Source organism: Microvirga sp. 3-52, assembly GCF_018383585.1.
In the GTDB taxonomy this organism is placed as follows: domain Bacteria; phylum Pseudomonadota; class Alphaproteobacteria; order Rhizobiales; family Beijerinckiaceae; genus Microvirga.
The window spans coordinates 110,538-161,999 of the sequence record NZ_JAHAMK010000011.1; the positions used below are offsets into that span (position 1 = coordinate 110,538).

Genomic DNA, 51,462 nt, shown 5'->3' on the forward strand with positions numbered 1-51,462 from the left:
TCGAACCAGCCCTATACGTCGCTGGCGAACGCGTTCAAGTTCCGGAAGACCTTCGACGAGAGCTGCGCCTGCAAGAAGCCCGACGAGAGCTGGGCCGTGGTTCTGCGCAAGGCGGAGAGCATGCTCCAGCAGCGCAAGGGCGACCTGATCGTCACCGCCGAGAAGGCGGAGGAACTGTCCCGCCCGAAGACGCAGGCCGCCCGCAAGGCCGCCGACAAGAAGGCCGACGACGAGACCAAGGAGGCCGCCGAGATCGCCGCCGCCGCTCCGACCGCCAGCAAGGAATCGGCCGGCATCGGCCCGCAATCGATCGAGACCAATACCGTGGTCGGCCAGGGCGAGGGCTCGAAGCAGGAGGTCGTGGCGGGCAACGGCCAGAAGAAGACCGTGCGGGCGATCGCCCCCAACCTGATCCCGGTTCCGCACGCGCAGAACTGATTGCCGTCAGAACGGTGCCGTCCGCGGCCCTACTGCCGCCGAGGATAGTTCCCCCTCTCACGTCATGGCCGGGCTCGTCCCGGCCATCCCGATCCTATTAAGCTCCGCGCCTTTCTTAATCGGGATCACCGGCACAAGGCCGGTGATGACGAAGGGAGGTGCACATGCATTCCGCACTGCCTCCCGTCATGCTATCACCCCGGCATGAAACCGCTCGATTCCCTTGAGATGCCCCGGCCGGCGGGCGCGTCCGATCCCATCATCGCCGTCTCCGGCCTCAGCAAGACCTACGCATCCGGCTTCCAGGCCCTGAAAAAGGTCGATCTGGAGATCCGCCGGGGCGAGATCTTCGCGCTGCTCGGCCCCAACGGCGCCGGCAAGACGACCCTGATCAGCATCGTCTGCGGGATCGTCAACCCGAGCACGGGCACCGTCACGGCCGACGGCCACGACATCATCCGCGATTATCGGGCCGCCCGGACCAAGATCGGCCTCGTCCCGCAGGAACTCACCACCGACGCCTTCGAGAGCGTCTGGGCCACGGTGACGTTCAGCCGGGGCCTCTTCGGCAAGCCGCCCAATCCGGCCTATCTCGAAAAGATCCTGAAGGATCTCTCCCTGTGGGAGAAGCGCGACAGCAAGATCATGACGCTCTCAGGCGGTATGAAGCGCCGGGTGATGATCGCCAAGGCCCTGTCGCACGAGCCCAAGATCCTCTTCCTCGACGAGCCGACCGCGGGCGTCGACGTGGAGCTGCGGCGGGACATGTGGAACATGGTCCGCGCCCTGCGGGAGAGCGGCGTCACGATCATCCTGACCACCCACTACATCGAGGAGGCCGAGGAGATGGCCGACCGGATCGGGGTGATCAGCAAGGGCGAGATCATCCTGGTCGAGGACAAGAACGTCCTGATGCAGAAGCTCGGCAAGAAGCAGCTCACCCTGCACCTGCAGAGCCCTCTCTCGGTGCTTCCGACGGAGCTGCAATCCGAGAGCCTGCAGCTTTCCGCCGACGGCTCCGAGCTCGTCTACACCTTCGATACGCAAACACAGGAGACAGGCATTGCCGGCCTCCTGCGCCGCCTCAGCGAGCACGGCATCGATTTCAAGGACCTGCAGACCTCCGAGAGCTCGCTCGAGGAAATCTTCGTCAGCCTGGTTAGGGGGCGCTCGTGAATTTCTATGCCATCAAGGCCATCTACCTCTTCGAGATGGCGCGCACCTGGCGCACGCTGATGCAGAGCATCGCCTCGCCGGTGCTCTCGACCTCGCTCTATTTCATCGTCTTCGGCACCGCCATCGGCTCGCGGATGGCAAATATCGACGGCGTGAGCTACGGCGCCTTCATCGTGCCGGGCCTGATCATGCTGTCCATCCTGACGGAGAGCATCTCCAACGCCTCGTTCGGCATCTACATGCCGAAATTCGCCGGCACCATCTACGAGCTCCTTTCCGCTCCGATCTCGGCGCTGGAGACGGTGATCGGCTATGTGGGCGCGGCCGCCACCAAATCGGTGATCATCGGCCTCATCATCCTGATCACGGCGCGGCTCTTCGTGGATTTCTCGATCGAGCATCCTTTCTGGATGCTCGCCTTCCTGGTGCTGACCTCCGTCACCTTCAGCCTGTTCGGCTTCATCATCGGAATCTGGGCCGACAGCTTCCAGAAGCTGCAGGTCGTCCCGCTGATGATCGTGACACCGCTGGCCTTCCTCGGCGGCAGCTTCTATTCCATCAACATGCTGCCGCCCTTCTGGCAGACGGTCGCCCTATTCAACCCGGTGGTCTATCTGGTGAGCGGCTTCCGCTGGAGCTTCTACGGCGTCGCCGATGTGGGCGTGGGGATCAGCCTCGGCATGACCCTGGTCTTCATGCTGATCTGCCTGGCCGCCGTCTGGTGGATCTTCAGGACGGGGTACAAGATCAAGGCGTGAGGCTTCCTCCCTCCCCTTCGCGGGGAGGGATTGAGCATGGGGGTCGCAAAGTCGGAGCGGAGCGCTTCGTCACGCTCTCAACGTCATCACCGGCCCTATGCCGGTGATCTCGATTGCGAAAAGCGCGGCGTTCTTCCGATCGGGATGGCCGGCACGAGGCCGGGCCATGACGTGGCACGTGTGATGGGACAGTCTCACCCAGTCGTCTGCCCGCACCCTCCCCGTAATGGGAGGGAGGCGCTCTAAGCCACCTGCCCCGCCAGCCGCGCCCTCGCCCGCTCCGGCCCGATCAGCGGCAGCAGCGCGCCCAGCTCCGGACCATGATCGAGCCCGGTGAGCGCCAGGCGCAGCGGCATGAACAGGGCCTTGCCCTTCACGCCGGTCGATGCCTTCACGGTCTCCGTCCAGGTCTTCCAGGTCGTGGAATCCCACGGCCCCTCCGGCAGAACACCCGTGGCCGCCGCGATGAAGGCCTTGTCCTCGATGACCGGAGCCACTGGTCCGCGCACCACCTTGGCCCACTCGGCCGCATCCCGGACCTTGGTCAGGTTGCCGCGCACGGCATTCCAGAAGGCTTCGCCCTCATCGGCATCGAGCCCAGTCAGACGCTCGCGGGCGGCCTCGTAAGGCATCTCGTGGATGAGGCGGGCGTTCAGGTGCTCGAGCTCGCTCTCGTCGAACTTCGCCGGCGCCCGGGAGATGTGGGAGAAATCGATGAGGCGGGCCAGTTCGTCGAGATCGGCCACGGGGCGCACGGCTTCCGCCGAGCCCACGAGCACGGCGAGCGAGGCCACCGACTGCGGCTCGAGACCGGCATCGCGCAGGCCCTTGATCGACAGGTGGCCGAGGCGCTTGGATAGGCCCTCGCCGCTCGCCGTGATCAGCAGACTGTGATGGGCGAAGGTGGGAACGGCGGCGCCGAGCGCCTCGAAGATCTGGATCTGGACCGCCGTGTTGGTGACGTGATCCTCGCCCCGGATCACATGGGTCACTTTCAACTCGATGTCGTCCACCACTGACGGCAGCGTGTAGAGATAGGTCCCGTCCTCGCGCACCAGCACCGGATCGGACAACGAGCTGCAATCCACGTGGCAATGGCCGCGCACGAGATCGTCCCAGGTCACGTTCGTGGGATCCAGGCGGAAGCGCCAATGGGGCTTGCGCCCCTCCTGTTCGAGCTTCGCGCGGTCCTCATCGGTGAGCTTGAGGGCAGCCCGGTCGTAGATCGGCGGCAGGCCGCGGGCGAGCTGGCGCTTGCGGCGGAACTCAAGCTCTTCCTGCGTCTCGTAGCAGGGATAGAGGCGGCCGAGGACCTTCAGCCGCTCGGCTGCGGCGTCATAGAGGTCGAACCGGTCCGACTGGCGCACGATCACGTCAGGCGGAATGCCGAGCCATTGCAGATCGGTCTCGATGGAATCCGCATATTCCTTCTTCGAGCGCGCCACATCCGTATCGTCGAAGCGCAGGATGAAGGTGCCGCCTTCCCGCCGCGCATAGAGCGCGTTGAGCAGGGCCACGCGGGTGTTGCCGATATGGATGTGCCCGGTCGGGGACGGGGCGAAGCGAACGATGGGCTTGGACATGGGAAACCCTATGGCGAAGGGCAGCGCGCCGCGCAAGTGCCGCAAGACCCTTCGCCCCAATGCCCCTCTGATTTTCGCAGAGGCCTCCCGTGCCCGCCGTGACGCAATTTGGGCCGCAGAACGCTTCAGATCGCCCGCGCGATCATCTCGATGGGAGCGATCGTGCCACCTTCGAGAACGGTCATCACGTTGCCGATGCGCTGCGGCATGTCTGCGCCGAGGATATGAGGGCCGAGGGCCGGCATGCCTTCCCTGGCGACCTTGTCGCGCATCTCGCGCCCTAACGCGAGGGCGAAGTCGCGCCGGTTGCGCTCCTTTTCGATCTCGAAGCCGCCGGCCTCCAGCAGCCGTCGATAGGTCTCCGGTCGTTCTACGAAGCTCGTGGCCTGCGTCATCGCCCAGGGCATGGGGAAGGGAATCTCGCCCTCGCCGATCTGCATGATATCATAGACGCCGAAGCGCCCGCCGGGCTTCAGGACGCGCCGGACCTCGGAGAAGAGCGTCGCCGTGTCGGCGATGTTCATCCCTACATGCATGAGCAGGGCTCCGTCGAACGCGCCGTCCTCGAACGGAAGCGTCAGGGCACTTCCCTGCCGGAAGGAGACGCGATCCGCGAGCCCGCAACGGCTCGTGAGCGAGGTCGCGACCTGGACGAGCTCCTCCGTGAGATCGATCCCCGTCACCCGGCAGCCGAGCTCTACCGCGAGATGCCGCGCCGGGCCGCCGATGCCGGAGCCGACGTCGAGAACATGGGAATCGCGCGAGAAGCCGAGTTCCCGCGCGAGTTCGTCGGTTTCCGCGTACCAGCCGAGATGAAACTCGTCGATGCTTGAGAGATCCGTGTTGACGAGCTTGTCGGGGTTCTTCCCGCTCTTCGTCAGTGCGTCGAGAATCGCGCCTTCGAGCCCGCCCCGGGTGTAGTGGCTTGCCACCTGCCGCTCGATATCCATGAGATGTCCCATCGAGATTGCGCACGAGGCTCCAGCCCCTCGCGCTCGTGCATGCTTCGCCCCTGGAAACCCACACACTGCGCCCGGAATCCAAGCTCCGGGAGCATGATTGAGACAATGAGCCCGCTTTCGCTCCAAAGTGAGGCAGGGACAGACCGCCTACACGTCCATCGAGCCCACCCGCGGCTTTCCGATGGCGCGCTCCAGGGCCTCGTCCTTCTGGTGAGCCACCAGGCCCTGGTCGCGGTAGCGGTTGACGATCGGGTAGCGGCGGTCGCGGCCGAAGTTCTTGCGCGTGACCTTCACCCCGGGCGCCGCCTGGCGGCGCTTGTACTCGGCGATGTAGAGCAGCCGTTCCACCTTCTTGACGATCTCCGGGTCGTAGCCCTTCGCGACGATCTCGGAGACGCGCAGTTCCTCCTCCACGAGGCCGCGCAGGATCTCGTCGAGATCCTCGTAGGGCGGAAGGGAATCCTGATCCTTCTGGTTCTCGCGCAATTCGGCCGTAGGCGCCTTGGTCAGGATGTTCTCGGGGATGACGATGGCGTCAGGACCGAGAGCACCCTTCGGCTTCCAGCGGTTGCGCAGGGCCGAGATGCGGTAGACCTCCATCTTGTAGAGGTCTTTGATCGGGTTGAAGCCCCCGTTCATGTCGCCATAGATGGTGGCATAGCCCACTGACATTTCCGACTTGTTGCCGGTAGTCACCACCATGGCGCCGAACTTGTTCGAGATCGCCATGAGAATGGTGCCGCGGGCACGGCTCTGCAGGTTCTCCTCCGTGATGTCGCGCTCCCGGCCCGCGAACAGGGGCTGAAGCGAGGCCTCGAAACCTTCCACGGGCTCCGCGATCGGGAGGATGTCGTAGCGGACGCCGAGCGCCTTGGCGCAATCCTCCGCATCCTTCAGCGACTCGCCCGAGGTGTAGCGGTAGGGCAGCATCACGCAATGCACCCGGTCGGCTCCGAGCGCGTCCACCGCCATGGCGGCGCAGATGGCGGAATCGATGCCGCCGGACAGACCGAGCACCACGCCGGGGAAGCGGTTCTTGTCCACGTAATCGCGCAGGCCCAGAACGCAGGCCGCGTAATCCGCTTCCTCGCCCTCCTCCACCGTCACGATCGGAGCCTCGCGGCAGGTCCAGCCCTCCTCGCCCTTCACCCAGGTGGTGAGCGCGACGATCTCCTCGTTGGCGGGCAACTGGCAGGCGAGCGAGCAATCGGCATTGAGCACGAAGGACGCGCCATCGAAGACCAGTTCGTCCTGACCACCGACCTGATTGAGATAGACCAGCGGGAGCCCGCTCTCGGTCACGCGGGCCGCCGCGATGTTGAACCGCTCTTCGGTCTTGCCGCGCCAATAGGGCGAGCCGTTGGGCACGAGGAGCATCTCGGCGCCCGTTTCGGCGAGGCACTCGACCACATCGCCGGTCCAGATGTCCTCGCAGATCGGGAGACCCAGACGGATGCCGCGGAAATTCACCGGTCCTGGCAGGGGCCCGGCGGCAAAATTGCGCTTCTCGTCGAAGACCCCGTAATTCGGCAGGTCGACCTTGAAGCGCACGGAAATCGAGCCGCCGTCGAGGAGCGCATAGGCGTTATAGAGCTCGCCCTCCTCCCGCCAGGGCAGCCCGACGAGCATGCCGGGACCGCCGTCCGCCGTCTCGCGGGCCAGCCGTTCGAAGGCGGCGCGGCAGGAATCCTGAAAGGCGGGCTTCAGCACGAGGTCCTCGGCGGGATAGCCGGCGAGGAACTGCTCGGCGAACATCACGATGTCGGCCCCGAGCCGGGCCGCTTCCGCGCGGGCCTCGCGAGCCTTCTGCTCGTTGCCGGCTACGTCGCCGACGATGGGGTTGAGCTGCGCGAGGGCGATCTTGAGCGTGTTCTGGGCCATGATACCTGCGCATCGGACCCAAAAGTGGAGGCCGCTTTCGGGATCCATCCGATGCTCCCTTTCTTGATAGGCGCATCATCCGGCGCGGAAAACCGGGACCACTTTTCCGCATGATGCGCTTCGGATTTAGCGCGCTGCGGGGGGCGCAGCAATGCAAGGCTAAAGCTTTCCCACGAACTCTTAAACGCTCATGAGGCAGGGCTGATCCGGTGCCGTTGCATGGATCTTGCGCCGGTTGGGACGTCGCCTTTCAGCAGCCCCTGCAAAGCTCAAGCTTTGTGGGAACCTGGAACAGTCCAGTTCGTTGTCCCAACACGAATTACATGGGAGACTGACATGTTGAAAGGTGGCCTTCTTTGGCTCATCGGCATTCCTCTGCCGATCATCCTTATCCTCTTCTTCATGGGCTGGCTGAGCTAAGCTCAAATACTGGTAGAGTTGCGTATGCGTAAATAAAAGGGGCGCTCCTGGCGCCCCTTTTATTTTAATCCGTCCAGTCGTTCATTCCGCCGCGAGGGCGGTCGGTTCTCCCCTTGACTGGCGCTCGCGCTTGATCAGCTCTGAGGTCAGGAAGGCGATTTCGAGCGCCTGCTCCGCGTTGAGGCGCGGATCGCAATAGGTGTGATAGCGGTCGCGCAGGTCCGCATCCGTGAGCGCACGGGCGCCGCCGGTGCATTCGGTCACGTTCTTGCCGGTCATTTCCAGGTGGATGCCGCCCGCATGGGTGCCTTCCGCCTGATGGATGGCGAAGAAGTCCTGAACCTCGCCCATGACACGCCCGAACGGCCGGGTCTTGTAGCCCGAGGCCGCCTTGATCGTGTTGCCGTGCATGGGATCGCAGGACCACACGACCGTGCGTCCTTCCTTCTGGACCGCGCGGATCAGGCCCGGCAGATGATCGCCCACCTTATCGGCGCCGAAGCGGCAGATCAGGGTGAGGCGGCCGGCCTCGTCCTCGGGGTTGAGGGTCTCGATGAGCTTGAGCAGCCCGTCGGCCGAGAGCGACGGGCCACATTTGAGGCCGATCGGGTTCTTGATGCCGCGCATGTATTCCACATGGGCATGGTCGAGCTGGCGGGTGCGGTCGCCGATCCAGAGCATGTGGCCGGAGGTGGCATACCAGTCGCCTGTCGTGGAATCGACGCGGGTCATGGCCTCCTCGTAGCCGAGCAGCAGGGCCTCGTGGCTGGTGTAGAAATCCGTCGAGCGCATCTCGGGGTGCGTCTCAGGATCGATGCCGATGGCCCGCATGAAGTTCAGGCTCTCGGTGATGCGCTCGGCGAGCTCGCTGTAGCGGGAGGATTGCGGGGAATCCTTCACGAAGCCGAGCATCCAGCGATGGGCGTTCTCGAGATTGGCATAGCCGCCGGTGGCGAAGGCGCGGATCAGGTTCAGCGTCGCGGCCGATTGGCGATAGGCCATGAGCTGGCGGCGCGGGTCGGGCGTGCGGGCCTCCGGCGTGAAGGCGATGTCGCTGATGATGTCGCCGCGGTAGCTCGGCAGTTCGACGCCGTCGATGGTCTCCGTCGGGGCCGAGCGCGGCTTGGCGAACTGGCCGGCCGCACGGCCGACCTTCACCACGGGCGAGCCGCCCGCATAGGTGAGCACCACGGCCATCTGGAGGAAGAGGCGGAAGAAATCGCGGATGTTGTCGGCCGAATGCTCGGCGAAGCTCTCGGCGCAATCGCCGCCCTGCAGGAGGAAGGCCTCGCCCTTGGCCACCTTGGCCAGGGTGCGCTTCAGCTTGCGCGCCTCGCCTGCGAAGACGAGCGGAGGAAAGCCGGCGAGCTGCTGCTCGACGCTCTCCAGCGCCTCAAGGTCCGGAAAGGCCGGAACCTGCTGGATCGGCTTGCTTCTCCAGCTATCGGGCGTCCACCGCTCGGTCATGACACTTACCCCCGTGTCCTTTCTCGAAATTCTCATCGTTCACCGCAACAAGCGGCACGAAACGGCACCTATACACGACATAAACAAAAAGGCGAGTGCGTTAGACAACAGACACGCAATAGAGGACCGCGTGTCGCGGCTCCTCGAATCAGGCCTGAAATCCTGCGAATTGAGAGAAAGGCGTTCCTCAGCGGGCGTGGCGCTGACGGCTCTCGCGCCGGGACATCCAGAGGGCGCCAAACCCCATCGCCACGGCAATGACCGGGATGCCGAAGTAAACATAGGCTTCCAGAAGGGTCATGGCTTCGGGTCTCTCAAGATCAACTTCGCTATGGAATGTAGGATAAACCCGACGAAAAGCCAAATGATGCTGACCACAATGGCGATGGCATCCCTTGGCATGGCGTCCGACCCGTAACCGACGGCCACCATCGGCCCCACGAACCCGGCGATGACGAACGCGACGGCGACATTATTGAGTGCGGTCGCAGTCAACTTGGTCTGCTCATTATGGATCAGACTCACCAGGCGCCCCCCTGCAATGCCATTCCGACCTGTCTACCCCACCGCCACCGGCTTCTTGACCACCACGGGCGTGCGCATGGTCACCAGTTCCTCCGCGGCGGTCGGGTGAACCGCGACGGTGCGGTCGAAATCGGCCTTGGTGGCGCCCATGGTCACGGCGACGCCGGCAAGCTGGATCATCTCGCCCGCATCGTGGCCCATGATATGGACGCCCACGACCTTGTCGGTGGCCTTGTCGACGATGAGCTTCATGAAGACCCGGTCCTTGCCACCCGAGAGCGTGGCCTTCATCGGCCTGAAGGCGGTCTTGTAGACGTCGATGTCGCCATAGATCGCCCGCGCCGCGGCCTCGCCGCAGCCGATCACGCCGATTTCCGGCGTCGAGAAGACCGCCGTAGGGATCAGGTCATGGTCGATGATCGTCTCCCTGCCTCCGAACACGGTGTCAGCGAAGGCATGCCCCTCGCGGATGGCTATGGGGGTGAGGTTCGCCCGGTTGGTCACGTCGCCCACCGCATAGATCGACGGCACGAGGGTCTGGGAATAGCCGTCGACCGGGATGGCCCCGACCTCGTCGACAGTGATTCCGGCATTCTCCAGCCCGAGCCCTTTCGTATTCGGCCGCCGCCCCGTGGCGACGAGAACCTGATCGACGGTGAGCACGGAGCCGTCGGACAGGGTCGCGGCGATCCCATCGGCCGTCTTTTCGAGGCTCGTGAGGGTCCGGCCCAGAGCCAGCTTGATCCCGCGCTGGGCATAGGCCTCGCCGAGCGCATCCCGCACGTCCTCGTCGAAGCCGCGCAGGAGCTTGTCGCCCCGGTGCAGGAGGGTGACCTCGCTGCCGAGGCCGGCGAAGACGCCGGCGAACTCGACCGCGATGTAACCGCCGCCGACGACCAGAACACGCTTCGGCTGGCTCTCCAGATGGAAGACCTCGTTGGACGTGATGCCGAGCTCGCCGCCCGGGATGACCGGCTCCAGGGTCGGATGGGCGCCGACCGCAACCAGGATGTAGCGGGCGCGGATGCGCGCGCCGGTCTTGAGCACGTGAACCGTATGGGCATCCTCGATCACCGCGCGGCTGTCGACGATCTCGACGCCCGCCTTCTCCAGATTGGCGCGATAGATCCCCTCGAGGCGATCGATCTCCCTGTCCTTGTTGCGGATCAGAGTCGCCCAGTCGAAGCGCGTCTCCCCGACGCTCCAGCCGAAGCCCTCCGCATCGTGGAAATCGTCGGCGAAGCGGCTGGCATAGACCATCAGCTTCTTCGGCACGCAGCCGCGGATGACGCATGTTCCGCCGACCCGGTACTCCTCGGCCAGCATGACCTTCGCGCCGTAGCTCGCGGCGATGCGCGCCGCGCGGACGCCGCCGGACCCGCCTCCGATCACGAAGAGGTCGACATCGAATGAGGACATGAGGCGGTCTCCGCTTAATTCTGCGTCTTCGACTTAAGACATATAAGGATGGTTTCGGGCGAAGTCGCCCGCCAGCCCTGCTGCGCGCGCATGGCTGCTCACCCGGTGGCGAAGCTCTTACGCGAAGGTTCAACAACGATAAAGAACCAAGCGCTTGCCGCTCCCCCGTTCCCTCATTAGGGTCTGCCCGGACACGCTGACCCGATGTCGGCGTCAATGGAGGAAACTTATGAGCCAGGTTCGTAAAGGTCTTTGGCGCAGCGCTCTCGCTGCGGCGGCCGTTGCCGGATTCGTGACGTCGGCGGCAGCTCAGATGGAGCTCAAGATCATGGCTCCGGCGGCGCCGGGCGGCGGCTGGGACCAGACCGCCCGCTCCATGCAGCAGGCCCTCACCCAGTCCGGCATCGCCAAAAGCGTGCAGGTCACCAACGTGCCGGGCGCCGGCGGCTCCATCGGCATCGCCCAGCTCGTCAACAATTCCAAGGGCGACGGCAACCAGCTCATGGTCATGGGCTACGTGATGGTGGGCGCGCTTCTCACCAACAAGTCGCCCGTGACCCTCGACCAGACGACGCCCATCGCCCGTCTGACGACGGAATACGAGGCGATCGTGGTTCCGGCCAATTCGCCGATCAAGAACGCCAAGGATCTCGCCGCGGCCATCAAGGCCGACCCGGCCAAGGTCACATGGGCCGGCGGTTCCGCCGGTGGTGTCGACCATATCGCGGCGGCCCTCTTCGCCAAGGCTGCAGGCGCGGACCCGACCAAGATCAACTACATCCCGTTCTCCGGCGGCGGTGAGGCCCTGGCGGCCATCCTCGGCGGCAAGGTGACGGCGGGTATTTCGGGTTACGGTGAGTTCGAGAGCCAAGTGAAGGCGGGCAAGCTGCGCCTCATCGGCCTGACCTCGGCTGCCAAGACCGCCAATGTGGACGTGCCCTCCATCAAGGAGCAGGGCATCGATCTCGAGATCGCCAACTGGCGCGCGGTGGTTGCCCCTCCCGGCATCTCGGCCGACCAGAAGAAGGCTCTGACGGACGCCATGGACAAGCTGGCCCAGTCCAAGGAGTGGCAGGAGATCCTGAAGGCCAAGGGCTGGGAAAACGCCTACGTTTCTGGCGATGCCTTCGCCAAGATCCTGGCCAACGAGCAGGCTCTCACGAAAGAAGTGCTCACCGCCGTAGGGCTGGTGAAGTCTTAAATTTCAAGATAAAGGCCGTTGGAAGCGCCGCGTTCTCGGAGCGCGGCGCTTCTTTTTTGGGACATTCCATGGCACCATCTCCCCAGCGGCGCATCGACGTGGCAGGCCTCGTCATCGCCCTCCTTCTTCTTGCTCTCGCCGGCCTAGTCTGGTGGGACATGACCAAGCTCCAGATCCTGTCTCCCTACGACCTCGGCCCGAAGGTCATGCCCATCGTCGTGTCGATCGGCCTCACCCTGCTCGCCATCGGCAACGCCGTCGGGGCCCTGCGCGGCGACCTCCCGGCCCGCGACAGCCTCGACTGGAAGCCGATTGCCCTGATCCTCGGCGGGCTCGCCTGCCTGATCATCCTGATCGCCATCGGCGGCGGCTTCATGATCGGCACGGCCCTTCTGTTCGCGACCACGTCGGCAGCCTTCGGGCGCCGCGCCTTCCCGACGGATCTTCTGATCGGCGCGGTCATCGCCGTGTTCATCTACGTGCTCTTCGCCAAGCTTTTGACCCTGTCCCTGCCGGCAGGGCCGCTCGAACGCCTGTTCTGAGGCCTGTCATGGAAGCGTTTGCATCCCTTGCGGACGGCCTCGCCGTCGCCATCCAGCCGATGAACATGCTGTTCGCGCTCATCGGCGTTCTTCTCGGCACCGCCGTCGGCGTGCTGCCTGGCATCGGCCCGGCACTCACCGTGGCGCTGCTCCTGCCGATCACCTTCAAGCTCGACCCGGGCGGATCGATCATCATGTTCGCCGGCATCTATTACGGCGGCATGTACGGCGGCTCGACCACGGCGATCCTGATCAACACGCCGGGCGAAAGCGCCTCCATGGCGACCGCGCTCGAAGGCAACCGGATGGCGAAAGCCGGACGCGGGGGCCCTGCCCTCGCGACCGCCGCCATCGGCTCCTTCGTGGCCGGCACCATCGCCACCCTCGGCCTCACCTTCCTGGCGCCGTATCTCGTCGATATCGCGGTGAGCTTCGGCCCTGAGGATTACTTCGCCCTTATGTGCGTGGCCTTCGTCACCGTCTCGGCCACCTTCGGCGATTCCCCTGTCCGGGGCCTGACCAGCCTCTTCATCGGCCTTCTGCTTGGGCTCGTGGGCATCGACATCCTCTCGGGCCAGTCCCGCCTGAGCTTCGGCATCCCCGAGCTCTATGACAACATCGAGGTCACGACCCTGGCAGTCGGCCTCTTCGCCGTGGGCGAGGCGCTCTATGTGGCGTCACGCCGCCATGTTCACGAGGAGAAGCTCGAGGCCGTGCGCGGCTCGCTCTGGATGACCAAGGAGGACTGGAAGCGCTCGTGGAAGCCCTGGCTGCGCGGAACGGCTTTCGGCTTCCCCATCGGGGCTCTTCCCGCCGGCGGCGCCGAGATCCCGACCTTCCTGTCCTACTCGACCGAGAAGCGGCTCACGAAGCATCCCGAGGAATTCGGCCATGGCGCCATCGAAGGCGTCGCCGGACCCGAGGCCGCCAACAACGCGGCGGCCGCCGGCACCCTCGTGCCCCTGCTGACGCTCGGCCTTCCGACCTCGGCCACGGCCGCCATGATGCTGGCGGGCTTCCAGCAATACGGCCTCAATCCGGGCCCTCTGCTCTTTGCCGACCAGCCGAAGCTCGTGTGGGGCCTGATTGCCAGCCTGTTCATCGCCAATGCCATGCTGCTGGTGCTGAACCTGCCGCTGGTCGGCCTGTGGGTTCGCCTCCTGAAGATTCCCCAGCCTTGGCTCTATGCGGGCATTCTGGTCTTCGCCACCATGGGCACCATCGCGGCCAATCCCTCGCCGGTGGAACTCGTCATGCTGACGGTGTTCGGCGTGCTGGGCTTCCTGATGCGGCGGTTCGACTTCCCCATCGCCCCGGTGGTCGTCGGCCTCATCCTCGGCCCGATCGCGGAGAGCCAGCTGCGCCGTGCCCTCTCGATCAGCTTGGGCGATCCGATGGTGCTGCTGCAGAGCCCGATCTCGGCAACACTCCTCGGCATCGCGGTGATCGCCCTGGTCCTGCCCTTCTTCCTGAAAGGCCTGGGACGCTTCAAGGCGGTCGAGGACTAGAGCGTTTTCGGCGAAGTGGATCCGGCTCGTCGTCAAAAATGCGACACAGCACCTTGAGCCCATCAAACAGAAAGGCCCGGTTTCCCGGGCCTTTTTCATATCGGACGGGTGATCGAACTCAGTTCAGCTGATGCCCGCGCTTGCTCATTTCCTGCCGGGCGCGGGTCATGATGAACTCCGACGTCCGCTGCGACCAGATGGAGAGATCCCGGACCACGTCGTCGAGGACGCCGGGCTGGATCTGCACGTATTTCTGGCCGGCTGCGGACTTGTAGAAGGTCGCGACTTCCTTCAGCTCGGCCTCGGTCATCCGTGTCGTGAAGATCCGCGCGGTGCTGTCGATCATCTCCTGCTTCTTCTGCTCGACTTCCGGGCGGAGGATGGCCACGACCTGCTCCAGATCCTGCCGGATCTCCGGCCGGGTCACATTCATCTGCTGAAGCTGATTGAGCAGCGGGCCGGTCATGGCATCGAAGGCGCCCGTCATGCCGGAGCCGATGGCGACTTCGCGGGCAACGGCGAGGTGGCTGGCGCTGGGCTGCTGCGCCTGCTGGGCGAAAGCTGGGCTCGCGAGCATGAACAGCGCGACCGAGGTCGCGGCCAGGCGGGAGGCATTGCGGGTCATAAGTAAGGCTCCAATCGTCATAGCTTTAAGGTCAGAGCTGACCGAGTTCGACAAGCCCGTCGTCCGTTGCGAGGATCGCCCCGGTGGCAAGGCCCATGAAGAGACCGTGCTCCACGACGCCGGGAATGTTGTTCAGCGTCGAGGCAAGCACGTTCGGCTTGTCGATGCGCCCGAGATGCGCATCGAGAATGAAATGGCCCCCGTCCGTGACATAGGCCGCACCATCGGGAGCGTGCCGCAGATGCAGCTCGCCGCTCATGCCGAGGCTGTCCAGCAGCCTGGCGATGGCCCGTTCGGTGGCCGTGAGGCCGAAGGGCACGACCTCGATCGGGAGCGGAAAGCGGCCGAGCTTCGAGACGTGCTTGGATCCGTCGGCGATGACGATCATCCGCTGGCTCGCGGAGGCGACGATCTTCTCGCGCAGGAGAGCGCCGCCGCCGCCCTTGATGAGGCGCAGATCGTCGTCGAGTTCGTCGGCTCCGTCGACCGTCAGGTCGAGGTCGGGGGTCTCGTCGAGGGTCGACAGGGGAATGCCCTCGCGTTGCGCCTGGTCGCGGGTCGCCTCGGAGGTGGGAACGCCTACCACCTTGAGCCCGCTCCGAACGCGCTCGCCGATGGCCGCGACGAAATGCACGGCGGTCGAGCCGGTGCCCAGGCCCAGCCTCATGCCATCGGTGACGAGCTCGGCAGCCCTCTCGGCTGCTGCGCGCTTGAGATTGTCGCTCACTGAAATCCTCTAAGAATGCGTCCGCTCTGGCTTGCGAAAGCCTGTTTTGCTCGCCTCTAGCATGTCAGGACGGGTGGAAGAAAGAACGTTTCACCTTCGGTCGGCCGCAGAATTCCTCGTCTAGAGCATCGATACCTTATGCGGCGCATCGCTGGGCATGGAAAACCGGGTTCATTTTTGCTGGCATGGCCCTCCGGTCCCGCAGGTGCGTCAGCGCCTCAGGGGCGCTGCGGAGAGGCTCCCGTACCCGAGCTGACGCTCGGTGTGGCGGCCGTCGGCGCAGCCGTCGATGCGGCGGGCGACGGCGTCATCTGGGGTGTGCAGACCACCCGCTCGTCGAAAACGTAGCAGATGCTCATCTGGCCGGTCCGGTAATTGACCCGGAACACCCCCCCTTCCCGCTCGTGGCGGGAGGCGACCAGTCCATATTCCCCGGGCGGCTGGGCTCCGGCGCCCTCGCCCGCACTGTAACAGAGCGTCACCCCGACCGTGCCCTCCTGGAGTCCATATTGGCAGGAGCTCACCTCGCCGGTGATCCGATCGATCCTATAAATCCTGTTCAGGTCGGTTTGGGGCGCGGGCACGAAATCATAGGATGCGGCCAGGGCGGGGCCGGACAGGCCTCCCAGCGCCAGGACTGCCACAATCAACGCCGCGGAACCAAGGGGCCGCATTCATCACTCCATTCGGTAAGATCGAATCAACCATAGGCACCATATCATCCCAAGGCTTGATTCCCTTGCCTCCAGCAGGTAGCCGACCTTCATGGCCATTGATACCCCGCACATCGTCTCGCCCATCGCCGTCTTCGACCTCGATGGAACCCTGGCAGACACGGCCGGCGACCTCGTCGGGACCCTCAACGTGATCCTCGAACGGGAGGGGCTCGCCTCCCTGCCGGTGGCGAAGGCGCGCGACATGATCGGCGCAGGCGCACGGGCTCTGATCGAGCGCGGCTTCGAGGCCGCCGGCAAGGAGCTGACGCCCGCCCGTCTCGACGAGCTGTTCCGGCAGTTCATGGTCCATTACGGCGAGAACATCTGTGTCCGGACGCAGCTCTATCCCGGTGTGGCCGCGGCCCTGGACCGGCTGGAAGAGGCTGGCTTCATCCTGGCCGTGTGCACGAACAAGGTCGAGGAGCATTCGGTCAAGCTGCTCGACGAGCTCGGCATCGGCCATCGCTTCGCGGCCAATTGCGGCCGTGACACGTTCCCCTATTTCAAGCCCGATCCACGCCACCTGACCCGGACCATCGAGCGCGCCGGCGGAAGCCCCGCCCGGGCGGTGATGGTCGGCGATTCCCGGACGGATATCGTGACGGCGCAGAATGCCGGCATTCCCGTGGTCGCGGTCCCGTTCGGCTATACCGACGTGCCGGTCGATGAGCTGGGCCCCGATCTCGTCATCGATCATTTCGACGATCTGTTCGCCGCCGTGCAGGCCGTCATGAGGCCGCTGGCGGCCTGACGAGCAGCATGGATCGTGCGCGCAATCGCGTGCACACGGAAAAGTGAAGCTTGGCTGGTCAGGAAGGAATGGTGGGCGCGACAGGGATTGAACCTGTGACCCTTCGCGTGTGAAGCGAATGCTCTCCCGCTGAGCTACGCGCCCTGACAAGGGCCTTCTAAAGGCGCAGAACCCCCGGCGTCAAGCCAAAGAAGCGGAGCCCCCGTGAAGTATTTTGTTTCGCGAATTGTGGCACCGTGACTTTAACCGGTTGCTTACGATGTGACGGAAATGAGGCATTTCTGCACTAGGATTTTATAGCAGAGCCTTGATAAAGCTTGGATCCGAAGCGGGGCTGTTGCGTTGAGCAATGGCAGGACCTGCCATCAACCATGTTTTATCTGAGGCAATAATGGGACGCACTCGCGTTGCTCTCTCCGGGCTCGTCGGCGCCTTCGTCGCCCTTGCGACGCCGGCTGCGGCATTTACGGCAATCGATCCTCTCACCCGCCAGCCGCTCTACAGCGCTGAAGAGGCCCTGAAGGCCCAGGCCGCGCCGGTTCCGCGGGAGGTCGTCACCTTCACCGGCCGCTACGCCCCCGGCACCATCGTCGTGTCGACCAGCGAGCGCCGCCTCTGGTTCGTGCTCGGCAACGGTCAGGCCATTCAGTACGGCGTCGGCGTGGGCCGTCCGGGCTTCACCTGGGCCGGCAGCCATTCGGTCACCATGAAGCGCGAGTGGCCGGACTGGCGCCCGCCGGCGGCCATGCTCAAGCGCCGCCCCGACCTGCCCCGCCACATGAAGGGTGGACCGGACAATCCGCTCGGCGCCCGCGCCCTCTACATCGGCAGCACGATCTACCGCATCCACGGCTCGAACGAGCCGGAGACCATCGGCGAGGCCGTCTCATCGGGCTGCATCCGCATGACCAACGACGATGTGACGGACCTCTATAACCGCGCCAGGGTGGGCGCGCGGGTGGTGGTTCTTCGGTAAGGGAGAGCCTCACCGGTCATGGCCGGCCTTGTGCCGGCCATCCCGATCATGTGGGGCGCTGAGCCTTTCCAGTCGGGATCACCGGCACAAGGCCGGTGATGACGGGCAGAAGAGAATTTCTCACCGCACCCGGTCCCGCGACAGCCCCTTGGCCGCGAGCTCATCGAGATAGGCCTGCCACTTCTCCGCCTGCTCGGCCCCGAGCCTGTAGAGATAGTCCCAGCCATAGATTCCGCTGTCGTGCATGTCGTCGAAGACGAGCTTGACGGCGTAATTGCCGACCGGCTCCACGCCGACGATCTCCACCTCCCGCTTGCCCGGCACCGTCTTGCGCTCGGCAGGGCTGTGACCCTGGACCTCGGCCGAAGGGCTCGTCACCCTTAAGTATTCGGCCGGCAGGTCGAAGGCCGCGCCGTCGTCGAAGGCGATGCGCAGGCTGCGCCTGTCCTTGGCAAGGCGGAGTTCCGTCGGCCAGCGCTCGGAGGTCATAGGCCCCGCCCCCTTTTCAGGTCTGCGATGTCACCCTGGAGCCTCGGACCCGAAAGTGGATCCGCACTTCTTCGATCCATCCGATGCTTCCTTCTTCGATGAGCACATCGTGCGGAAAACCGGATCCACTTTTCCGCACGATGTGCTAAGTGCTTGAGGATCGAGTTGAAGGCAAGCTTTCGCGCGAACAAGGATTTCTCCACCATGGGAGCCTTCCCGGCTCATCCCGAGAATTCCGAGACCGGCCGGTCCCTCCTGGACCCGTTTGGCCGGGGGATCACCTATCTTCGCGTGTCGGTGACCGACCGCTGCGATTTCCGCTGCGTCTATTGCATGTCCGAGGACATGGCCTTCCTGCCCAAGCGCGACCTGCTGACCCTGGAAGAACTCGACCGGATCTGCTCGGCCTTCGTCGACCGGGGCGTGCGCAAGCTGCGCATCACGGGCGGCGAGCCCCTGGTGCGGCGGGACATCATGACCCTGTTCGGCTCCCTGTCCCGGCACCTGGACTCCGGCGCCCTCGACGAACTCACCGTCACCACCAACGGCTCGCAGCTCGCCCGCCATGCCAGGGACCTCGCCGCCTGCGGCGTGAAGCGGATCAACGTGTCGATCGATACCCTCGACGCCGACAAGTTCCGCCGCATCACCCGCTGGGGCGATCTGACCAAGGTGCTGCAGGGGCTCGATGCCGCGCAGAATGCCGGCCTCAAGGTCAAGATCAACACCGTCGCGCTGAAAGGCGTCAACGAGGACGAGATCGTGTCCCTGCTCGAATGGGCGCATGGCCGCGGCATGGACCTGACCCTGATCGAAGTGATGCCTTTGGGCGAGATCGACGGGCAGCGCATCGATCAGTTTCTGCCCCTGTCCTTGGTTCGTGCCCGCCTGGCTGAGCGCTACAGGCTAGAGGATCTGGCGGATCGCACCGGCGGGCCTGCACGCTATGTGCGGGTGAAGGAGACCAGCGGACGGCTGGGCTTCATCACGCCGATGACCCACAATTTCTGCGAGAGCTGCAACCGGGTGCGCCTCACCTGCACCGGCCAGCTCTTCATGTGCCTCGGCCAGGAGGACGCCGCAGACCTGCGGGCACCCGTGCGCGCCTCCGAGAGCAACGAGCTTCTCGAACGGGCCATCGTCGATGCCATAGCCCGCAAGCCCAAGGGTCACGACTTCATCATCGACCGGCGCCACGCCCGCCCGGCGCTGAGCCGCCACATGAGCGTGACAGGGGGCTGAGCGCTTTTCGATGAGTATGAGAGTTTGGATGTTCGCGCGAAGGCCGGCGATCCTTGCGGGCCTGCTGATCGCGCTCGGGAGCCATGGGAGCCTTGCGCAGGATCCCGCTTCCGTGCCGAAGCCCACGATCCGCGTCGCCGTTGAGGGCGCCTATCCGCCCTTCAACTTCATCGATGCCAACAATGAGCTGCAGGGCTTCGAGGTCGAGCTTCTCAAGAGCGTCTGCGACGCGATGAAGGCCACGTGCGAGCTGGTGCCCCATCCCTGGGACGGCATCGTCAAGGGGCTTCTGAACGGCGAGTACGATGCGGTCATGTCGTCGCTGGAGATTACGGAACGGCGCCAGAAGCGGATTGCCTTCTCCGATCCCTACTATCGCATCCCGGCGGTCTTCATCGGCTCCAAGGAGACGGCCCCCGGCGAGACCACGCCCGCCGCGATGGCCGGAAAGAAGATCGGCACCATCGAGCGCACCGATCACGAAGCCTATCTCAAGACCTTCTACAAGGATTCCGAGATCGTTCTCTTCGCCAAGCCGGAAGAGGCCAATCTCGACCTTCTCGTCGGGCGTGTCGATGCCGTCTTCGCCGACGAACTGCTCCTCTCCAAATTTCTGGAAAGCCGCGAGGGGGCCTGCTGCCACATCCTCGGCGATGCGCCCGCGGAGCCCGCCTATAAGCGCGAAGCCTACGGCATCGGCCTGCGCAAGGAGGACGAGAGCCTTCGCGAGCAGTTCAACTGGGCCATCGCACAGGTAAAGGCCGATGGGACCTACGACCGGATCCGCGCCAAGTATTTTTCCTTCGACATCAAATAGAGAAATTTGACGCCCTCTCACGTCATGGCCGGGCGTGTCCCGGCCATCCCGATTGTCTGAAGCGATGCGCTTTTCTCAATCGTCATCACCGGCACAAGGTCGGTGATGACGCGGGAGGGTTTGAGCATTCTGAAGATCGAGTGCGGCGCACAGACCAAAAATCCACATCAGCAAAAAACCAGGTCCACTTTTCCGCACGATGCGCTAGAACCGGCGGAACATTCAGGGAGCAGACGATGGCGAAGGTTGCATTCCTCGGACTCGGCGTGATGGGCTATCCCATGGCACGCCACCTCAAGGCGAAGGGTCATGAGGTGACGGTGTACAACCGCACGGCGGCGAAGGCGGAGCAGTGGGTGTCGGAGAACGGCGGTCGCGCCGCCAAGACGCCGCGCGAGGCGGCCGAGGGCCAGGAGATCGTGTTCGCCTGCGTCGGCAACGACGACGATCTGCGCCAGGTGACGCTCGGACCCGACGGCGCCTTCCACGGCATGGGCAAAGGCACCATCTTCGTCGACCACACCACCGCTTCGGCCGAAGTGGCGCGCGAGCTCTACGCCGCCGCCACGGAAAAGGGCTTCGCCTTCATCGACGCTCCCGTCTCGGGCGGCCAGGCCGGCGCGGAAAACGGCGTTCTGACGGTCATGTGCGGTGGCGATGCGGAGATTTACGCGAAGGCCGAGCCGGTGATCATGAGCTTTGCCCGCGCCTGCCGCCTCTTGGGCTCCGCGGGCTCCGGCCAGCTGACCAAGATGATCAACCAGATCTGCATCGCCGGTCTCGTGCAGGGCCTCGCCGAAGGCATCCATTTCGGCAAGAAGGCCGGCCTCGACATCGAGGCGGTGCTCGAGGTGATCTCCAAGGGCGCGGCCGGCTCCTGGCAGATGGAGAACCGCGGCAAGACCATGAACCAGGGCAAGTTCGATTTCGGCTTCGCCGTCGACTGGATGCGCAAGGATCTGTCCATCGTGCTGGGCGAGGCCCGTAAGAACGGCGCCAGCCTTCCGGTCACGGCCCTGGTCGACCAGTTCTACGCCGACGTGCAGAAGATGGGCGGCAAGCGCTGGGATACGTCGAGCCTAATTGCCCGGCTCGACAAATAGTCTCGCGCGCTCTCGTTCTAAAGCTCGAAGCCGAAGCGGCGGGACCTCGCGGTTCCGGCGCTTTCGTATCAGCGTCCTTGTTCCATGCAGGGCCGCCCGGGCCGGCAACGCTCCGTGTTGCCTCCGCCCTGGCGCCCGCCGGACGGCCCGGGACCGGGACGGATCTGCGGCCTCTCGAAATCACGGCCGGGGCGAGGCTGAAGTGATGGGCGCGGCGGCTCGCGNTGTTGCCTCCGCCCTGGCGCCCGCCGGACGGCCCGGGACCGGGACGGATCTGCGGCCTCTCGAAATCACGGCCGGGGCGAGGCTGAAGTGATGGGCGCGGCGGCTCGCGGAAGGCGCGTTCCTCCCGAGGTGCGTCCATGCGCTGGACCGGCCTCGGCTGAAAGGCGGGCGCGGCCGGACGCTCACGCTCGAATCTCTCCCCTGCGGCCGGCCGCTCGCGCTCGATCCGCGGACGGGGCCTTTCGCCGGCCCCGCGATAATGGCGCTCTTCCGGTGGCGGCAGCATGAACGCCGGACGACCGGCCACGGGGGCGGTCCGTTCGGGCCTGATGCGCGGATCCGGACGATTGAGGTCGCTCGTTCCGGGCCGCGGACGCTCGATTTGCGGTCTCCCGGGCCGGGCCGGCCGCGGGAGGATTTCGTTCCCCTCGAGGCGCGGATCCCGTGGGCGGGCGGCATCCCGCACGGGAGCCTCCGGACGAAGCGTCCGGGGTTCGGAATCGCGCCCGCCCGGACGCAGGCCGCGCGGCGCCTCCGGGCGCGCAGCCGACTCGCCCATGTCGGACCGGCCTGGACGAGGCCGCTCCTGAGGCACGTTCACGAGGGGGATCGGGCGCGCGGGAATGCGACCGGGGCGAACCTGCGGCGGATCGCCGGGGCGAGCGCCTCGATCCCCGCGCGGTGTCCTTGGAGCAACCGACACCGGAATCGGCCGGATCGGCGCGGCAAGTCCGGGCTGGCGCGGGACGACCGGCGGCTCGGGACGGAGGCCCCGGCGCGGACGAGGGCCTCGGTCGTCGCCCATGAGGGCGCCGAAGATCGGCGGGGCCGCCACCGGAATGGCGACCGGACCGCGCGGCGTGACCGGCGCGATGGGCTGGTAGAACGAACGGGGCGGACGAGCACGCCCGGGAACCGGAATAGCCATCGGGATCGGCAGGACGCCCGCCATGATCGGCGGTGGCGGAGGCTCGCGGATGATCGTGACGAACTCCTCGTCCTCCTCCCATCGCGGAAGAAGATAGGCCGGCGCCCGGGGCGGCGGCACGTCGCGGATGATCGTCACGACCTCCACCACTTCGACCCGCTCCACCTCGGGCAAGGGCGGAGGCAGGTCCCCGTAGACGACCTCCTCGAAAGCCGCCGGAGGAGCATAAGGGGCGGACATGCGCGCGAGACGGCGCCGGCTGTCCGGCGCGTGCGGGCCGCTCGGGTAGCGGCGCAGATAGGTCCAATAGGCCTCCCGCGTGTTGTTCGCGACCGTGCGGCGCCAGACCACGGCTTCACGGCGGGCGGCGAGGAGCGCCGTCACTCGGCGGGCGAGGCGATGATCCGGATGGCGGCGCAGGAAAGCCTGATAATCCTGGATCGTGTCGCGCTCGACGGCGATGGCATAGGCCTCCTCGGCCGGCATCTCCTCGATCCGGCGCACCTCCCGCACCAGCGGTGCGGCGGCCGCTTCCGCATGCTCGAAGAACGCGAAGGAGGCCTGGCCGAGATTGGCCGAATGCCACGGAATCTGCTGGCCGTTCGTCGACTCGTGGGTCCGAAGCCGCGTGCGGGCAAAGACCTCGTCAAGCGCCATGCCCGGCTGGCGGATCATCTCCGCCAGCGCCGTCGCATAGGCGCCATAGGGCCCGGGCCCATCGGCGGCGGCGATGTTGGGGGCCGAGGCGAACGCCATCAGGAACCCGGCAGGCGGTTCCATGAGGGCAAGCCCCTTGGCGAGCGGTTCGCCCGCGGGACCGAGCGGATAATCCCGCGCCATGTCGGCGACGATCACCCGCACCTGGGCGGGGCTGCGCTCGAGGGAGCGGACGAGGTCGGAGAGCCGGAACCCCTCGATCGGCACGTCAACATCGCGCTCGATGCGGGCATCAATCGGCAGCAGGTAGTTCTCGCCTTCGAGCTGGACCCCGTGGCCTGCCAGATAGACCATCACCGTTGAGCCGGGCTCCAGGTCCTGAGCCTTGTCCAGAAAGTCGCGAACGAGGCTGCGCAGATCGCTGGCGCCGAGACCGCGGCCCTGAATCACCTCGAAGCCGGTGCTGGTCAGGGTCTGGGCGATCAGCCCTGCATCGTTGACGGCGGTCGGAAGCGCGCGGCCTCCATAGGCGCCCTGCCCGACCACGAGCGCGAGACGATCCTCGGCGGACGCCATGGACGCCGGGCCGATGGCGGCCGCAACGGCAAGGCCGAGAAAAGCGACAGCACGTTTCAGACGAGACACGGTTCACGCACCTTTCCACCCGCCTTGCGGGTCTTCACGAACAGAAAAGGTCAAGGCAGTTGAATGGTCCGTGAACAAAACGGGACAATCGACGCGCTTTCGAAACTCTATTCTATCCGTCATGACCGGGACGAGCTCGGTGATGACGTCGAAGGGGAACGTGCAGGGAGGCTACGAGGGCAACCGTCACCGCCGGGTCATCGTCAGATAGACGATGAAGGCCCCGATGGCGACGGCGAGGCCCATGAGCACCATCTGACGCGTCTCGCCCGTCAACGCCGCATCCCGGTACATCTGATTGAGCCGCTCGGCCCGTTCCGGATCGCGCGACATGAAGAGCCCGATCACGATGCTCAAAGTGGCAAGGCCGAGAATCCAGTAGGTGGGGCGCATCGGGTTCTCTCCTTATCGTCCCGAGAACCGGGGAGCGCGCTTCTCGCGGAACGCCGCGACGCCCTCCATGAAGTCGTCGCTCGATCCGGCCTCGGCCTGGAGCCTGGCTTCGAGATCGAGCTGCGTTTCCAGGTCGTTGGCCAGGCTCTGCGCCACCGCCTGCTTGGTGAGGCGGTACGCGAGCCCCGGGCCGGCCGCGAGGCTTCCCGCGAAAGCCGCCACATCGACTGCGAAGGATGCGTCGTCGAATACCTTGTAGACGAGGCCCATGCGCTGGGCGTCCTCGGCCGAAACGGCCTCGGCGCTCAGCATCAGGGCGAGCGCCTGCTTGGGGCCGACGAGGCGCGGCAGGATCCAGGTGCCGCCGGCATCCGGGATCAGGCCGATCTTGGAAAAGGCCTCCTGCAGATAAGCCGAGCGCGCCGCCACGATGATGTCGCAGGCGAGCGCGATGTTCATGGAGGCCCCGACTGCGGGGCCGTTCAGGGCGGCGATGATCGGCTTCGGGTAGTTGGAGAGCCGGAGCACCAGGGGGTTGTAGTCGCGGGTGAGCGCGGGCCCCAGATCGATGCGGCCCTCCTCGTCGCGCTTCAGGTCCACCGTCAGGTCCTGCCCCGAGGAGAAGGCCCGCCCCTCCCCGGTCAGCACCACCACACGCACCGACTCGTCCCGTTCGCACTGGTCCAATGCATCGCGCAGGTCCGCATGCATGGCGGCGTTGAACGCGTTCATCCTCTCGGGCCGCGCGAGCGTAATCGTCGCGACCGGTCCATCGACGGTGCAGCGCAGGGTGGTCGGGCTCATGCCTCAAGCTCCTTGTCGTCGAGCTTGAACATAGTACGGATCTGGAACCGGAGAACCCGGAAAAGCCCCGTTCAGACTAAGGACGGATGCTTTCGCCGCCGCCCCGATCAATCCACGAGGCGCATCTCTCCCAAGGCGTCGCGTCAAAGACCGGCTGGTTGAGAAAGCTCCAGGCGGGCGCTCAGCTGGCTCTCCAACGCTGCCCGACTGAAGGTTTCCCCTATGCCTTTGATTTCGTATCGGGGCTCCTCGCCTCCGGAGGGCAGCAGCTTGGTGACGACGAAAGCTCCTGTCCACGGGCCAAAAAAGCGTTTGGCCGTGAATGTCACATGCTGTCCACGCGCATAAAGATAATCGGACACGAGTAATTCCTTTCGAGATTCGGATGAGGTTTGGTGCAAAGCCGCCCGGTGGGCGGTTTCGGTGATCAGAGAACGATCATGAAGAAGATGCCGAAGCAGAAAATGACGGCGAGCGCGGCGAGAATGAGCGATGTTCGTCCATTCTCCGTCAGAAGCGATCTACGCTTGATCATGGCTGCTAATGTCTGAACGGATGAGCCTGCTCGTTCTTGTGCTGGGCTCTGCGCGGCAGGCTTGGCCACGGAACAAGGTCGAGATTGGCAGGCTCGTTCATGCCGCTCGCATCAGGAAAGGCTGACGGACCAACTTCCCGGAAGGCGCTCGACGGCGAAGCGTCCCGGCCGAGTTCGTCTTCGCCGGCCACGCAGTCACACGGCCGGGCGGCGGATCGTATCTGATACTGCGGCTCGGAATGTCTCGAATCCAGGCAGCCGACGATCGTGTAAGGCTGCCTGCGGACGAGATGAGGAAAACGCTGCTCCGTATAAAGAACATGATCTCCAACAGCGTAATGGTGGGCTCTCATGGGGTTCACTCCTTCATGATGTCCGCGCGGCAGGCCGCGATGCACGGTGGACGTTCACCCCTGTGGCCGGCGCCGAGTCGAACCGATCAGAGCTGCCGGTCCGAATTCCAGATCTCGACGTCCTGAGCCGCCACCTCGCGATCCAGTCCGTACTGCTCCTGCACACGGTCGATCAGCTCAGCTTTCGTCTTGATTTGCGCGAGGTCCGACATGGACAGGCGATCCCATTTGGCCTGGATCTCACGCATATTGTACCCTGCAAATATATGGTCGTCTTCAATTTGTGGCATGAAATTACCTAGAATGTATCTTGATAACGGCCATCAAGACTTATCGTTCCAAAATATTTCTAGGCCTCTACATTAGAATATCTGTGGCTAGATCCAGCCTTTAACCAGATTTCTATTTCATTATTATTTGTCCTGCCGGAGCTGAGCGCGAATTTCAGCTTGCAGCACGGGCAACAGCTCGGCCTCGAACCAGGGGTTTTTCTTGAGCCATCCGTTATTCCTCCACGACGGGTGAGGCAGCGGCAGGATGCGCGGCTTCTGCGGGTTTTCGAGGATGTCCTGCCAGCGCCGGACGGTCTGGGTCAGACCGTCCTTACAATCGTCGCCCAGATGCCACGACTGGGCGTACTGGCCGATCAGCAGGACGAGATCGAGATCGGGGAGCGCCTCGAAGAGCGGCCGGCGCCAGGCCTCGGCGCATTCCCGGCGCGGCCCCAGATCTCCGCCCTTGGCATCCTGCCCCGGAAAGCAGGAGCCCATGGGCACGATGGCGACCTTGCTGGCGTCGTAGAAGGTGGCCCTGTCGATCCCGAGCCAGTCGCGCAACCGGGTCCCCGAGCGGTCGTCGAACGGGATTCCGCTGGCGTGGGCCCGGGTTCCGGGTGCCTGGCTGGCGATGCAAAGGCGTGCCGTCGCGCTACCCTGAATGATCGGACGCGGCTCATGCGGCAGGGCGGTTCCGTAGCGCGGCGCATCGCGGCAGATCCGGCAGGCCTTCAATCGCGAAGCGAGTTCGTCGAAATTCGGAGAGGGATTCATCCCTGTCAGATGGGGTCGGGACGGTTTTTATTGAGAGAGAAAGCTTCGGGCGAAACGTCTCAGCACAGCCCGGCCGTGCTATTCCTCCGATTGCAGGCCCCTATGGGATCCGGCAGACGATGATACGCTCCTCACAGGGGCCTCGGCGTCGAACGGAGGACACATGAAGCCGCGTATTTCGGTGCTGACACTCGGCGTGGACGATCTGGAAAGAGCCGTTGCCTTCTATCGCGATGGATTGGGGCTCGCGACCGACGGCATCATCGGCAAGGAGTTCGAGCATGGCGCCGTCGCGTTCTTCGACCTGCAATCGCAGCTGAAGCTGGCGGTCTGGGAGCAGGACGACATCGCTCATGACACGGGCCTGCCGAAGACGGCGCGCTGTCCGACGGGATTCACCATCGGCCACAACGTCTCGAGCAGAGGCGAGGTCTATGAGGTGATGGAGCGGGCCCGCAGGGCGGGCGCCGCCATCTTCAAGGAGGCGCAGGACACGTTCTACGGCGGCTATGCGGGCTATTTCCAGGATCCGGACGGGCACGTCTGGGAGATCGTCTGGAATCCGGCCTTTCTCCCGGCGGATTGATCGAGGGAGCCTTCCGTCGAGATCAACCGCCGTGCGCGTGCTGCCGGCGCCAGTCTTGAGGCCGTTCGAACTCGCCCTCCCAGAGACCGGCCGAGCGGTGGCGGGCACGGGTTTCCTCATGGTCGTAGTCGCGTCCGTAGGAGACGGCCCAGCCGTCCTCCACCATGCGGGCGCCGATGTCCCGCCCGTTCACGCTGCAGCGGGCGAGAATGCGCTGGTAGCGGTCGCGGCCGGTGGCGCGGCAGCGCACATTCTCGCCGGAGACGAGATCGATCAGGAACCGGCGGGAGGTCTCGCCGCAGGCATAGGAACGGCCGGAGCGGGAGCATCGCTGCCCCATCTCCGGCGCGTCGATGCCTTTGAGGCGGATCCGGGCCTCACCGATGCGGATCGTGTCCCCGTCGGTGATCTGGGCCCTGCCCTCCAGCGTGCGTCCACTCGGCTTCAGCACGAGCCCGGCCCCGCCGGCGAGCGCCAGCGCAATCACGAGCGAAGTGATGCCGCTCGACCGGGAGCGGCGCCCGAACCGCCTCACGACAGGCGCTCGGAGACTCCCGCCTGCCCGAAGGTGGCCATGTCCCGATGAACCGCCGCCGCGGCTTTCACGAGACCGACGGCCAGCGCCGCGCCCGATCCTTCGCCGAGACGCATGCCGAGCGCCAGAAGCGGAACCTTGCCGAGACGGCTCAGCACGTCCTGGTGCGCACCTTCGGCACTCAGATGACCGGCGATGCAATGATCGATGGTCGAGGGATGGATGGCGTGCAGGATGGCCGCAGCGGACGTCGCCACGTAGCCATCGAGCACCACCGGAATCCTCTGCAGCCGGGCGGCAAGGATCGCGCCCGCCATGGCGGCGATCTCACGTCCGCCGAGGCGGCGCAGCACCTCGAGAGGATCCTTCAGATGGTCGCCATGATGAGCGACGGCCGCCTCGACCGCCGCGACCTTGCGCTTGAGGCCCTCGTCATCGACTCCTGTGCCGCGCCCGACCCAATGCTCGGCCGAGCCGCCATAGAGCGCAGTGTAGATGGCGGCGGCAATCGTCGTATTGCCGATGCCCATCTCGCCGATGGCGAGAAGGTCGGTGCCGCCGGCTATCGCCTCCATGCCGAAGGCCATGGTGGCGACACAGGATTTTTCGTCCATGGCATCGGCCTCGGTGATGTCCCCGGTCGGCATGTCGATGGCAAGATCGAAGACCTTGAAGCCCAGTCCGTAGGCCGCGCAGATCTGGTTGATGGCGGCCCCGCCCGCGGCGAAGTTCTCGAGCATCTGCCGGTTCACCTCGGACGGAAAGGCCGACACGCCCTTGGCCGTCACCCCGTGGCTTGCCGCGAAGACGCAGACGAGCGGACGGTCGACGCTCGGATTCGGCTTCGCCTGCCACGCGGCGAGCCACTCGGCGATCCGTTCCAGGCGGCCCAGGCTGCCGGGCGGCTTTGTGAGCTGCCGGTCGCGCAGCCGCACGGCCTCGACGGCGGCCTCGTCCGGACCGGGCATGGTCGTGATCAGACGGCGGATATCGTCGAAAGGTGAGGACACGGCATCAGACATGGAGGGCTCCGGCCCATGGGGCATTGCAGAACGCGAAGAGGCGTGACCTATAACGATCCATGCACGCGGGGTGAAGCATGTCGGAGCAATTTGAACGGGATGAGGCCGGGACCGGCGGTGGCTGGCAGGCGGTCGCGGTCGACCTCGCCCATTGCGTGCGCTTCTATTCCCGCCTTCCGGTGCCGGCCCTGCCTTTCGAGCAGACCCCCCATGCGCTGCCGAGCTTCCAGCGCCTGGTGCGCGTGATCCCGCTCGCCGGCCTGCTCATCGGTCTCGTGCCTGCCGCGGTGCTGGGCCTGGGCCTGATGCTCGATCTCGGTCCCTGGCTCGCTGCCATTCTCTCGGTGAGCGCCATGGTGCTGACAACCGGCGCCCTTCATGAGGACGGGCTTGCCGATACCGCCGACAGCTTCGGCGGCTCGACCCGCGAGAAGCGTCTGGAGATCATGCGGGACAGCCGGATCGGCTCCTTCGGCGCCTCGGCCCTTTTTCTGTCCCTGGCGCTCAGGATCGGGGCCCTCGCCACCCTGGCGTCCCGCATCGACGGCGCTGCCGTCATGGCGGCGATTCTCATGGTCGCCTCCCTATCCCGGACAGCGGGCCTCGTGCCCCTCGTCTTTCTCTCCCCGGCCCGTCTGGACGGCCTGTCGCAGGCGGTCGGACAGCCGGCGCGGGAGACGTTCTGGCTCGCGGCGGGGATCGCGGGCGGAATCGCGGTCGTTCTGGGGGCACTCGCCGGCCTGCCGCCGATGGGCGTCGCCCTGATGCTGATGCTCTCGGGGCTCTCGGGCCTTGCGCTCACCGGCTTCGCATCCCGACACCTCGGCGGCCAGACGGGGGACATCGCAGGCGCCGCCCAGCAGGTGGCGGAAATCGCTGCGCTGATCGGCCTCTTGACCGCCATCCGACCATAACGACATGAAGATGAGATGACCCGCGTTTCCAGCCCCTGCATCCGTGTCTGTATGCTCGATCCCGAAACAGGCCTCTGCGAAGGCTGCGGCCGCACGCGGGACGAGATCGCCAGCTGGTACCGTATCCCGGAGGAGGAGCGCCAGCGGATCATGGCCGAACTGCCCGAGCGAATGCGCGAGGCCTTCGCCCTCGAGTCGCCCTTCGCGCCTCAACCGGACAAGGCGGAGTGATGCCGGGAATTCGCGGCGCAGGTCTCCTTCTTCTGCTGGCCGCCCTCCTGGTCGGCCTCTTCGCCGATGATCCCGTAGGCGAGTTCTCGGCACTCGAAGCCGCAGGGCTGCTCGGCCTTGGCGGCCTGTCCCTGCTCATGGCCGATTCCATCGTCGCGGGTTTCTCCCGGCACTGGACCTATGGCGTGCAATCCGTCGCCATCAGCGGCGGCATCCTGATCGCCCTGCTCGTCACCTATGCGTCCCGGGGCGAGCTGCAGACCGTCATCGACCGCGCCATCGGCGACATCGCGGTCGGCCGCACCGTCGTCACCCCGGAGGGCGAGGTGGTGGCCGCGCGCCGGACCGACGGCAGCTTCATGGTGCAGGGCGAGGTCAACGGCCACGAGACCCGCTTCATCTTCGATACCGGCGCCAGCACCGTGGTCCTGCGGGCGGAGAACGCAACCGCCCTGGGCTTCAAGCCCGACAGCCTCGATTATTCCATCCCCGTCGCCACTGCCAACGGCGGCGCCCTCGCGGCTCCTGTCGTCATCGAGCGCCTGACCGTCGGCTCGATCACCGAGCGCAACGTCCGCGCGCTGATCGCCCGGTCGGGCGTCCTCCATGCCAATCTGCTCGGCATGACGTTTCTCGAGCGGCTGGGCTCTTACGAGGTCCGCGGCAACAGGCTGATCCTGAGAGCCAAGACAGGCCCTTGATCTCGTGCGGAGGCGGGGCCTGGGCCTCGCGAACGAGATGGGTCAGGATCGGTCCGACGCCGATCAGCGCTTCGCGCCGCAGGATACGGCCATCATCGACCCCGATCACGAATTCTGCGCCGTCCGTTTCGACATGTGTCCGCAACGCAGAAGCTGGCCACATGGGAATTGAAATGAATGAAAGACAGCCGCAACAGCAGTGTGAAGGAAACGCACGGACGTAGAGCCCTCCGCTTTCGCGGAGGGCTAATTTGCTTGTTACTGGAGCCCGATCGTCGAGCCGTCCTGCAGGATCACGGCCTTCAGCCGGATCGTGCCGGACGAGGCCTGACCAAGGTGCCCTTGGGCATCCTTGCCGTTGATGGTGAGGCCGTTCGCGACCTGAGCCGCCTGCGCAACAGATACCGTCGAGAGTCCGACGGCAATGACCAGGATGGCAGCGCATGAACGAGGAGACATGTACTTTTTCCTCTAAAGTGAATGAGCGGACGCCGGAGCTTGTCCGCAGGAGGGAGAATAAGGTGAATATTGTTACAGTAAAGCTTGAAGACAAGTATGTGTGCCGGTATCCGCAAGACACTGTGTGAATTTTCACATGGAACATACATTATGAGTTGTAGAAACAATTATAGATAGCAGAAGATTCATACTGAAAAACAATCGAGGCTGCCGACATTAATGATCTTCAACTTATAGTTAGGCGGGTCGCATGCTCCCTATTGTTTTCGTTGCACATACAGATCATGCGGTCGTGGAGCACCACGCCCATCTCCTCACCTGGACCATTCTGGGGCGCCGCGACCCTGACCAGATGCGTTGCAACGGAATGATGCTAAAAGCGGCGGGCAACGTCGGCCAATGAGATTGACCATTCACTTGCGGAGAGGAGCCGTCACGACGGATTGGTTGAAGATGAGAGCGCGCGGATCCGCCCGCATGGCGCCCTCGCTGCAGGCTTCCGGTCCCAGACGGCCCTTCAAGCGCGGGTAACGCTCGGCCAGTTGGTCGAGGGTGATGGCGTCGGAGATGCGCGGATGAGCGACGCAGACGGCTCCTTCGGCCCCCCAGGCCGCCTCGAACTCCATTCCGGCGGCGGTCCCGGGATCCTGAATCCCGAAGCGGTCGTAGAGGTTGATCAGGGTGCCGTTCCTCGTGCTCGGGCGGTCGTCGCCCCCGTAATCGGCACGGAGCAGGTGGATGCAGGCCTGGAGGAGGTCGCGCATCGGCACGCCCTCCTTTGTCTCCCAGGGACGATACCCGAACAGGACGCATTTGCCCTCGGCACCGCTGGTGCAGGTGAGATTGAAGCCGCCGTTCCCGTCCGGGAAGGCGAAGGCCGCCCGGCGCCCGCTCGGATCGGCATGGCAGAGATCGCCCACGCTCCCGTCGGCCTGGCGGACCGACATGCGATAGAGCGGCAACGGCGCGCGAAGAACGGTCCTGTCCTCCTCGAAACCGTCGATCCGGACCTCTACGTCCTGCTGTCCGCTGCCAAGGATCAACTTCAGCCCGATGAGGCCGTCCCGGCGCAGGACACGTCCGTCCCCCAACCTCAGGACGAGCTCGGTCTCCTCGAGCCTGATCTGCCCTTCGAGGGCGAGCACCCGCTGACCTCGCTCGAGAGCGAGCGCAAGGATCAGACCAGAAGCGATGAGAAACAATTTGCGCATGTATCGACGGCTCCCCTGGCGACCGGGGAGCCGCTCCTCGTCGACGGGCTTACTTGAGATGGACGCGATTGCCGTCCTTTAGGACAATGGTTCTGATCTGCACCGTGCCAGCGCCCTCCCGTCGTGCGAACCCATTGATCGTCATGCCATTTGCACTCAGGCCGTTGGCGCCATTCGGCGGTGGCCTTTCGTCGTCGATCTCGGCGAACCAGGCCTGAGCCTCGACGGTTGCCGTGAGCCCGAGCCCTAAGGCAAGGGCGGCTGATAGAGAGCGGATCTTCATGATGGCCTCCCATGATCGGCGGTGCCCATGTCGAAGCTGGGCCATTGCCGCCGCCACAATGGTAGGGCGAATAATGTTTCAGTAAAGACGCTTCATGTTATTAAGTATCATTAGGTGCGAAATGGCACATCACCTCTTCGGAAAAGGGCTTTCCGACAGTCGCCTCCGCGAATGTCAGCGGGCCGCATCCACGATCTTTGAAGAAGATCCGAGAGAAGGAATAAGCCTCCTCACCTGTTGAGGAGGCTCTGTGCTTCATTTCTGAATCACTTGATCAGCAGGACCTGCCCATCCGGCAAGGCAAGCGCCTTCAAGCTCAACCCGGCAGACTTTTCTATGCCGTTCACGCTGAGACCATTCACACTCAAGCCATTCACGCTCAGGCCGTTCACACTCAAGCCGTTCACGCTTAGGCCGTTCACGCTCAGGCCGTTCGCCGCCTCGAGTGCGCTTGCATCCGTCGTCACTGAAAGTCCGATCGCGATCATCAGAGCCGAAACATAAGACCAGTTGAACATGTTCTTTCCCTTCGCTGTAATTCTTAGGATTTATAATGGTACTTCCATGGCGGACTTGCATGTCACAGCAATTGCGGGAGTATCCGCAGGTAAAACAGAAACTATGGAAGAAGATCTTATGAAAAGAATGAGCCTCTCTCGCACGAGAGAGGCTCCTCGCTCCGTATAGTCACCATTCGATGACTGGAGCCTGATCATCCCGCAAGATGATCATCTTCAACTCAACTCAACGGGGGAGCTGTTCCGGGTAGCGAGCGGCGGGATAGACAGACGCAGGATAAATGTGCACCAGCATAATATTCCCCTTTGTCATTACTTTACGAGAGCTTCCCTAGAGACCATCTCCAGAGCCATTACAACTCTCGTAAGGGAGAATAAATGTGATAACGTTTTTGTAAAGCACTAAAACGAATGCAATATCATTTTGCAATCTTGAGTTCGTGAATACAACTTACGCTAAATATTAAACCGGCGCGCGCATATACCGTATGTTGAGTTTTGCCGTCCACCCAACTCTAGGTAAGAGGCAGAATGCTTAGAATCATTTATGTTATGTTATTACAATAATCGAGAATAATCGCTGATATCTCATAAGTATCAGTTGTTTATTGTCTGTGCCTCTAGGGAATCACGCTCTTGCCAACACCGAGTCCAGGCTGCGGCGTCGGATCGGCCTTCTCGGCCACCTGACGCAAGCAGGCAGAGCATCGCCCATGAGCGGGTCCGGCTCCCCGACCGCGGGCCTCAAGTTTGCCCGCGCGATGCTCTCACGGCACTGTCCGGGCTCGCAGTCGCGCCTCGCCCGGATGACGATACGGGCTTGCCCGAGCGATCAGGCCGCGTCCGCCGCTGCATTGGCCGGGACCAGGCGGTCCGCGGCTCGGGAGACATGCGCCACCGCGTCGCGAAGCGTGTCGAGGTTCGCTCCCGGTTTGACCGCTTCCGTCGCCAGGTGGCGGCGGTAGGCCCGCGCGCCCGAACGCCCGGTAAAGAGCCCCAGCATGTGGCGGGTGATGGTGTGAAGCCGCTCGCCCTTTTCCAGCTGTTCCGCGATATAAGGCTCATAGGCCTCCACCGCCTCGAAGCCGTCGGCCACCGGCGGTTCCTCGCCATGGAGCTCGCGGTCGACGCCGAGCAGGATCTCCGGCTCATGATAGGCGATGCGGCCCAGCATGACGCCGTCCACATGCTTCAGGTGCTCGTGGATCTCGGCCCAGGACTTGATGCCGCCGTTGATGGCGATGGGCAGATCGGGGCGGGCCGCCTTGAGGCGGTAGACGCGTAGATAGTCGAGCGGCGGGATGTCCCGGTTTTCCTTCGGCGACAGGCCCTGCAGCCAAGCCTTCCGGGCATGCACCGTCAGCTCGTCGCAGCCGGCCGCCACCACGCAATCGGTCAGGCGGTTCAAGGCCTCTTCCGTATCCTGGTCGTCGACGCCGATCCGGCACTTCACCGTCACCGGCAGGGAGGCGGCGGCCTTCATGGCCGCCACGCACTCCCCCACGAGCCCGGGCTCCTGCATGAGGCACGCGCCGAAGCGGCCGTTCTGCACCCGGTCGGAGGGGCAGCCGACATTGAGGTTGATCTCGTCATAGCCGAAATCGGCGCAGATCCTGGCGGATTGAGCCAGATCCGCCGGATCCGACCCTCCGAGCTGCACCGCCACCGGATGCTCAGGCTCGCTGAAGCCCAGCAGCCGCTCCCGCGGACCATGAACAACCGCCCCCGTGGTGACCATCTCCGTATAGAGCCGCGCCCGGCGCGACAGGACGCGATGGAACGCCCGGCAATGCCGGTCGGTCCAGTCCATCATCGGGGCAACGGTGAAAAACTTTTGGGTCATGCTCGGCAAAATGATCGGTCAGGGCTCGGGAGAAGGCCCTCTCATATGGGGATGACGGCCGCAAGGCAAATAGGCGTGAGCCTGCCGCGACATGGAGAGACGTGGCTTTGCCTTGGTCCTCATCGGCCTCGTGCCGGTGATCCCGATCCGTTAAGGCGCCGCGCTTAGCAGCATCGAGATGGCCGGCACAAGGCCGGCCATGACGACAGAGGGTGTGACAGGGTGATGGAACGCCGGAGAAGCTGCAAACTCCCTCGCCCACCTCCTCCCCGTCATCACCGGGCTTGACCCGGTGATCCCGATGGATTGAAGCGCCACGCCTCACAGGATCGGGATGGCCAGCACACGGGCGGCCGAGGCGGCGTTGAGGATTCTCAAACCACCCCCGCCACCTTCGCATCCAGCACGGACGCCGCCGCGCGAGGGTCGAGCTTCACCTGCAGGCCTCTCTGGCCGCCATTCATGAACACTTGCGTGTGCTCGAAGGCCGACTGCTCCAGGACCGTCGGGACGCGCTTCTTCTGGCCGAAGGGGCTGATGCCGCCGACATGGTAGCCGGTGATGCGCTCGGCGTCCGCGGGCTTCATCATCTGGGCCGCTTTGCCACCCAGGGCCAAGGCCAGCTTCTTCAGGTTCACTTCCTGATCCGAGGGCAGGATCACGCAGGCCGGCCTGTTGTCCACCAGCACCATCAGGGTCTTCAGCACGCTCGACGGATCGGCCCCCATGGCCGCGGCCGCCTGCAGGCCGATGCGCTCCGCATTCGGGTCGTACTCATAAGCATGAACCGAGAAGGAGATTCCGGCTTGCTGCAGGGCTAAGGTCGCGCGGGTGGTCTTGGACATGGTCGCAGAGCTTAGAGCCGATCAGTGATCGTGCTTGTGCCCGTGATGGTGACCGCAGCCGCATCCGGAGCCGTGTTCGTGATGATGCTCATGACCGTGGTCATGATGGTCGTGGCCGTGCTTATGGTCATGCCCATGATCGTGCCCATGGTCATGATGCTCATGGGTATGAGAATGGGCGTGGCTGTGGCTATGGCTCTCGCTGTGGCTATGGCCGTGACCGTGATGATGGTGGTGATGCCCGTGGTCGTGATCGCAGACATGGACGCTGCGCTCCGGCTTGAAGGGGCGCTCGACGGGTGTCGCGGTGCAGCCCTGCCCGCGCACGAGTTCGGCGACAGCCGGGTTGTTCTCGACGTAAAGGGCGTCGTTCGTGACCTCCACCAGGCCGTGCTGGCTGCCGAGGTGCCAGGCGAGGCGCGTGAGGCGCAAGGGATTCTCGGCCTTCACCTCCAGCAGAGGCTCGGGCGCGGCCATGACCTGGACGAGCTGGCCGTCCTCGAGCCGCAGGGCGTCACCGTCGTTGATGGTGGTTTCCATGTCGAGGTCGAGCAGGATGTCGGTCCCGCCCTCGGCTCTCAGCGTTCCCTGACGGCGGCTGCGGGCCTCGTAGGCGAGGGTGATCGTGGCGACGACGCGGTCCGCCTTCACGGCGGGTCTGCGGACGATGGTGGTGACACGGGGCATGGGCTGTCTCGATGAATGTCGGATGAGGCTTAGATAGGAGAGCGTCCGGCGGATCCCAGACTAGCGCACCGCGCGGAAAGCGGGATCCAATTTTCCGCACGATGCTCCCGAAGGAGACGAGCATCGGATTAATAGCTGATCTTGTCGTCCTTGTCCGCCCAGGCGTCGAACACGGCCCGGGCCTCCAGGCTCGGCAGGTGATCCATGGGCAGGATGCGCTCGGAGATGGGCTTGGGGATCTCGTCATAGATCAGGCTGTCGTCGAAGCCGATATCGGCGGCGTCCTGGCGGGTATTGGCAAAGACGATCCGGCTCACCCGCGCCCAATAGGCCGAGGCGAGGCACATGGGGCACGGCTCGCAGCTCGTATAGAGCGTAGCGCCCTCCAGGGAGTAATCCCCGAGCGCCTCGCAGGCGCGGCGGATCGCCGTGACCTCGGCATGGGCCGTCGGGTCGTTGGCGGAGGTCACCTGGTTCCAGCCCTCGGCCAGGACCTCGCCGTCGCGCACGATCACGGCGCCGAACGGGCCTCCGGCTCCCTTGTCCATATGCTCGCGGGACAATTCGATGGCGCGCGCCAGATGGCGCTGATCGTCGGTCTTCATGGTGCTCATGGGGACTTATGTATCGTTTGAGGCGGCGGGAGGCGAGAGATTTCCACGCTGTCATTCCCGGTCTTCGGGCCGTTGGGGTGTGATACTCTCCCATCATCACCGGCCTTGTGCCGGCCATCCTGACTCTGTGAGGCGCCGCGCTCTAAACAATCGGGATCACCGGGACAAGCCCGGTGATGACGGGGAGGAAGTGGGACTACCTGATTTTCTCTCGAACCTGCAACAGCTGCGCCGTTACGGACGCGGCGATGACCGCCGGGTCCTTGTTCGCGATCCCGGGCAGCCCGATGGGGCAGACGAGCGAGCGGATTGTCTCCTCCGTCAGTCCCAACTCGCGAAACCGCTTCTCGAAGCGCGCCCGCTTCGTGGCGCTGCCGATGAGGCCCACATAGGGGAAACCCCGCTTCAGGGCCGCCGCGGTGATCGCCATGTCGAGGGGATGGTCGTGAGTCATGACCAGAATGAGGGAGCCCGGCCTGGCCTCCGCAAGTTCGGCCTCCGGATCCCGCATGCGGACCGCCTTCGCGTTCGCCGGAAGATGGGCGGGGAAAGCATCGTCCCGGTCGTCGAGCCAGCGCACGGCGAAGGGCAGAGGCGCGAGCGACAAGACCAGCGCGCGGCCCACATGGCCGGCGCCGAAGATGAGAACCGGCGTGCGGGCCTCGCCATGGATCTCACGCCAGCCGGTCCAACGGTCGTCACCCACGGCAGAGGAGAAGTCACGCTTCACACGCCCCTCCTCCATCCGGCACTCGACCTCGAACAACCCGCCTTCGGCTTCAGCCTCCACGAGTGGCCCGAGATCTTCGAGATCCCGTTCGTCGAAGATCTCGATCAGGATCTTGACCCGGCCGCCGCAGCATTGGCCGAGATCGGGCCCGAGCGCCTGATCGACGATCCGCGCCGGTCCGCGCCCTGCCCGCAGCATCTCGCGGGCGATGTCGAGCATGCGGAATTCGAGCTGACCGCCGCCGATGGTGCCGTGGAAAGCCCCATCGGGCCGCACGACCATGCGCGCGCCGGCCTCCCGGGGTGCGGAGCCTTTCACGTCATGCACGGTGATCAGGGCGGCGGCTCCGTGCCGCGTCACGAAATCGGTGACCTGGCGCCAGACGCTCACCCCATCGGCCTCCCGTGAAGCGCCTCGCAGGCGCGCAGGATCGCCTCCGGCGTTGCCGGTGCGTTGAGCGGCACGGGCTTCGACGGATCGAGCGCGTGGATCGCATCGGCGAGGGCGCAGAACACGCTGTTCGCCAGCATGATCGGCGGCTCGCCCACGGCCTTGGAGCGATAGATCGTCTCTTCCCGGTTCTCGTTGGGATAGAGTGCCACGTTGAAGTCGGCAGGTACGTCGGAGGCGACCGGGATCTTGTAGGTGGAGGGAGCGTGGGTGAGCAGATGCCCTTCCTTTCCGAACACCAGTTCCTCGGTCGTCAGCCAGCCCATGCCCTGCACGAATCCACCCTCGATCTGGCCGATGTCGATGGCCGAATTGAGCGAGCGGCCCACATCGTGGAGGATGTCCGTACGCAGCAGGCGGTTTTCGCCGGTGAGCGTGTCGACGATCACTTCCGAGCAGGCCGCCCCATAGGCGAAATAGAAGAAGGGCCGCCCCATGCCCTGCTCGCGGTTCCAGGTGATCTTCGGCGTCTTGTAATATCCCGCCTCCGAGAGCTGCACGCGGGCCGCGATGCATTTCTTCGCCAGCTCATCGAAGGACAGGCTCTGGTTGCCGATGAAGACCCGGTCGTCGCGGAACGCGATCTGCTCTTCCGGAACGCCATAGGCCTCGGCCGCATAAGCGATCATGCGTGTCTTGATAGCACCCGCCGCGATGCGCGCCGCCATGCCGTTGAGATCCGAGCCGGACGACGCCGCCGTCGGCGAGGTGTTCGGCACCTTCGCGGTGGTCGTCGCGGTGATGCGCACCCGCTCCATGGCGATGCCGAATTCCTCAGCCACCACCTGCGCAACCTTGATGTAGAGCCCCTGCCCCATCTCGGTGCCGCCATGGTTCAGATGCACGGAACCGTCCTGGTACACATGCACCAGGGCACCCGCCTGGTTCATATGAGTGAGGGTGAAGCTGATGCCGAATTTCACGGGCGTGAGCGCCAGCCCACGCTTCATGATCGGCGAGGAGGCGTTGAAGGCCGTGATCTCCTCGCGGCGCACGCGATAGTTTGAGGTCTGCTCCAGCGTTCGCACGAGGTTGAGGAGCGTCTCCGTCTCCTCGACCTCCATGCCGTAGGGCGTGATGTTTTCGCCGGGTCGGTAGAAATTGGCGTAGCGTACATCGAGCGGATCGCGGCCCGTCGCCCAGGCGATCTGGTCCATCACGTGCTCGATGGCGAGCATGCCTTGCGGGCCGCCGAAGCCGCGGAAGGCGGTGTTCGAGACCGTGTTGGTCTTCAGCCGCTTCGAGGCGACATGGACGGCCGGCAGCCAATAGGCGTTGTCCGCATGGAACATCGCCCGGTCGACGACGCCGCTGGAGAGATCCGCCGAGTAGCCGCACCGGGCCAGGAGATCGACCGCGTAGCCCTGGACGCGACCTTCTTCGTCGAAGCCCACGCTCCAGTCGCAGCGGAAATCGTGGCGCTTGCCGGTGAGGATGAAATCGTCGTCCCGGTCGAGGCGCAGCTTGCATGGCCTCCCCGTTACGCGCGCCGCGAGGGCTGCGGTGACGGCCCATTGCGTCGCCTGGCTTTCCTTGCCGCCGAAGCCGCCGCCCATGCGGCGCGTCTCGCAGGTCACGTAGGCATCGGGAATGTCGAGCACGCGGGCGACCACATGCTGCACCTCCGTGGGATGCTGGGTCGAGGAATAGACATGGATGTCGCCGTCCTCGCCCGGGATCGCCAGGGCGATCTGGCCTTCCAGATAGAAGTGCTCCTGCCCGCCGACGCGGAACCGGCCTTCCAATTTCTTCGGCGCCTGCGCGACCGCCGCATTCGGATCGCCGCGGCCATAGGCATAGTCCGGCAGCACGGTCTCGCCCCGTTCCAGCGCATCCTCGACCGTGATGCTGGGCGTCTCGGCTTCGATCTCCATCACGGCCTTCTTGACGGCGCGGCGCGCCACGTCGCGGTCCGTCGCGACGACGGCGAAGAGGGCTTGGCCCAGAAAGCTGATGTCGGTGCCGACGAAGAGCGGATCGTCGCCGAAGGCGGGCGACACGTCGTTCTTGCCGGGGATGTCGGCGGTGGTGAGCACCGCCACGACGCCCGGCACGGCGCGTACCGCCGATACGTCGAGGGAGACCAGTCGTCCGCGGGCCTTGGGCGATTGGCCGATGGCGATGTGCAGCGTGCCCTCGGGCTCGCGGAAATCGTCGATGTATTGCGCGGAACCCTGAACGTGCTTGACGCCGGAATCGTGCGGCAGGGGCTGGCGGACATGACGGAGGGCTTCCGCATCCATCGTCGGTTTGGCGGGTGCGTTCATGGCCTTACTCCGCCGCTTGAAGCGCTTCGCGCCGGCCGACGATCCGGGTGGCCCGCGTCTCGCCCGACGCTGTTTCGCTCAAGGCCTTGAACACGAGATTGCGCGCCACCGTCGAGCGATAGACGGAGGACGCCCGGTGATCGTCGAGAGGCTGGTAATCGCGCGCGATGGCCGCCATGGCCTCGCCCCATGACGAAGGCTCATCCAGCGACAGGCCGATCAGCGCCCGTTCCGTCTCGATGGCGCGCTTAGGCGTTCCCGCCATGCCCCCGAACGCCACGCGAGCGTCCGCGATGCGCCGCCCGTCGAGGGTGAGCTTGAAGGCGCCGAGGGCCGCCGAGATATCTTCGTCGAAGCGCTTCGAGATCTTGTAGGCGCGGAAGGTCTCATTGCTTTTCAGCTTCGGCACCCTCACCCGGCGCACGAATTCGCCCGGCAGGCGATCCTGCTGGCGATAGGCGATGAAGAAGTTTTCGAGCGGCAGGGTGCGGATCGTCTCGCGCTGCCGCAGCTCCAGCTCCGCGCCGAGCGCGATGAAGACCGGCGCGAGATCGCCGATGGGCGAGCCGTTGGCGATGCTGCCGCCCACGGTGCCCGAGGCGCGCACCTGCACCGAACCGAACCGGCGCATGATCTCGCCGAGATCGGGATCGATCCGCGCCAGCGACGGATGGATTTCCGTGTGAGTCACGGTCGCGCCGATGCCGAGGACATCGGAGGCTTCTTCGATGGCATCCAGCCCTGCCACGCGCCCAAGCCAGATGACCTTGTCGATCTCCATCATGGCCTTGGTGATCCACAGCCCCACATCGGTGCAGCCGGCGACCAGCGTCGCATCCGGGTGCTGTGCGTAGAGCGCTGCGAGCGAAGCTTCGCTCGCGGGCGCGGCGAAGAAGCGGGTGTCGCTCCCGATGAAGACGTCGCGGCCGTCGGCAAGGCCCATGAGCCCCTGCGCGGTCTGATCGCTGCATGCGGCGAACACATCGTTCGGCTGTTGATGGCAGGCCTGAAGGGCGGCATCGACGATCGGGCGATAGCCGGTGCAGCGGCAGAGATTGCCCGCAAGCGCATCGTTGACGGTCTCGCGGCTCAGGGGCCGCTCGCCTTCATGATAGACGGTGAAGAGGCTCATCACGATGCCGGGGGTGCAGAAGCCGCATTGCGACCCGTGCTGCGCCACCATGGCGGATTGGACCGGGTGCAATTCCCCGCTCGCGGACAGATCCTCGACGGTGACGAGCTCCGCCCCGTCGATCTGGCCGAGCAGCAGGATGCAGGCATTGATGGGCTCGTAATGCACGCGCCCGCCCCTCAACCGGCCCAGCGCCACGGTGCAGGCGCCGCAATCGCCCTCCGCGCACCCCTCCTTGGTGCCGACACGACGCTCCTGAAGCCTCAAGTAATCCAGAAGCGTGGTGCGCGGGTGAAAACCTGAAACCTCGACTGCCTGTCCGTTCCGCCAGAAGCGGATTGCTGCACGCCTCAAAACCGTCCTCCGCCGGGTTCGTCCCGGTTCGATGATCAGCCGTATAGAATGACCGAGCGGCAGGATTTCGCAATAGGTGCTTGTCCGGAGCCGGAGCCGGCTGAAAAAGCGTGGCTCGAGGGAAGGGGTAGGTAGAGTTTCCTGCAATTCCTGAGGAAGAGTTCCGTCTCTCAGCAACCTAGGCTTGATATCGATATGAGATAACATAGCAATATCATTCGGTGACGCCGTCGGGGCCGTGAAGCCGAATGTGCAATCTCCATCGGAATTAAGCAGAGTAGGAGATAAGAACGGCGTTTAATCTTTTGCAATAGATGGAAATGCTGGAGGGCTAGGAGGACAACGATTACGTGGACGGCGGCAACGGCGACGACATCGGCGGCGGTCAGGAGGGTGCCGACACGCTCCTGGGTGGCGCCGGCAACGACGAGCTGTGAGGCGGCGCGGGTGCCGATCGGTTCTTCTTCACCACCGCCCTGAACGCTGCCGGCAACGTCGACCAGATCAAGGATTTGTCAGCGGCCGAAGGGGACAAAATCCTGCTCAAGCATGAGATCTTCTCAGGGCTGCCGATGGGGTTCATGTCGAGCTACCTGTTCACGGTAGGCGCAGCGGCCACAACGGCGGATCAGCGCATCGTCTACGACCAGAATACGGGCGCGCTGTCTTACGACGCGGATGGTTCGGGCTCGCAGGCGGCCGTTCAGTTTGCCAAGCTGTCGGCCGGCACCTACTTGACCGCGTATCAGTTCACAGTCGTCGGATATCAAACCAAGGAAGCGGCAGGGACCCTCCTGCCGCTCACCGCAAGGAAAAGGGCGCGGTTCAAGATACCGCGCCCTTTCATTTTGTTCGCGCATTCGTTTCAGCGCAAAAAACGATGCTCACCAGGTGCCGGTATTGGGCATGGACGCCCAGGGCTCCTGCACCGGCTTGGGCTCGCCGCGCTGGAGCAGCTCGATGGAGATGTTGTCGGGGCTCTTGACGAACGCCATGTAGCCGTCGCGGGGCGGACGGTTGATGGTCACGCCCGCGTCCATCAGCCTGCGGCAGATCTCGTAGATGTCGTCGACCCGGTAGGCGAGATGGCCGAAATTGCGGCCTCCGGCATATTCGTTCTCGTCCCAGTTGTGGGTGAGCTCCAGGAGCGGCGCCTTTGAATCCTTTGCCCTCTCGACATCGCCGGGAGCCGCCAGGAAGACGAGGGTAAAGCGCCCCTTCTCGTTATCCGTCCGGCGGACCTCGACCAGCCCGAACTTGTTGCAGAAGAAATCGAGAGATTCTTCGAGGTTCGCAACGCGAACCATCGTGTGCAGATATTCCATGATCCGTTTCCCTGTGGGTCGGCCATAGGTGATGGCGTATTTGCCGAGGAGATCAAGGGGTACCTTCTTCTTGCGCGGAAAATGCCTTGGATTTGCTCAAGATCAGGTGACTTTTAATGAATGCTGCTCCAAGCAGACTTGTGGTCCTCCCCCGCGGCCCTAGCTCTCCACGTAACTCAGTTTCAAATGAGTATCTGATGCGCACCGACACAAACCAGATCGTTCGTCTCGAGGACTACCGGCCCAGCGACTTCCTGATCGATCGTGTCGAACTCGACGTCAAGCTGCACCCGACGGAGACTCGGGTCAGGGCCACCCTCGCCATGAGGCCCAATCCGGAGGGCCGCTCGGGAGCGCCCCTCGTCCTCGATGGCGATGAGCTGAACCTGAAGGCCGTGTCGTTGAACGGGCGCCCCCTGACGGCTGAGGAGTTCGAGGCCTCTCCGCACGCGCTCACGATCGCACAGGCCCCCCGCCAGCCGTTTACCCTGACCATCGAGACCGAGCTCAACCCGACCGCCAACACCAAGCTCATGGGCCTTTATCGGTCGAGCGGCAATTATTGCACGCAATGCGAGGCCGAAGGCTTCCGGCGCATCACCTATTTCCTCGACCGGCCTGACGTTCTCAGCGTCTATACCACCCGCATCGAGGCCGACCGTGAGGACGTTCCAGTTCTCTTAGGCAACGGCAATCCGGTCGAAAGCGGGTCCATCGACGGTTCCGACAGGCATTACGCGGTCTGGCACGATCCGCACCCGAAGCCGTCCTATCTCTTTGCCCTGGTGGGCGGGCGCCTCGGCCGGGTCTCCAAGACCTTCACCACCATGAGCGGGCGCGAGGTGGAACTGGCGATCTACGTGGAGCCCGGCAAGGAAGATCGGGCCGATTACGCTCTCGATGCGCTCGAACGCTCCATGCGCTGGGACGAGAAGGTTTTCGGCCGCGAATACGACCTCGACGTGTTCAACATCGTCGCCGTGTCCGACTTCAACATGGGCGCGATGGAGAACAAGGGCCTCAACATCTTCAACGACAAATACGTTCTGGCCAGCCCTGAGACCGCAACGGATACCGACTACGCCCATATCGAAGCGATCATCGCCCACGAGTACTTCCACAACTGGACCGGCAACCGCGTGACCTGCCGCGACTGGTTCCAGCTCTGCCTGAAGGAGGGCCTGACGGTGTTCCGCGACCAGGAGTTCTCGTCGGACGAGCGGTCGCGCCCCGTGCATCGCATCGCCGAAGTGAAGACCCTGAGGGCGCGGCAGTTCCTGGAGGATTCGGGTCCCCTCGCCCATCCGGTGCGGCCCACCCAGTATCGCGAGATCAACAATTTCTATACCGCCACCGTCTACGAAAAAGGTGCGGAGATCGTCCGCATGCTCAAGACGATCATCGGCGACGCCGATTTCCGGCGCGGCATGGATCTCTATTTCGAGCGCTGTGACGGCACCGCCGCTACGGTCGAGGACTTCCTGAGCGCCTTCGCCGATGTGACGGGCCGGGACCTGTCTCAGTTCGCCCACTGGTACGAGCAGTCCGGTACGCCGCGGGTCAAGGTGAAGGGGCATTACGACCCCGACGCAAGGACCTACCGCCTCGATCTTGCACAGAGCACTCCTCCGACGCCTGGCCAGGCGAGAAAGGAAGCCATGGCGATCCCGGTCGCCCTCGGTCTGGTCGCGCATGACGGATCGGCGCTGAGCGCGCGTTGCGAACGGGTCGACCAGCGAGGCGTGTTCCTGTTCGACAAGTCTGAGGACACCATTACCTTCACGGGCGTGACGTCCCTGCCCGTTCCGTCGCTGTTCAGGGGATTCTCCGCCCCGGTGAAGCTGTCGCTCGATCTGCCGAACGAGGAATTGCTGGTTCTCCTCCGGCACGACACGGACTCGTTCAATCGCTGGCAGGCCGCGCAGACCGTCGCCATGCGCCTGCTGACCTCCCTCTCGACGGGCGCACAGGTTGAGGAGGAAGAGGTGGATGCCTTCTCGGCTGCTCTCTGTTCCTTCATGAACCGGGACGCCCTGGACGATCCTGCCTTCGCGGCGCTTGTCGTCACCCTTCCCAGCGAAGCGGATGTCGCGCAGGAGATCGGGCAGGATGTGGACCCTGACGCCATCCATCGCGCACGCTCGGAGATGCGGCGTCGCATTGGTCAAGGCTGCGCCAAGCATCTGCGGCGCCTCTACGAGTCGCTGACCGATTCCGGCCCCTACAGCCCGGATGCGGCAAGCGCAGGGCGGCGGGCCCTGCGCAATGCATCCCTCGACCTTCTCGCTGCATCCGATCCTTCCATGGGCGAAGCGCTCGCCGTGCGACAGCTTGAATCCGCGAGCAACATGACCGATCGCCTCGCAGCGCTGAGCGTTCTTACGACCTTGCCCGGAGAGGTACGCGAAGAGGCCATCGCCCGGTTCGGGGACCGCTATCGCAACGAGCCACTCGTGCTCGACAAATGGTTCACGCTGCAGGCCGCGATCCCGGAGGACGGCACCCTGGAGCGGGTCAAGGGTTTGATGCAGCATCCGGCCTTCTCCATTGCCAACCCCAACCGCGTGCGCTCGCTCATCGGCAGCTTCGCCATGCTGAATCAGGTTCAATTCAATCGGGCCGACGGAGCAGGCTACCGCTTCCTGGCCTCGATCGTCCTGCGAGCGGACGAACTGAACCCACAGCTTGCGGCCCGCCTTCTGACCGCCTTCAGCACGTGGCGCACGATGAAAAACGCCCGTCGATCACACGCGGAACAGGCCCTGCGTTCGATCGCGCAAAAGCCCAATCTTTCCCGCGATGTAGGGGATATCGTGAGCCGTTCCCTCGAAGATGGGCAGTCGAAATAACCTAGATATTTTAATAGGTTATCGGGTTGTCCTAGATTTCCCCAAGGGAACGCGGAATGGGAAATTTTTTATTAACCTTCGGGTTCTACTAACTAGACAAATCACCCGCTCAAGATTCTATTGATAGTGATTCGGAGAGATGCGGCACGTCCTCCGATGCAGGACGAAAACGGTTCCGGAGGAAGCATCGCATGGCGGGGGCGGTGACCGCATGCGTACCCGCACGCGCGGGTACGATTCTAGGGGTAACGCGATCAGACGCGAACCCGGCATATCGGCGGCTCGAGCAATATGAGCCTCTGCTGAGACTTGCGGTTCCGGTTCTCCTGGTCCTGTTTCTCGTCACACTTGCGGGCAGCGCCTGGATTCAGATCCGCGACGGCCGCAAGGACACGCTTTTCGACGCCATCAACGACATCGACATCATCGCTTCGCTCTCGGCTGCGAAGCTCGGCGCCGCCCGTGCGCCCGCCGACCGCACGCAGGCCGTGACGCAGCTCGAGCGCCTGGCGAAGGACATGCCGCCGAGCGCCCTGACGCAGAACCGCTCCCTCATGCTGGTCGATCAGGCCGGCGCAGTCCTGGCGGTCTACCCGCCCATGGAGGAGGCTCCGACCAAGCTCACGGACATCCTGGGCGAGGCGCAGCCCCTGATGCTGTTCGCCGACCGCGCCGGCGTCATGACGATCAAGCTTCCTGGCGGCACCGAAGGCATGGCGACCGTCCGGGCGCTTCACGCCTCCTCCGGACAGATCGCCCTCGTGCAGCCGATGCCGCACATTCTGTCTGGGTGGTGGACGCGCACCATCGGCCATGTCTCGCTGCTCGGCGCCACGATCATGGTTCTGCTCGGCATCGGCGTCGCCTATGTGATGCAGGCGAACCGCGCCCGCGCCGCCGACGAGGTGTGCGAGAAGGTGCGCGACAGGATCGATTCCGCGCTCAACCGCGGACGCTGCGGCTTGTGGGACTGGGATATCGGCCGCGGCCGCATCTACTGGTCCGACTCGATGTACGAACTTCTGGGCTACGAGCGTCAGGACGAGTTCCTCTCCTTCGGCGAAGTGAACACGATGATCCACCCCGAGGATCAGGATCTCTTCACCCTTGCCGAGCAGCTCGCCTCCGCCAGCACCTCGCTCGTCGACTACGAGTTCCGCATCCGCAGCATCTCGGGCGACTGGGTGTGGCTGCGCGCCCGCGCCGAGCTGATGAACGATCCGGATGATGCAGCCAGCCATCTCGTGGGCATCGCCGTGGACGTGACCGAGCAGCGCGGCCTGGAAGAGAAGACCGCGAAGGCAGATGCCCGCCTGCACGATGCCATCGAGGCGATCTCCGAGGCCTTCGTGCTGTGGGATGCCAACAACAATCTCGTGCTGTGCAATTCGAAGTTCCAGAAGCTCCATGAGCTGCCGGCCGATGCACAGCTCCAGGGCAAGTCCTACGCGGAAGTGATGGCTCTCGGCCGTCCGCCGGAGGTGCAGCATCAGTTCCTGCGCCGCGAGCAGCAGGACGTGGGCGCACGCACCTTCGAGGCGCGCCTGCAGGACGGCCGCTGGCTGCAGATCAACGAACGCCGCACCAAGGACGGCGGCTACGTGTCGGTCGGCACGGACATCACCGCGCTCAAGCGCCACGAGCACCGCCTCGTCGAGTCCGAGAAGGAGCTCATCGCCACCGTTCTCGATCTCAAGCAGTCGCGCCAGAAGCTGGAGGCGCAGACGCATCAGCTCGCCGATCTCGCGGAGCGCTATCTCGACCAGAAGGCACAGGCCGAAAGCGCCAACCGGGCGAAATCGGAATTCCTCGCCAATATGAGCCATGAGCTGCGCACGCCGCTCAACGCCATCATCGGCTTTGCGGAAGTGATGCAGAGCGGAATCTTCGGCTCGCTCGGCTCCGACAAGTATGAGGAATACTGCACCGATATCCGCTCGAGCGGCGAATATCTCCTGTCGGTGATCAACGACATCCTCGACATGTCGCGCATCGAGGCTGGCCGCACCACGCTCACCAAGCAGCCCATCGAGGTCCATGCCTCGATCCAGCGCGCCCTCAAGCTGGTGGGCGAGCAGACCAAGGCCAAGAACCTCTCGGTCACCGTCGACGTGAATCCCGAAGACATTGTCGTGCCGGCGGACGAGCGCGCGCTGCACCAGATCCTCGTCAACCTGCTCCAGAATGCGACCAAGTTCACGAGCGAAGGCGGCTGCATCACGGTGCGGACCCGTCAGGCCGGCAATGCCGTCAACATCTATGTGGAAGACAACGGCATCGGCATTCCCGATCACGCCCTGCACAAGCTCGGGCAACCGTTCGAGCAGGTCGAGACCGAGTTCTCGAAGAGCTACAAGGGCTCGGGGCTCGGCCTCGCCATCGCCCGCTCCCTCGCGGAGCTCCACGGCGGCAGCTTGCGTATCAGAAGCCAGGAAGGGCTCGGCACCATCGTGCTGGTCCACCTGCCGCTGACGGAGGCCACCAGCGCCGACATCGCCCTCGCCGACGCAGCAGCTTAATCGAGAGCCGGACGGGACGGGTGCACGGCCTGGAATCGCTCAGATGACGGAGCGAGCGCTGACCCTGCCTTCGCATGCGAGAGGCCTGTCGCCTTGAACCCGCACGGATATCGAAGATGCGGAAGCGCGCTCGCGCTATACCTCTGACGGCACAGATTTCGGCGGGCTCCCGATCATCGACTCGAGACCAAGCTCTCAGCCATGAAGAAAGGGCGCAGCGGTTGCCGCGCCCCTATAGGGATTGTCGGGCGACAGGCGCGAGGCTGCCGCTAGATCGCTCACACGATGAAGAAGTTGAACGCGCTGAGCGTGGTGCCGGGGTTGAGCATCGCAATCTTGACCGCCGCCGCCGCGCCTGAGCCGTCGACATCGTAGCTCAGATCGCCGGTGGCGGAGTTGTACAGGATGTGATGCGATGCCGAGGTCGCCGCCCCGACCTTGAACGCCGAGCCCAGCAGGCCCACGCCCAACGCCGAGAAGACGTTGTGGTTGAGCCTGATCATGTCGCCCTCGGCTGCCGCAAAGTCCTTGAGCCGATCGGCCCCCGCGCCGACCGCCGTGTCGAACAGGAAGATATCGGCACCGCTGCCGCCCCACAGTTCGTCCTGGCCGTAGCCGCCGCTGAGCGTGTCGTTGCCCTCCTGGCCGCCGACGATGTCGTCGCCGTCGCCGCCGTGGACCAGATCCGTCCCGGCAAGGCCCGCGATCCAGTCGTTGCCGGCCCCGCCATAGAGACGGTCGCCGCCGGCCGCCCCGCGCATGTTGTCGTGACCGCCCTCGCCGTGCAGCTCGACGCCATGCCCGCCGCCGCGATCGACCCCGACGAGGCTGTCGGCGAAGTTCGAGCCCTGCACCACCTCAATGTTGGAGATCGCGTCGCCGGCGGCCGCGCCGCCGTTCTGGTTGGTGGCCAGGTCCACCGCCACGCCGCTCGCGGCGCTCTGGTAGGACAGCACGTCCCAGCCTTCGCCGCCATCGATGTTGTCGCCGCCGGCGCCGCCGTCGAGCCAGTCGTTGCCGGCGCCGCCGAACAGGTAGTCGCCGCCGCCCTTGCCGGTGAGCCCGTCGTTGCCGCCCTCGCCGTAGAGCTGCACGCCATGGCCATTGTCGATGCCGGTGAGCCGGTCGTTGTGGTTCGAGCCCTGCAGCACCTCGATGTTGAAGACCGCATCGCCCGCTGCCGCGCCGGCATTGAGGTTGGTGGTCATGTCCACCGTCACGCCGCCCTTGGCGCTCATGTAGGAGCCCACGTCCCAGCCCTCGCCACCATCGATCACGTCGGCCCCAACGCCGCCATCAAGCCAATCGTTGCCTGTGCCGCCTAGAAGCGTATCAGCTCCGCCAGAGCCCCTCATGCCATCATCTCCGGCACGCCCATCAAGAATCCCGCTTCCGGAGAGAATATCGTTGGCATTGGATGCGATTCTGAATTCGATGGTCTGCAGCGCCCCGAACTTGTCATGCCCTTGGATGGTGCCGCGCACCCCGCCAGGGGCAGGCGACAGATGAAGGACCAGTTCCTCGCCTTTCACGATCTTGGGTAATGGCGACAAGGTAAGGACCAGTTCTTCGCCTTGTACGATCTGAGGAGAAGGCGACAAGGTTAGGACCAATTCTTCCCCAACCAAGAGAATTGGAGTTCCGTCCGGCGTCATCACGCTCTGGAGGAGAGTGGGATCGAACGTATCTATTCGACTCGTGACCGGATTATAGACGAGCGTGATGCCCGCATAAGGGTCGTTCGGTTCGGAGCCCTGCGCCTGACCCGAACCGCCCGAGGAATACGAGGAACCCGTTCCGGAACCGCCTGTCTGGTTGCCGGTGATGGTTCCGGCCTGGCCAGTCCCTCCCCAGGCAATTCCGCCGCCGCCCGTGTTGCTGAACACGCGCTGCATATCAAGCTCGAAGATCGTTGCGGCCGTAGCCATGGTTCTGCCCCCTTCGGACGAGGATGGCCCGGGGAACGCATCCGTTGCGGCTGGAGAGAGGCCAATCGCAACCACGATTACGCTCATAAGGCCAACCGGAATTGTTCAGCCCTGAACAATTGCAACGTTATCTTGATATAAAGCTTTAGCAAGAGCTTTTGCATACATTCGACGATTATCGTTAGATACAACCTGAGGTTACGAAGCTCAATTCCAATATTATCTTAGGTTACTTAAGTATAAGTTTTACAATAACTCCCAATAATACAAGTTAAAATGAAACAATACAGAGCCACTTCGTGAATATACATGAATATAAGTTATTTTTATCAGATTACACCCAAGCGGTTGTTTCGATACTAGAGCAACGGCAGTTCTGACGGAGTCCTTGGGGCTATGCGGCGCGGCGGCTTCGTGATTCACTTGTCTCAGCCCTCTTTCTGGGAGGAGATGAGCGATGACCAAGTCCTACTCGCTGGATCTGCGCCGCCGAGTGGCGCGCTTTGTCGAGGCGGGGCATTCCTGTCACGCGGCCGCCCGCCAC

General features: G+C 64.4%; 49 protein-coding genes and 1 tRNA gene (1 of these 50 cut by a window edge). 18 read left to right on the forward strand and 32 right to left on the reverse strand.

Going from position 1 to position 51,462, the window contains the following annotated elements:
* The 3 genes from KHP60_RS11135 to KHP60_RS11145 form a co-directional block, all read left to right on the forward strand.
* A protein-coding gene (locus tag KHP60_RS11135) for a DUF2865 domain-containing protein (protein ID WP_213563960.1) crosses the window boundary here: on the forward strand, positions 1-438 show its 3' portion. Its footprint begins 684 nt before the window's first position; 438 of the gene's 1,122 nt are visible here — the last part of the coding sequence; its start codon lies beyond the left edge, outside the window; it ends in the stop codon at positions 436-438.
* 204 nt (positions 439-642) lie between these two features.
* Positions 643-1,614, forward strand: coding sequence for an ABC transporter ATP-binding protein (locus KHP60_RS11140; protein WP_213563961.1), 972 nt, complete (start codon positions 643-645; stop codon positions 1,612-1,614).
* The gene (locus KHP60_RS11145; RefSeq protein WP_213563962.1) at positions 1,611-2,372 is read left to right on the forward strand and encodes an ABC transporter permease; all 762 of its coding nucleotides are present in this window, start codon (positions 1,611-1,613) and stop codon (positions 2,370-2,372) included. Before KHP60_RS11140 ends, KHP60_RS11145 begins: the two co-directional genes overlap by 4 nt.
* 242 nt (positions 2,373-2,614) lie before the next feature.
* Here the strand turns inward: KHP60_RS11145 and gltX are convergent, their stop codons facing one another.
* From gltX to gor, 6 genes are all read right to left on the reverse strand, one after another.
* The gene (gene gltX / locus KHP60_RS11150; protein ID WP_213563963.1) at positions 2,615-3,955 is read right to left on the reverse strand and encodes a glutamate--tRNA ligase; all 1,341 of its coding nucleotides are present in this window, start codon (positions 3,953-3,955) and stop codon (positions 2,615-2,617) included.
* Between the two features lie 125 nt (positions 3,956-4,080).
* Entirely contained in the window at positions 4,081-4,905 is an 825-nt protein-coding gene (locus tag KHP60_RS11155) for a class I SAM-dependent methyltransferase (RefSeq protein ID WP_213563964.1), read from the reverse strand.
* 159 nt (positions 4,906-5,064) lie between these two features.
* Positions 5,065-6,798, reverse strand: coding sequence for an NAD+ synthase (locus KHP60_RS11160; protein ID WP_213563965.1), 1,734 nt, complete (start codon positions 6,796-6,798; stop codon positions 5,065-5,067).
* Between the two features lie 501 nt (positions 6,799-7,299).
* Complete coding sequence (locus tag KHP60_RS11165; protein WP_213563966.1) at positions 7,300-8,685, reverse strand: class II 3-deoxy-7-phosphoheptulonate synthase; 1,386 nt, start codon at positions 8,683-8,685, stop codon at positions 7,300-7,302.
* A 297-nt stretch (positions 8,686-8,982) separates the two neighbouring features.
* On the reverse strand, positions 8,983-9,210 hold the full coding sequence (locus tag KHP60_RS11170; RefSeq protein ID WP_213563967.1) for a hypothetical protein: 228 nt from the start codon (positions 9,208-9,210) through the stop codon (positions 8,983-8,985).
* 33 nt (positions 9,211-9,243) lie between these two features.
* On the reverse strand, positions 9,244-10,629 hold the full coding sequence (gene gor / locus KHP60_RS11175; RefSeq protein WP_213563968.1) for a glutathione-disulfide reductase: 1,386 nt from the start codon (positions 10,627-10,629) through the stop codon (positions 9,244-9,246).
* Between the two features lie 229 nt (positions 10,630-10,858).
* Here gor and KHP60_RS11180 point away from each other — a divergent pair, with 229 nt between their 5' ends.
* The 3 genes from KHP60_RS11180 to KHP60_RS11190 all read left to right on the forward strand — a co-directional run bounded on the left by KHP60_RS11180 (position 10,859) and on the right by KHP60_RS11190 (position 13,880).
* Complete coding sequence (locus tag KHP60_RS11180) at positions 10,859-11,830, forward strand: tripartite tricarboxylate transporter substrate binding protein (protein ID WP_213563969.1); 972 nt, start codon at positions 10,859-10,861, stop codon at positions 11,828-11,830.
* A 68-nt stretch (positions 11,831-11,898) separates the two neighbouring features.
* A complete protein-coding gene (locus tag KHP60_RS11185; protein ID WP_213563970.1) occupies positions 11,899-12,372 on the forward strand; it encodes a tripartite tricarboxylate transporter TctB family protein in 474 nt (157 codons plus the stop codon).
* Positions 12,373-12,380: 8 nt separating this feature from the next.
* On the forward strand, positions 12,381-13,880 hold the full coding sequence (locus tag KHP60_RS11190; protein ID WP_213563971.1) for a tripartite tricarboxylate transporter permease: 1,500 nt from the start codon (positions 12,381-12,383) through the stop codon (positions 13,878-13,880).
* A gap of 118 nt (positions 13,881-13,998) precedes the next feature.
* Here the strand turns inward: KHP60_RS11190 and KHP60_RS11195 are convergent, their stop codons facing one another.
* The 3 genes from KHP60_RS11195 to KHP60_RS11205 form a co-directional block, all read right to left on the reverse strand.
* Complete coding sequence (locus KHP60_RS11195; protein ID WP_213563972.1) at positions 13,999-14,505, reverse strand: DUF2059 domain-containing protein; 507 nt, start codon at positions 14,503-14,505, stop codon at positions 13,999-14,001.
* Positions 14,506-14,536: 31 nt separating this feature from the next.
* Positions 14,537-15,232: a ribose-5-phosphate isomerase RpiA gene (gene rpiA, locus KHP60_RS11200; protein ID WP_213563973.1), complete on the reverse strand. Its 696-nt coding sequence runs from the start codon at positions 15,230-15,232 to the stop codon at positions 14,537-14,539.
* Between the two features lie 218 nt (positions 15,233-15,450).
* Positions 15,451-15,906 carry a hypothetical protein gene (locus KHP60_RS11205; RefSeq protein WP_213563974.1) on the reverse strand — a complete coding sequence of 152 codons (456 nt, stop codon included), beginning with the start codon at positions 15,904-15,906 and terminating at the stop codon, positions 15,451-15,453.
* Positions 15,907-15,997: 91 nt separating this feature from the next.
* Between KHP60_RS11205 and KHP60_RS11210 the strand changes: the two genes are divergently transcribed.
* Positions 15,998-16,699: an HAD family hydrolase gene (locus KHP60_RS11210; protein ID WP_213563975.1), complete on the forward strand. Its 702-nt coding sequence runs from the start codon at positions 15,998-16,000 to the stop codon at positions 16,697-16,699.
* Positions 16,700-16,768: 69 nt separating this feature from the next.
* On the opposite strand, the gene KHP60_RS11215 is transcribed toward KHP60_RS11210, so the two are convergent.
* Positions 16,769-16,843 (reverse strand) — tRNA-Val (locus KHP60_RS11215).
* Between the two features lie 247 nt (positions 16,844-17,090).
* On the opposite strand from KHP60_RS11215, the gene KHP60_RS11220 reads away from it, so the two are divergent.
* Positions 17,091-17,675 carry a L,D-transpeptidase gene (locus KHP60_RS11220; protein WP_213563976.1) on the forward strand — a complete coding sequence of 195 codons (585 nt, stop codon included), beginning with the start codon at positions 17,091-17,093 and terminating at the stop codon, positions 17,673-17,675.
* Between the two features lie 120 nt (positions 17,676-17,795).
* Here the strand turns inward: KHP60_RS11220 and KHP60_RS11225 are convergent, their stop codons facing one another.
* On the reverse strand, positions 17,796-18,164 hold the full coding sequence (locus KHP60_RS11225) for a gamma-butyrobetaine hydroxylase-like domain-containing protein (protein WP_213563977.1): 369 nt from the start codon (positions 18,162-18,164) through the stop codon (positions 17,796-17,798).
* Positions 18,165-18,368: 204 nt separating this feature from the next.
* Here KHP60_RS11225 and moaA point away from each other — a divergent pair, with 204 nt between their 5' ends.
* The 3 genes from moaA (at position 18,369) to KHP60_RS11240 (ending at position 21,326) form a co-directional block, all read left to right on the forward strand.
* Positions 18,369-19,406, forward strand: a complete 1,038-nt coding sequence (gene moaA / locus KHP60_RS11230) for a GTP 3',8-cyclase MoaA (protein WP_213564015.1) — start codon at positions 18,369-18,371, stop codon at positions 19,404-19,406.
* A 28-nt stretch (positions 19,407-19,434) separates the two neighbouring features.
* Positions 19,435-20,223 carry a transporter substrate-binding domain-containing protein gene (locus tag KHP60_RS11235; protein ID WP_213563978.1) on the forward strand — a complete coding sequence of 263 codons (789 nt, stop codon included), beginning with the start codon at positions 19,435-19,437 and terminating at the stop codon, positions 20,221-20,223.
* A gap of 236 nt (positions 20,224-20,459) precedes the next feature.
* Positions 20,460-21,326, forward strand: coding sequence for an NAD(P)-dependent oxidoreductase (locus tag KHP60_RS11240; protein ID WP_213563979.1), 867 nt, complete (start codon positions 20,460-20,462; stop codon positions 21,324-21,326).
* On the opposite strand, the gene KHP60_RS11245 is transcribed toward KHP60_RS11240, so the two are convergent.
* The 6 genes from KHP60_RS11245 to KHP60_RS11270 form a co-directional block, all read right to left on the reverse strand.
* Positions 21,232-23,781, reverse strand: coding sequence for a caspase family protein (locus tag KHP60_RS11245; protein WP_213563980.1), 2,550 nt, complete (start codon positions 23,779-23,781; stop codon positions 21,232-21,234). The genes KHP60_RS11240 and KHP60_RS11245 overlap by 95 nt on opposite strands.
* Positions 23,782-23,967: 186 nt before the next feature.
* Positions 23,968-24,174, reverse strand: a complete 207-nt coding sequence (locus KHP60_RS11250; protein ID WP_213563981.1) for a hypothetical protein — start codon at positions 24,172-24,174, stop codon at positions 23,968-23,970.
* Between the two features lie 12 nt (positions 24,175-24,186).
* Positions 24,187-24,978: an enoyl-CoA hydratase-related protein gene (locus tag KHP60_RS11255; RefSeq protein ID WP_213563982.1), complete on the reverse strand. Its 792-nt coding sequence runs from the start codon at positions 24,976-24,978 to the stop codon at positions 24,187-24,189.
* 143 nt (positions 24,979-25,121) lie between these two features.
* Complete coding sequence (locus tag KHP60_RS11260; RefSeq protein WP_213563983.1) at positions 25,122-25,340, reverse strand: hypothetical protein; 219 nt, start codon at positions 25,338-25,340, stop codon at positions 25,122-25,124.
* Between the two features lie 612 nt (positions 25,341-25,952).
* Entirely contained in the window at positions 25,953-26,114 is a 162-nt protein-coding gene (locus KHP60_RS11265; RefSeq protein WP_213563984.1) for a hypothetical protein, read from the reverse strand.
* Positions 26,115-26,279: 165 nt separating this feature from the next.
* Positions 26,280-26,915: a uracil-DNA glycosylase family protein gene (locus tag KHP60_RS11270; RefSeq protein ID WP_213563985.1), complete on the reverse strand. Its 636-nt coding sequence runs from the start codon at positions 26,913-26,915 to the stop codon at positions 26,280-26,282.
* A gap of 163 nt (positions 26,916-27,078) precedes the next feature.
* Here KHP60_RS11270 and KHP60_RS11275 point away from each other — a divergent pair, with 163 nt between their 5' ends.
* On the forward strand, positions 27,079-27,501 hold the full coding sequence (locus tag KHP60_RS11275) for a VOC family protein (RefSeq protein ID WP_213563986.1): 423 nt from the start codon (positions 27,079-27,081) through the stop codon (positions 27,499-27,501).
* A 22-nt stretch (positions 27,502-27,523) separates the two neighbouring features.
* Here the strand turns inward: KHP60_RS11275 and KHP60_RS25160 are convergent, their stop codons facing one another.
* Both KHP60_RS25160 and cobT read right to left on the reverse strand, forming a co-directional pair.
* A complete protein-coding gene (locus tag KHP60_RS25160; protein ID WP_213563987.1) occupies positions 27,524-28,036 on the reverse strand; it encodes a thermonuclease family protein in 513 nt (170 codons plus the stop codon).
* A complete protein-coding gene (cobT, locus tag KHP60_RS11285; RefSeq protein WP_213563988.1) occupies positions 28,033-29,058 on the reverse strand; it encodes a nicotinate-nucleotide--dimethylbenzimidazole phosphoribosyltransferase in 1,026 nt (341 codons plus the stop codon). The genes KHP60_RS25160 and cobT overlap by 4 nt, the downstream gene beginning before the upstream one ends.
* A 77-nt stretch (positions 29,059-29,135) precedes the next feature.
* Here cobT and cobS point away from each other — a divergent pair, with 77 nt between their 5' ends.
* The 3 genes from cobS to KHP60_RS11300 are packed head-to-tail and all read left to right on the forward strand — an operon-like array spanning position 29,136 to position 30,904.
* Positions 29,136-29,972 carry an adenosylcobinamide-GDP ribazoletransferase gene (gene cobS, locus KHP60_RS11290; protein WP_213563989.1) on the forward strand — a complete coding sequence of 279 codons (837 nt, stop codon included), beginning with the start codon at positions 29,136-29,138 and terminating at the stop codon, positions 29,970-29,972.
* A gap of 15 nt (positions 29,973-29,987) precedes the next feature.
* Positions 29,988-30,203 carry a DUF1289 domain-containing protein gene (locus tag KHP60_RS11295; protein ID WP_213563990.1) on the forward strand — a complete coding sequence of 72 codons (216 nt, stop codon included), beginning with the start codon at positions 29,988-29,990 and terminating at the stop codon, positions 30,201-30,203.
* Entirely contained in the window at positions 30,203-30,904 is a 702-nt protein-coding gene (locus tag KHP60_RS11300) for a TIGR02281 family clan AA aspartic protease (protein WP_213563991.1), read from the forward strand. Before KHP60_RS11295 ends, KHP60_RS11300 begins: the two co-directional genes overlap by 1 nt.
* A gap of 258 nt (positions 30,905-31,162) precedes the next feature.
* Here the strand turns inward: KHP60_RS11300 and KHP60_RS11305 are convergent, their stop codons facing one another.
* The 11 genes from KHP60_RS11305 to xdhA all read right to left on the reverse strand — a co-directional run bounded on the left by KHP60_RS11305 (position 31,163) and on the right by xdhA (position 42,297).
* Positions 31,163-31,363 carry a hypothetical protein gene (locus tag KHP60_RS11305; protein WP_213563992.1) on the reverse strand — a complete coding sequence of 67 codons (201 nt, stop codon included), beginning with the start codon at positions 31,361-31,363 and terminating at the stop codon, positions 31,163-31,165.
* Positions 31,364-31,776: 413 nt separating this feature from the next.
* Positions 31,777-32,574: an ADYC domain-containing protein gene (locus KHP60_RS11310; protein WP_213563993.1), complete on the reverse strand. Its 798-nt coding sequence runs from the start codon at positions 32,572-32,574 to the stop codon at positions 31,777-31,779.
* Between the two features lie 49 nt (positions 32,575-32,623).
* The gene (locus KHP60_RS11315; RefSeq protein ID WP_213563994.1) at positions 32,624-32,857 is read right to left on the reverse strand and encodes a hypothetical protein; all 234 of its coding nucleotides are present in this window, start codon (positions 32,855-32,857) and stop codon (positions 32,624-32,626) included.
* Positions 32,858-33,123: 266 nt separating this feature from the next.
* Entirely contained in the window at positions 33,124-33,345 is a 222-nt protein-coding gene (locus tag KHP60_RS11320; RefSeq protein ID WP_213563995.1) for a hypothetical protein, read from the reverse strand.
* Between the two features lie 862 nt (positions 33,346-34,207).
* Complete coding sequence (dusA, locus tag KHP60_RS11325; RefSeq protein ID WP_213563996.1) at positions 34,208-35,218, reverse strand: tRNA dihydrouridine(20/20a) synthase DusA; 1,011 nt, start codon at positions 35,216-35,218, stop codon at positions 34,208-34,210.
* 374 nt (positions 35,219-35,592) lie between these two features.
* Entirely contained in the window at positions 35,593-36,063 is a 471-nt protein-coding gene (ybaK, locus tag KHP60_RS11330; protein ID WP_213563997.1) for a Cys-tRNA(Pro) deacylase, read from the reverse strand.
* Between the two features lie 21 nt (positions 36,064-36,084).
* Positions 36,085-36,750 carry an urease accessory protein UreE gene (locus KHP60_RS11335; protein ID WP_213563998.1) on the reverse strand — a complete coding sequence of 222 codons (666 nt, stop codon included), beginning with the start codon at positions 36,748-36,750 and terminating at the stop codon, positions 36,085-36,087.
* Positions 36,751-36,878: 128 nt separating this feature from the next.
* Positions 36,879-37,364: a nucleoside deaminase gene (locus KHP60_RS11340; RefSeq protein ID WP_311924939.1), complete on the reverse strand. Its 486-nt coding sequence runs from the start codon at positions 37,362-37,364 to the stop codon at positions 36,879-36,881.
* A gap of 196 nt (positions 37,365-37,560) precedes the next feature.
* Positions 37,561-38,484: a xanthine dehydrogenase accessory protein XdhC gene (gene xdhC, locus KHP60_RS11345; RefSeq protein WP_213563999.1), complete on the reverse strand. Its 924-nt coding sequence runs from the start codon at positions 38,482-38,484 to the stop codon at positions 37,561-37,563.
* A complete protein-coding gene (gene xdhB, locus KHP60_RS11350; protein ID WP_213564000.1) occupies positions 38,481-40,811 on the reverse strand; it encodes a xanthine dehydrogenase molybdopterin binding subunit in 2,331 nt (776 codons plus the stop codon). Before xdhB ends, xdhC begins: the two co-directional genes overlap by 4 nt.
* 4 nt (positions 40,812-40,815) lie before the next feature.
* Entirely contained in the window at positions 40,816-42,297 is a 1,482-nt protein-coding gene (xdhA, locus tag KHP60_RS11355) for a xanthine dehydrogenase small subunit (RefSeq protein ID WP_213564001.1), read from the reverse strand.
* Between the two features lie 350 nt (positions 42,298-42,647).
* Between xdhA and KHP60_RS25830 the strand changes: the two genes are divergently transcribed.
* Positions 42,648-42,734, forward strand: a complete 87-nt coding sequence (locus KHP60_RS25830; RefSeq protein WP_213564017.1) for a hypothetical protein — start codon at positions 42,648-42,650, stop codon at positions 42,732-42,734.
* A 447-nt stretch (positions 42,735-43,181) separates the two neighbouring features.
* On the opposite strand, the gene KHP60_RS11365 is transcribed toward KHP60_RS25830, so the two are convergent.
* On the reverse strand, positions 43,182-43,622 hold the full coding sequence (locus KHP60_RS11365) for a VOC family protein (protein WP_213564002.1): 441 nt from the start codon (positions 43,620-43,622) through the stop codon (positions 43,182-43,184).
* A gap of 197 nt (positions 43,623-43,819) precedes the next feature.
* On the opposite strand from KHP60_RS11365, the gene pepN reads away from it, so the two are divergent.
* Positions 43,820-46,471, forward strand: coding sequence for an aminopeptidase N (pepN, locus tag KHP60_RS11370; protein WP_213564003.1), 2,652 nt, complete (start codon positions 43,820-43,822; stop codon positions 46,469-46,471).
* A gap of 191 nt (positions 46,472-46,662) precedes the next feature.
* The gene (locus KHP60_RS11375) at positions 46,663-48,990 is read left to right on the forward strand and encodes a PAS domain-containing sensor histidine kinase (RefSeq protein WP_213564004.1); all 2,328 of its coding nucleotides are present in this window, start codon (positions 46,663-46,665) and stop codon (positions 48,988-48,990) included.
* 278 nt (positions 48,991-49,268) lie between these two features.
* On the opposite strand, the gene KHP60_RS11380 is transcribed toward KHP60_RS11375, so the two are convergent.
* The gene (locus tag KHP60_RS11380) at positions 49,269-50,918 is read right to left on the reverse strand and encodes a calcium-binding protein (protein ID WP_213564005.1); all 1,650 of its coding nucleotides are present in this window, start codon (positions 50,916-50,918) and stop codon (positions 49,269-49,271) included.
* Between the last annotated feature and the right edge of the window lie 544 nt (positions 50,919-51,462).

Bases quoted from the DNA above. Each gene is read 5' to 3' on its own strand.
- KHP60_RS11235 (WP_213563978.1), top strand. From the start codon at position 19,435: ATGTTCGCGCGAAGGCCGGCGATCCTTGCGGGCCTGCTGATCGCGCTC.
- KHP60_RS11320 (WP_213563995.1), bottom strand. From the start codon at position 33,345: ATGATCGCGATCGGACTTTCAGTGACGACGGATGCAAGCGCACTCGAG.
- KHP60_RS11210 (WP_213563975.1), top strand. From the start codon at position 15,998: ATGGCCATTGATACCCCGCACATCGTCTCGCCCATCGCCGTCTTCGAC.
- KHP60_RS11340 (WP_311924939.1), bottom strand. From the start codon at position 37,364: ATGAGCACCATGAAGACCGACGATCAGCGCCATCTGGCGCGCGCCATC.
- KHP60_RS11375 (WP_213564004.1), top strand. From the start codon at position 46,663: ATGGCGGGGGCGGTGACCGCATGCGTACCCGCACGCGCGGGTACGATT.
- KHP60_RS11180 (WP_213563969.1), top strand. From the start codon at position 10,859: ATGAGCCAGGTTCGTAAAGGTCTTTGGCGCAGCGCTCTCGCTGCGGCG.
- KHP60_RS11205 (WP_213563974.1), bottom strand. From the start codon at position 15,906: ATGCGGCCCCTTGGTTCCGCGGCGTTGATTGTGGCAGTCCTGGCGCTG.
- ybaK (WP_213563997.1), bottom strand. From the start codon at position 36,063: ATGTCCAAGACCACCCGCGCGACCTTAGCCCTGCAGCAAGCCGGAATC.
- KHP60_RS11195 (WP_213563972.1), bottom strand. From the start codon at position 14,505: ATGACCCGCAATGCCTCCCGCCTGGCCGCGACCTCGGTCGCGCTGTTC.
- KHP60_RS11335 (WP_213563998.1), bottom strand. From the start codon at position 36,750: ATGCCCCGTGTCACCACCATCGTCCGCAGACCCGCCGTGAAGGCGGAC.
- xdhB (WP_213564000.1), bottom strand. From the start codon at position 40,811: ATGAACGCACCCGCCAAACCGACGATGGATGCGGAAGCCCTCCGTCAT.
- cobT (WP_213563988.1), bottom strand. From the start codon at position 29,058: ATGTCTGATGCCGTGTCCTCACCTTTCGACGATATCCGCCGTCTGATC.
- gor (WP_213563968.1), bottom strand. From the start codon at position 10,629: ATGTCCTCATTCGATGTCGACCTCTTCGTGATCGGAGGCGGGTCCGGC.
- KHP60_RS11365 (WP_213564002.1), bottom strand. From the start codon at position 43,622: ATGGAATATCTGCACACGATGGTTCGCGTTGCGAACCTCGAAGAATCT.
- KHP60_RS11275 (WP_213563986.1), top strand. From the start codon at position 27,079: ATGAAGCCGCGTATTTCGGTGCTGACACTCGGCGTGGACGATCTGGAA.
- KHP60_RS11240 (WP_213563979.1), top strand. From the start codon at position 20,460: ATGGCGAAGGTTGCATTCCTCGGACTCGGCGTGATGGGCTATCCCATG.
- KHP60_RS11300 (WP_213563991.1), top strand. From the start codon at position 30,203: ATGCCGGGAATTCGCGGCGCAGGTCTCCTTCTTCTGCTGGCCGCCCTC.
- moaA (WP_213564015.1), top strand. From the start codon at position 18,369: ATGGGAGCCTTCCCGGCTCATCCCGAGAATTCCGAGACCGGCCGGTCC.
- KHP60_RS11185 (WP_213563970.1), top strand. From the start codon at position 11,899: ATGGCACCATCTCCCCAGCGGCGCATCGACGTGGCAGGCCTCGTCATC.
- gltX (WP_213563963.1), bottom strand. From the start codon at position 3,955: ATGTCCAAGCCCATCGTTCGCTTCGCCCCGTCCCCGACCGGGCACATC.
- cobS (WP_213563989.1), top strand. From the start codon at position 29,136: ATGTCGGAGCAATTTGAACGGGATGAGGCCGGGACCGGCGGTGGCTGG.
- KHP60_RS11255 (WP_213563982.1), bottom strand. From the start codon at position 24,978: ATGAGCCCGACCACCCTGCGCTGCACCGTCGATGGACCGGTCGCGACG.
- KHP60_RS11380 (WP_213564005.1), bottom strand. From the start codon at position 50,918: ATGGCTACGGCCGCAACGATCTTCGAGCTTGATATGCAGCGCGTGTTC.
- KHP60_RS11190 (WP_213563971.1), top strand. From the start codon at position 12,381: ATGGAAGCGTTTGCATCCCTTGCGGACGGCCTCGCCGTCGCCATCCAG.
- KHP60_RS11315 (WP_213563994.1), bottom strand. From the start codon at position 32,857: ATGAAGATCCGCTCTCTATCAGCCGCCCTTGCCTTAGGGCTCGGGCTC.
- dusA (WP_213563996.1), bottom strand. From the start codon at position 35,218: ATGACCCAAAAGTTTTTCACCGTTGCCCCGATGATGGACTGGACCGAC.
- KHP60_RS11160 (WP_213563965.1), bottom strand. From the start codon at position 6,798: ATGGCCCAGAACACGCTCAAGATCGCCCTCGCGCAGCTCAACCCCATC.
- pepN (WP_213564003.1), top strand. From the start codon at position 43,820: ATGCGCACCGACACAAACCAGATCGTTCGTCTCGAGGACTACCGGCCC.
- KHP60_RS11250 (WP_213563981.1), bottom strand. From the start codon at position 24,174: ATGCGCCCCACCTACTGGATTCTCGGCCTTGCCACTTTGAGCATCGTG.
- KHP60_RS11220 (WP_213563976.1), top strand. From the start codon at position 17,091: ATGGGACGCACTCGCGTTGCTCTCTCCGGGCTCGTCGGCGCCTTCGTC.
- KHP60_RS11305 (WP_213563992.1), bottom strand. From the start codon at position 31,363: ATGTCTCCTCGTTCATGCGCTGCCATCCTGGTCATTGCCGTCGGACTC.
- KHP60_RS11295 (WP_213563990.1), top strand. From the start codon at position 29,988: ATGACCCGCGTTTCCAGCCCCTGCATCCGTGTCTGTATGCTCGATCCC.
- KHP60_RS11310 (WP_213563993.1), bottom strand. From the start codon at position 32,574: ATGCGCAAATTGTTTCTCATCGCTTCTGGTCTGATCCTTGCGCTCGCT.
- KHP60_RS11270 (WP_213563985.1), bottom strand. From the start codon at position 26,915: ATGAATCCCTCTCCGAATTTCGACGAACTCGCTTCGCGATTGAAGGCC.
- KHP60_RS11165 (WP_213563966.1), bottom strand. From the start codon at position 8,685: ATGACCGAGCGGTGGACGCCCGATAGCTGGAGAAGCAAGCCGATCCAG.
- KHP60_RS11155 (WP_213563964.1), bottom strand. From the start codon at position 4,905: ATGGATATCGAGCGGCAGGTGGCAAGCCACTACACCCGGGGCGGGCTC.
- KHP60_RS11140 (WP_213563961.1), top strand. From the start codon at position 643: ATGAAACCGCTCGATTCCCTTGAGATGCCCCGGCCGGCGGGCGCGTCC.
- KHP60_RS11265 (WP_213563984.1), bottom strand. From the start codon at position 26,114: ATGCGTGAGATCCAGGCCAAATGGGATCGCCTGTCCATGTCGGACCTC.
- KHP60_RS11225 (WP_213563977.1), bottom strand. From the start codon at position 18,164: ATGACCTCCGAGCGCTGGCCGACGGAACTCCGCCTTGCCAAGGACAGG.